Source organism: Ruegeria sp. S84, assembly GCF_056583445.1.
In genome coordinates this window covers 1,981,212-2,036,618 of sequence record NZ_CM152618.1, presented here as the reverse complement: position 1 = coordinate 2,036,618, position 55,407 = coordinate 1,981,212, and the positions used below count along the sequence as shown (strand labels likewise).

59 protein-coding genes, 1 tRNA gene and 2 pseudogenes (2 of these 62 running past the window's edge) are annotated in these 55,407 nt (G+C 57.7%); 47 read left to right on the top strand and 15 right to left on the bottom strand.

Features of this window, described 5'->3' with window-relative positions; all coding sequences use genetic code 11:
• The 32 genes from AC1DFB_RS10285 to AC1DFB_RS10130 form a co-directional block, all read left to right on the top strand.
• Positions 1-956, top strand: the 3' portion of a protein-coding gene (locus tag AC1DFB_RS10285; RefSeq protein WP_480921198.1) for an AMP-binding protein. The gene continues 571 nt to the left of window position 1, outside the view; the window shows 956 of its 1,527 coding nt (coding positions 572-1,527); its start codon lies beyond the left edge, outside the window; it ends in the stop codon at positions 954-956.
• Positions 953-1,417, top strand: a complete 465-nt coding sequence (locus tag AC1DFB_RS10280; RefSeq protein ID WP_170404033.1) for a lysozyme inhibitor LprI family protein — start codon at positions 953-955, stop codon at positions 1,415-1,417. Before AC1DFB_RS10285 ends, AC1DFB_RS10280 begins: the two co-directional genes overlap by 4 nt.
• Positions 1,414-3,021: a carboxyl transferase domain-containing protein gene (locus AC1DFB_RS10275; RefSeq protein WP_480921197.1), complete on the top strand. Its 1,608-nt coding sequence runs from the start codon at positions 1,414-1,416 to the stop codon at positions 3,019-3,021. The genes AC1DFB_RS10280 and AC1DFB_RS10275 overlap by 4 nt, the downstream gene beginning before the upstream one ends.
• Before the next feature lies 1 nt (position 3,022).
• Positions 3,023-3,448: an ASCH domain-containing protein gene (locus tag AC1DFB_RS10270; protein WP_480921196.1), complete on the top strand. Its 426-nt coding sequence runs from the start codon at positions 3,023-3,025 to the stop codon at positions 3,446-3,448.
• A 3-nt stretch (positions 3,449-3,451) separates the two neighbouring features.
• Positions 3,452-5,383 (top strand): acetyl/propionyl/methylcrotonyl-CoA carboxylase subunit alpha, encoded by a 1,932-nt coding sequence (locus tag AC1DFB_RS10265; protein WP_480921195.1) that lies wholly within the window; start codon positions 3,452-3,454, stop codon positions 5,381-5,383.
• 79 nt (positions 5,384-5,462) lie between these two features.
• Positions 5,463-6,317: a hydroxymethylglutaryl-CoA lyase gene (locus tag AC1DFB_RS10260; RefSeq protein ID WP_480921194.1), complete on the top strand. Its 855-nt coding sequence runs from the start codon at positions 5,463-5,465 to the stop codon at positions 6,315-6,317.
• Between the two features lie 3 nt (positions 6,318-6,320).
• Positions 6,321-7,103, top strand: a complete 783-nt coding sequence (locus AC1DFB_RS10255; protein ID WP_480921193.1) for a crotonase/enoyl-CoA hydratase family protein — start codon at positions 6,321-6,323, stop codon at positions 7,101-7,103.
• A 182-nt stretch (positions 7,104-7,285) separates the two neighbouring features.
• Positions 7,286-7,651, top strand: coding sequence for an NADH-quinone oxidoreductase subunit A (locus AC1DFB_RS10250; RefSeq protein WP_010442778.1), 366 nt, complete (start codon positions 7,286-7,288; stop codon positions 7,649-7,651).
• The gene (locus tag AC1DFB_RS10245) at positions 7,642-8,175 is read left to right on the top strand and encodes a NuoB/complex I 20 kDa subunit family protein (RefSeq protein WP_010442777.1); all 534 of its coding nucleotides are present in this window, start codon (positions 7,642-7,644) and stop codon (positions 8,173-8,175) included. Before AC1DFB_RS10250 ends, AC1DFB_RS10245 begins: the two co-directional genes overlap by 10 nt.
• Positions 8,176-8,186: 11 nt before the next feature.
• The gene (locus tag AC1DFB_RS10240) at positions 8,187-8,789 is read left to right on the top strand and encodes an NADH-quinone oxidoreductase subunit C (protein ID WP_170397059.1); all 603 of its coding nucleotides are present in this window, start codon (positions 8,187-8,189) and stop codon (positions 8,787-8,789) included.
• A 3-nt stretch (positions 8,790-8,792) separates the two neighbouring features.
• Entirely contained in the window at positions 8,793-8,966 is a 174-nt protein-coding gene (locus AC1DFB_RS10235) for a hypothetical protein (RefSeq protein ID WP_170397057.1), read from the top strand.
• A complete protein-coding gene (locus AC1DFB_RS10230; protein WP_010442774.1) occupies positions 8,966-9,091 on the top strand; it encodes a hypothetical protein in 126 nt (41 codons plus the stop codon). The genes AC1DFB_RS10235 and AC1DFB_RS10230 overlap by 1 nt, the downstream gene beginning before the upstream one ends.
• Positions 9,091-10,314 carry an NADH-quinone oxidoreductase subunit D gene (locus tag AC1DFB_RS10225; RefSeq protein WP_010442773.1) on the top strand — a complete coding sequence of 408 codons (1,224 nt, stop codon included), beginning with the start codon at positions 9,091-9,093 and terminating at the stop codon, positions 10,312-10,314. Before AC1DFB_RS10230 ends, AC1DFB_RS10225 begins: the two co-directional genes overlap by 1 nt.
• Positions 10,314-11,414, top strand: a complete 1,101-nt coding sequence (gene nuoE, locus AC1DFB_RS10220; protein WP_170818019.1) for an NADH-quinone oxidoreductase subunit NuoE — start codon at positions 10,314-10,316, stop codon at positions 11,412-11,414. The genes AC1DFB_RS10225 and nuoE overlap by 1 nt, the downstream gene beginning before the upstream one ends.
• A gap of 30 nt (positions 11,415-11,444) precedes the next feature.
• Positions 11,445-11,672, top strand: a complete 228-nt coding sequence (locus AC1DFB_RS10215; RefSeq protein WP_170404000.1) for a DUF5337 domain-containing protein — start codon at positions 11,445-11,447, stop codon at positions 11,670-11,672.
• A gap of 6 nt (positions 11,673-11,678) precedes the next feature.
• Entirely contained in the window at positions 11,679-12,977 is a 1,299-nt protein-coding gene (gene nuoF, locus AC1DFB_RS10210; RefSeq protein WP_170403997.1) for an NADH-quinone oxidoreductase subunit NuoF, read from the top strand.
• Between the two features lie 5 nt (positions 12,978-12,982).
• Positions 12,983-13,399 (top strand): MAPEG family protein, encoded by a 417-nt coding sequence (locus AC1DFB_RS10205; protein WP_480921192.1) that lies wholly within the window; start codon positions 12,983-12,985, stop codon positions 13,397-13,399.
• Positions 13,348-13,899 (top strand): DUF3291 domain-containing protein, encoded by a 552-nt coding sequence (locus AC1DFB_RS10200; protein ID WP_480921191.1) that lies wholly within the window; start codon positions 13,348-13,350, stop codon positions 13,897-13,899. Before AC1DFB_RS10205 ends, AC1DFB_RS10200 begins: the two co-directional genes overlap by 52 nt.
• A gap of 76 nt (positions 13,900-13,975) precedes the next feature.
• The gene (locus AC1DFB_RS10195; protein WP_170397047.1) at positions 13,976-14,335 is read left to right on the top strand and encodes a hypothetical protein; all 360 of its coding nucleotides are present in this window, start codon (positions 13,976-13,978) and stop codon (positions 14,333-14,335) included.
• Between the two features lie 98 nt (positions 14,336-14,433).
• Entirely contained in the window at positions 14,434-14,838 is a 405-nt protein-coding gene (locus AC1DFB_RS10190; RefSeq protein WP_170424103.1) for a DUF5333 domain-containing protein, read from the top strand.
• A 2-nt stretch (positions 14,839-14,840) separates the two neighbouring features.
• A complete protein-coding gene (gene nuoG, locus AC1DFB_RS10185; RefSeq protein WP_223117776.1) occupies positions 14,841-16,862 on the top strand; it encodes an NADH-quinone oxidoreductase subunit NuoG in 2,022 nt (673 codons plus the stop codon).
• Between the two features lie 204 nt (positions 16,863-17,066).
• Entirely contained in the window at positions 17,067-18,104 is a 1,038-nt protein-coding gene (gene nuoH, locus AC1DFB_RS10180) for an NADH-quinone oxidoreductase subunit NuoH (RefSeq protein WP_039534288.1), read from the top strand.
• 1 nt (position 18,105) lies between these two features.
• Complete coding sequence (gene nuoI, locus AC1DFB_RS10175; RefSeq protein WP_170397042.1) at positions 18,106-18,600, top strand: NADH-quinone oxidoreductase subunit NuoI; 495 nt, start codon at positions 18,106-18,108, stop codon at positions 18,598-18,600.
• On the top strand, positions 18,597-19,007 hold the full coding sequence (locus tag AC1DFB_RS10170; RefSeq protein ID WP_010442761.1) for a carboxymuconolactone decarboxylase family protein: 411 nt from the start codon (positions 18,597-18,599) through the stop codon (positions 19,005-19,007). The genes nuoI and AC1DFB_RS10170 overlap by 4 nt, the downstream gene beginning before the upstream one ends.
• Positions 19,004-19,606 (top strand): NADH-quinone oxidoreductase subunit J, encoded by a 603-nt coding sequence (locus AC1DFB_RS10165; RefSeq protein WP_170397038.1) that lies wholly within the window; start codon positions 19,004-19,006, stop codon positions 19,604-19,606. Before AC1DFB_RS10170 ends, AC1DFB_RS10165 begins: the two co-directional genes overlap by 4 nt.
• Positions 19,607-19,610: 4 nt before the next feature.
• On the top strand, positions 19,611-19,916 hold the full coding sequence (nuoK, locus tag AC1DFB_RS10160) for an NADH-quinone oxidoreductase subunit NuoK (protein WP_005984024.1): 306 nt from the start codon (positions 19,611-19,613) through the stop codon (positions 19,914-19,916).
• Between the two features lie 6 nt (positions 19,917-19,922).
• A complete protein-coding gene (gene nuoL / locus AC1DFB_RS10155) occupies positions 19,923-22,052 on the top strand; it encodes an NADH-quinone oxidoreductase subunit L (RefSeq protein ID WP_170597064.1) in 2,130 nt (709 codons plus the stop codon).
• Complete coding sequence (locus AC1DFB_RS10150; RefSeq protein ID WP_480921190.1) at positions 22,052-23,596, top strand: NADH-quinone oxidoreductase subunit M; 1,545 nt, start codon at positions 22,052-22,054, stop codon at positions 23,594-23,596. The genes nuoL and AC1DFB_RS10150 overlap by 1 nt, the downstream gene beginning before the upstream one ends.
• 15 nt (positions 23,597-23,611) lie before the next feature.
• The gene (nuoN, locus tag AC1DFB_RS10145) at positions 23,612-25,054 is read left to right on the top strand and encodes an NADH-quinone oxidoreductase subunit NuoN (protein ID WP_170397032.1); all 1,443 of its coding nucleotides are present in this window, start codon (positions 23,612-23,614) and stop codon (positions 25,052-25,054) included.
• Between the two features lie 56 nt (positions 25,055-25,110).
• Positions 25,111-25,860 (top strand): biotin--[acetyl-CoA-carboxylase] ligase, encoded by a 750-nt coding sequence (locus AC1DFB_RS10140; RefSeq protein WP_170403973.1) that lies wholly within the window; start codon positions 25,111-25,113, stop codon positions 25,858-25,860.
• A gap of 12 nt (positions 25,861-25,872) precedes the next feature.
• Positions 25,873-26,652, top strand: a complete 780-nt coding sequence (locus tag AC1DFB_RS10135) for a type III pantothenate kinase (protein ID WP_170397028.1) — start codon at positions 25,873-25,875, stop codon at positions 26,650-26,652.
• Positions 26,649-28,316 carry a ribonuclease J gene (locus tag AC1DFB_RS10130; RefSeq protein ID WP_480921189.1) on the top strand — a complete coding sequence of 556 codons (1,668 nt, stop codon included), beginning with the start codon at positions 26,649-26,651 and terminating at the stop codon, positions 28,314-28,316. Before AC1DFB_RS10135 ends, AC1DFB_RS10130 begins: the two co-directional genes overlap by 4 nt.
• On the opposite strand, the gene AC1DFB_RS10125 is transcribed toward AC1DFB_RS10130, so the two are convergent.
• Positions 28,313-29,014 (bottom strand): NUDIX hydrolase, encoded by a 702-nt coding sequence (locus AC1DFB_RS10125; protein ID WP_480921188.1) that lies wholly within the window; start codon positions 29,012-29,014, stop codon positions 28,313-28,315. The two genes, AC1DFB_RS10130 and AC1DFB_RS10125, sit on opposite strands and share 4 nt — an antisense overlap.
• Positions 29,011-29,409 (bottom strand): DUF983 domain-containing protein, encoded by a 399-nt coding sequence (locus AC1DFB_RS10120; protein ID WP_170397024.1) that lies wholly within the window; start codon positions 29,407-29,409, stop codon positions 29,011-29,013. Before AC1DFB_RS10120 ends, AC1DFB_RS10125 begins: the two co-directional genes overlap by 4 nt.
• Before the next feature lie 220 nt (positions 29,410-29,629).
• On the opposite strand from AC1DFB_RS10120, the gene AC1DFB_RS10115 reads away from it, so the two are divergent.
• From AC1DFB_RS10115 to AC1DFB_RS10100, 4 genes are read left to right on the top strand one after another with little or no spacing between them, the layout of a single operon-like run.
• Positions 29,630-30,085: an EF-hand domain-containing protein gene (locus AC1DFB_RS10115; protein WP_170800005.1), complete on the top strand. Its 456-nt coding sequence runs from the start codon at positions 29,630-29,632 to the stop codon at positions 30,083-30,085.
• 6 nt (positions 30,086-30,091) lie between these two features.
• Positions 30,092-30,706 (top strand): RNA polymerase sigma factor, encoded by a 615-nt coding sequence (locus AC1DFB_RS10110; RefSeq protein WP_480921187.1) that lies wholly within the window; start codon positions 30,092-30,094, stop codon positions 30,704-30,706.
• Positions 30,699-31,043: a hypothetical protein gene (locus AC1DFB_RS10105; protein WP_170397018.1), complete on the top strand. Its 345-nt coding sequence runs from the start codon at positions 30,699-30,701 to the stop codon at positions 31,041-31,043. Before AC1DFB_RS10110 ends, AC1DFB_RS10105 begins: the two co-directional genes overlap by 8 nt.
• Positions 31,040-31,513 (top strand): periplasmic heavy metal sensor, encoded by a 474-nt coding sequence (locus tag AC1DFB_RS10100; protein ID WP_170397015.1) that lies wholly within the window; start codon positions 31,040-31,042, stop codon positions 31,511-31,513. The genes AC1DFB_RS10105 and AC1DFB_RS10100 overlap by 4 nt, the downstream gene beginning before the upstream one ends.
• A gap of 4 nt (positions 31,514-31,517) precedes the next feature.
• Here the strand turns inward: AC1DFB_RS10100 and AC1DFB_RS10095 are convergent, their stop codons facing one another.
• Complete coding sequence (locus AC1DFB_RS10095; RefSeq protein ID WP_170801344.1) at positions 31,518-32,918, bottom strand: diguanylate cyclase; 1,401 nt, start codon at positions 32,916-32,918, stop codon at positions 31,518-31,520.
• A gap of 89 nt (positions 32,919-33,007) precedes the next feature.
• Here AC1DFB_RS10095 and AC1DFB_RS10090 point away from each other — a divergent pair, with 89 nt between their 5' ends.
• From AC1DFB_RS10090 to AC1DFB_RS10070, 5 genes are all read left to right on the top strand, one after another.
• Positions 33,008-33,292, top strand: coding sequence for a DUF3572 domain-containing protein (locus AC1DFB_RS10090; RefSeq protein WP_170397013.1), 285 nt, complete (start codon positions 33,008-33,010; stop codon positions 33,290-33,292).
• Positions 33,293-33,311: 19 nt separating this feature from the next.
• Positions 33,312-34,007 (top strand): HAD family hydrolase, encoded by a 696-nt coding sequence (locus AC1DFB_RS10085; protein ID WP_170800007.1) that lies wholly within the window; start codon positions 33,312-33,314, stop codon positions 34,005-34,007.
• Positions 34,008-34,120: 113 nt separating this feature from the next.
• Positions 34,121-35,680: a trimethylamine methyltransferase family protein gene (locus AC1DFB_RS10080; RefSeq protein WP_170403942.1), complete on the top strand. Its 1,560-nt coding sequence runs from the start codon at positions 34,121-34,123 to the stop codon at positions 35,678-35,680.
• A gap of 123 nt (positions 35,681-35,803) precedes the next feature.
• Complete coding sequence (locus AC1DFB_RS10075; protein WP_170597072.1) at positions 35,804-36,391, top strand: heme NO-binding domain-containing protein; 588 nt, start codon at positions 35,804-35,806, stop codon at positions 36,389-36,391.
• Entirely contained in the window at positions 36,388-37,386 is a 999-nt protein-coding gene (locus AC1DFB_RS10070) for a diguanylate cyclase domain-containing protein (protein WP_480921186.1), read from the top strand. The genes AC1DFB_RS10075 and AC1DFB_RS10070 overlap by 4 nt, the downstream gene beginning before the upstream one ends.
• 15 nt (positions 37,387-37,401) lie before the next feature.
• On the opposite strand, the gene AC1DFB_RS10065 is transcribed toward AC1DFB_RS10070, so the two are convergent.
• The 8 genes and pseudogenes from AC1DFB_RS10065 to AC1DFB_RS10030 all read right to left on the bottom strand — a co-directional run bounded on the left by AC1DFB_RS10065 (position 37,402) and on the right by AC1DFB_RS10030 (position 44,985).
• Positions 37,402-38,088 (bottom strand): CbiX/SirB N-terminal domain-containing protein, encoded by a 687-nt coding sequence (locus AC1DFB_RS10065; protein ID WP_480921185.1) that lies wholly within the window; start codon positions 38,086-38,088, stop codon positions 37,402-37,404.
• A gap of 72 nt (positions 38,089-38,160) precedes the next feature.
• The gene (locus AC1DFB_RS10060; RefSeq protein WP_170403928.1) at positions 38,161-39,093 is read right to left on the bottom strand and encodes an AEC family transporter; all 933 of its coding nucleotides are present in this window, start codon (positions 39,091-39,093) and stop codon (positions 38,161-38,163) included.
• Between the two features lie 44 nt (positions 39,094-39,137).
• Positions 39,138-39,936: pseudogene (locus AC1DFB_RS10055) on the bottom strand (MBL fold metallo-hydrolase).
• A pseudogene (locus tag AC1DFB_RS10050) lies at positions 39,933-40,738 on the bottom strand (TatD family hydrolase). The pseudogenes AC1DFB_RS10055 and AC1DFB_RS10050 overlap by 4 nt, the downstream one beginning before the upstream one ends.
• Positions 40,738-41,856, bottom strand: coding sequence for a DNA polymerase III subunit delta' (locus tag AC1DFB_RS10045; protein WP_170403918.1), 1,119 nt, complete (start codon positions 41,854-41,856; stop codon positions 40,738-40,740). The pseudogene AC1DFB_RS10050 and the gene AC1DFB_RS10045 overlap by 1 nt, the downstream one beginning before the upstream one ends.
• Before the next feature lies 1 nt (position 41,857).
• Positions 41,858-42,490: a dTMP kinase gene (gene tmk, locus AC1DFB_RS10040; RefSeq protein WP_170403915.1), complete on the bottom strand. Its 633-nt coding sequence runs from the start codon at positions 42,488-42,490 to the stop codon at positions 41,858-41,860.
• A complete protein-coding gene (locus AC1DFB_RS10035; RefSeq protein ID WP_480921184.1) occupies positions 42,487-43,653 on the bottom strand; it encodes a D-alanyl-D-alanine carboxypeptidase family protein in 1,167 nt (388 codons plus the stop codon). The genes tmk and AC1DFB_RS10035 overlap by 4 nt, the downstream gene beginning before the upstream one ends.
• A gap of 18 nt (positions 43,654-43,671) precedes the next feature.
• On the bottom strand, positions 43,672-44,985 hold the full coding sequence (locus AC1DFB_RS10030) for an SPOR domain-containing protein (protein WP_480921183.1): 1,314 nt from the start codon (positions 44,983-44,985) through the stop codon (positions 43,672-43,674).
• A 204-nt stretch (positions 44,986-45,189) separates the two neighbouring features.
• Between AC1DFB_RS10030 and AC1DFB_RS10025 the strand changes: the two genes are divergently transcribed.
• A tRNA-Ser gene (locus AC1DFB_RS10025) sits at positions 45,190-45,279 on the top strand.
• Positions 45,280-45,654: 375 nt separating this feature from the next.
• Here AC1DFB_RS10025 and AC1DFB_RS10020 read toward each other — a convergent pair.
• Genes AC1DFB_RS10020 through AC1DFB_RS10010 form a run of 3 tightly spaced genes read right to left on the bottom strand, consistent with a single transcriptional unit; the run spans position 45,655 to position 47,974 of the window.
• Positions 45,655-47,334 (bottom strand): recombinase family protein, encoded by a 1,680-nt coding sequence (locus AC1DFB_RS10020; RefSeq protein ID WP_480921182.1) that lies wholly within the window; start codon positions 47,332-47,334, stop codon positions 45,655-45,657.
• Positions 47,331-47,747, bottom strand: coding sequence for a DUF2924 domain-containing protein (locus tag AC1DFB_RS10015; protein ID WP_480921181.1), 417 nt, complete (start codon positions 47,745-47,747; stop codon positions 47,331-47,333). Before AC1DFB_RS10015 ends, AC1DFB_RS10020 begins: the two co-directional genes overlap by 4 nt.
• The gene (locus tag AC1DFB_RS10010) at positions 47,744-47,974 is read right to left on the bottom strand and encodes a DUF3489 domain-containing protein (protein ID WP_170510836.1); all 231 of its coding nucleotides are present in this window, start codon (positions 47,972-47,974) and stop codon (positions 47,744-47,746) included. The genes AC1DFB_RS10015 and AC1DFB_RS10010 overlap by 4 nt, the downstream gene beginning before the upstream one ends.
• 447 nt (positions 47,975-48,421) lie before the next feature.
• Here AC1DFB_RS10010 and AC1DFB_RS10005 point away from each other — a divergent pair, with 447 nt between their 5' ends.
• The 4 genes from AC1DFB_RS10005 to AC1DFB_RS09990 all read left to right on the top strand — a co-directional run bounded on the left by AC1DFB_RS10005 (position 48,422) and on the right by AC1DFB_RS09990 (position 53,645).
• A complete protein-coding gene (locus AC1DFB_RS10005; protein WP_480921180.1) occupies positions 48,422-49,816 on the top strand; it encodes a site-specific DNA-methyltransferase in 1,395 nt (464 codons plus the stop codon).
• Positions 49,809-50,258 carry a DUF5681 domain-containing protein gene (locus AC1DFB_RS10000; protein ID WP_480921179.1) on the top strand — a complete coding sequence of 150 codons (450 nt, stop codon included), beginning with the start codon at positions 49,809-49,811 and terminating at the stop codon, positions 50,256-50,258. Before AC1DFB_RS10005 ends, AC1DFB_RS10000 begins: the two co-directional genes overlap by 8 nt.
• Complete coding sequence (terL, locus tag AC1DFB_RS09995; RefSeq protein WP_480921178.1) at positions 50,239-51,729, top strand: phage terminase large subunit; 1,491 nt, start codon at positions 50,239-50,241, stop codon at positions 51,727-51,729. Before AC1DFB_RS10000 ends, terL begins: the two co-directional genes overlap by 20 nt.
• A gap of 203 nt (positions 51,730-51,932) precedes the next feature.
• Positions 51,933-53,645: an adenylate/guanylate cyclase domain-containing protein gene (locus tag AC1DFB_RS09990; protein WP_480921177.1), complete on the top strand. Its 1,713-nt coding sequence runs from the start codon at positions 51,933-51,935 to the stop codon at positions 53,643-53,645.
• 266 nt (positions 53,646-53,911) lie between these two features.
• Here AC1DFB_RS09990 and AC1DFB_RS09985 read toward each other — a convergent pair whose 3' ends face one another.
• The gene (locus tag AC1DFB_RS09985; protein WP_480921176.1) at positions 53,912-54,865 is read right to left on the bottom strand and encodes an SDR family oxidoreductase; all 954 of its coding nucleotides are present in this window, start codon (positions 54,863-54,865) and stop codon (positions 53,912-53,914) included.
• Between the two features lie 161 nt (positions 54,866-55,026).
• On the opposite strand from AC1DFB_RS09985, the gene AC1DFB_RS09980 reads away from it, so the two are divergent.
• A protein-coding gene (locus AC1DFB_RS09980) for an AraC family transcriptional regulator (RefSeq protein WP_010442724.1) crosses the window boundary here: on the top strand, positions 55,027-55,407 show its 5' portion. The gene runs 510 nt beyond the window's last position; the window shows 381 of its 891 coding nt (coding positions 1-381); the start codon lies at positions 55,027-55,029; its stop codon lies off the right edge, out of view.

Here is a 55,407-nt window from a genome sequence, read left to right as displayed (position 1 = left end):
GCGTCTCGATCAGCCACAATCACTTGCGCGATGGGGATTGCCTGTGGACGCCAGCAGACTGGGCGTGGATCGGCGGTTTGTTCGACGTTCTGATGCCCGGGCTTGCGCTGGGCGTTCCGGTGGTCGCCACGCGGTTGGACAAATTCACCCCACAGGCCTGCGCCGATGTGATCGCGCGGGCGGGGGTGCGGAACGTCTTCTTTCCACCGACGGCTTTACGGATGCTCAAAGCTGCGGATCAGTCGATACCGGGATTGCGGTCGGTGGCGTCTGGGGGCGAGCCTTTGGGCGCGGAGATGTTGGCTTGGGGCCAGCAGGCGTTTGGTCTGACGATCAACGAGTTTTATGGCCAGACCGAGTGTAACATGGTCGTATCCTCCTGCGCCGAGGACTTCTCCGTTCGCCCCGGCTGTATCGGTAAACCGGTGCCGGGTCATGAGGTGGCGGTAATTGACGATCATGGCCAACCGACGACGGAGGAAGGTGACGTCGCCATCCGGCGCGGTTCGGCCTCAATGCTGCTGGAATACTGGAATAATCCGCAAGCAACGGCTGAGAAATTCCGAGGTGATTGGCTGATCACCGGTGACCGTGGCGTGTGGGAGGGCGATTATCTGCGCTTTGTCGGTCGTGATGATGACGTGATTACCTCGGCAGGATACCGGATTGGCCCGGCTGAGATCGAGGATTGCCTGCTGACCCATCCTTCAGTGGCAACGGTGGGCGTGGTCGGCAAGCCCGATGAGCTGCGGACCGAGATCGTGAAGGCCTATGTGGTATTGAAGCCGGGGGCTGAGGCGTCGGGCGCTGAGTTGCAGAATTGGGTTAAGGACCGTTTGGCGCAGTATTCCTATCCGCGTGAGGTGTCCTTTCTGGAAGAGTTGCCGATGACGGTGACGGGAAAGGTGATCCGGAAGGAATTGAAGGCGCGGGCTGCAGGGGAGGCAATTACATGATGCGAATTGCATTTGCTGCGATGCTAGTACCATCGCTTGTTTCCGCTCAGGGCGCTTGGGTAGACCAGTCGTATATTCAACAATGTTTTTCTCAGACGCAGCATGGCGATAGCTTGTCATCATGTCTCGGTACAGCTGCCAATGCCTGCCAAACTATACCGGGAAATGAAACAACCCTTGGCATCACCGAGTGTATTCAAGCCGAAACCCAAATTTGGGATTCATTTCTAAACGAACAGTATAAACAGCGTCGAGCAGAACTGGCTGAACAAAGTCCCGAACTTTCGGACCAGTTGCGAGATGCTCAACGCGCATGGATCGGGTTTCGGGATGCTGAATGTGCTCTGGCCTACGGCATATGGTCTGATGGAACGATACGCTCGATTGTTGCCGCAAATTGCCTGCTGACCGAAACCGCTGAACGCGCTGTGGAATTGCGCGACTTGGGGAAGATGGAATGAAAATAAAATCCAAAGCCATACCAACCTCTGAGGGGTTTAAGGCGAACCGAGCCGCACATCTGGATGCGCTGGCACATATTGCGGATGCCGCCGAAGCGGCCCGCATGGGTGGCGGTGAAAAATCGCGGACGCGGCATGAATCGCGGGGCAAGATGCTGCCGCGTCGTCGGGTGGCGAACCTGCTCGATCCGGGTTCTCCGTTCTTGGAAATCGGCGCGACGGCGGCGCATGGGATGTATGGGGATGCCGCGCCCTGTGCTGGGGTGATCGCCGGGATTGGCCGGGTGCAAGGGCGCGAGGTCATGGTGGTGTGCAATGACGCCACAGTAAAGGGCGGCACCTATTATCCGATGACGGTCAAGAAACACCTCCGCGCGCAGGAGATTGCCGAGGAAAATCATCTGCCCTGCATCTATCTGGTCGACAGTGGCGGTGCGAACCTGCCCAATCAGGATGAGGTTTTCCCTGACCGCGATCACTTTGGCCGCATCTTCTATAATCAGGCGCGGATGAGCGCGAAGGGGATTGCTCAGATCGCCGTTGTAATGGGGTCGTGTACGGCGGGCGGGGCTTACGTTCCGGCGATGTCCGACGTGACGATCATCGTGAAAGAGCAGGGGACGATCTTTTTGGCCGGACCGCCTTTGGTCAAGGCTGCGACGGGGGAGGTTGTGACAGCCGAAGATCTGGGTGGCGGCGATGTGCATACGCGCCTGTCCGGTGTGGCGGATTATCTGGCCGAGGATGATGCGCATGCGTTGGCCTTGGCTCGGCGGGCCGTCGGGTCGTTGGGGGGTTCCGGGCTGAAGCCTGGCCTACAGTTCGAAACACCGGAAGAGCCTGCCTATGATCCCGAGGAAATTTTGGGCGTAGTTCCGGCCGATCTGCGGACGCCCTATGATATACGCGAGGTGATTGCGCGGCTGGTCGATGGCTCTCGGTTCGACGAGTTCAAACCGCGATTTGGTGAGACGCTGGTGACCGGTTTTGCCCATGTCAAAGGTTGCCCGGTCGGGATCATTGCCAACAACGGTGTGTTGTTTTCTGAGGCCGCGCAGAAGGGTGCGCATTTTGTCGAACTGTGCTCGCAGCGCAAAACCCCGCTGGTCTTCCTGCAGAACATCACCGGCTTCATGGTCGGCCGCAAATACGAAAACGAAGGCATCGCGCGGCACGGGGCCAAGATGGTGACGGCGGTGGCGACGACGAGCGTTCCAAAGATCACAATGCTTGTCGGAGGGTCCTTCGGAGCTGGAAACTACGGCATGGCAGGACGCGCCTATCAGCCTCGGTTCCTGTGGACTTGGCCGAATTCGCGTATCTCAGTGATGGGGGGCGAGCAAGCTGCAGGTGTCCTAGCGACTGTCAAACGCGACGGGATCGAACGACAGGGCGGCACATGGTCGGCTGAGGAAGAAGCTGAATTCAAGCGCCCGACGCTGGGCATGTTCGAAGAACAATCCCACCCGCTTTACGCTTCGGCCCGGCTCTGGGATGACGGCATCATCGACCCGCGCAAAAGCCGCGACGTGCTGGCCCTATCGCTGAGCGCCGCGCTGAACGCCCCGATTGAGGAGACACGTTTCGGCGTGTTCAGGATGTAAGATGAGCGTTTCATTGAATGAAGTACTGGCCCGCTACCCGGGCGCGCAGACCTTCAAGTTTGGAGACAGCGCATCGCTAAGCGCCGAGCTGCTGGCGTTGGTAAGATTAGGCCGAAAAACGGCGACATGTGGTGCTTTGCGAGACTACCCCGAAGGCAGTGCAGATATTCCGGTCGTTGGGCGTCAGGATATTGCGCTGGAATGGGATGATCGCCCCGCTTTGGTGATCGAAACGGTCGAGGTCTCGACCTGCCGATATTGCGATGTGACCGAAGACTTTGCGTTGGCCGAGGGTGAGAATGAAACGCTTGAGGGATGGCGCGAGGATCATCGCCGGTATTTCGAACGCAATGGCGGGTTCGATCCCGAGATGGAATTGCTGTGCGAACGCTTCCGTCTTGTCGAAGATCTGGCGGTTAAGGGGTAAGCTATGTTTAACAAAATCCTGATTGCCAACCGCGGCGAGATCGCCTGCCGGGTCATGGAAACTGCTCAGAAGATGGGCGTATCTTGTGTGGCTGTGTATTCGGATGCTGATGCATCGGCCAAGCATGCACAAATGGCGGATGAAGCGGCGCATATTGGTGGCGCGGCCCCAGCCGAAAGCTATCTGAAGGGTGATGTGATCATTCAGGCGGCGCTGGATACAGGAGCGCAGGCGATCCATCCTGGTTATGGCTTCTTGTCCGAAAACCCGGATTTTGTGGATGCAGTCGAGGCTGCAGGTCTGACCTTCATCGGGCCATCGGCGGACGCGATCCGCAAGATGGGCCTTAAGGATGCAGCCAAGGTATTGATGGAGGACGCAGGAGTTCCCGTCGTCCCCGGCTATCATGGCAACAATCAGGACCCCGAACATCTGGCTGGCGCGGCAGATACCATCGGGTACCCCGTTTTGATCAAGGCCGTTGCAGGTGGTGGTGGCAAGGGGATGCGGCTGGTCGAGGCGCCCGAGGAGTTCTCGGCTGCATTGGACAGCGCGCGCGGTGAGGCAAAGACGGCGTTCGGTAACGATGCTGTACTTGTCGAGAAATTCGTCGCCAAGCCCCGCCATATCGAGGTGCAGGTGTTCGGCGATGGCACCCATGCGGTGCATCTGTTTGAACGCGACTGCTCGTTGCAGCGGCGACATCAGAAAGTGATCGAAGAGGCCCCAGCCCCTGGAATGACTGCCGAGATGCGTGAGGCGATGGGGCAGGCGGGCGTGCGTGCGGCTGAGGCGATTGGCTACAAAGGTGCAGGGACGGTTGAGTTCATCGTCGATGCCTCGGACGGGCTGCGCCCGGATCGGTTCTGGTTCATGGAGATGAACACGCGCCTGCAAGTCGAGCACCCGGTGACCGAGGCCATTACCGGCGTTGATCTGGTCGAATGGCAGTTGCGCGTAGCAGCGGGTGAAAGCCTGCCGAAGCGGCAGGGCGATTTGTCGATCCGCGGGCATTCCTTTGAGGCGAGGCTTTATGCCGAAGATGTGCCCAAAGGCTTTCTGCCTGCGACGGGTACGCTGACTCATCTACAGTTCCCGGAAGGCTGCCGTGCCGACAGTGGCGTGCGCGCCGGGGATACGATCAGCCCATGGTACGACCCTATGATCGCCAAGGTCGTGGTGCATGGCCCGACACGCGCGGTCGCTTTGGAAAATCTCCACCGGACCTTGCGCCAGACCGAGGTCGCCGGGACTGTCACAAATCTCGCCTTCCTTGGTGCTCTGACGCGGCACAGCGGGTTTGCGTCGGGCGACGTGGATACCGGGCTGATCGGGCGGGATCTTGATGATCTGGTGCAGGAAGCTGGCGTAAGCAACGCTTCGGCGGTGGCTGCGGCGATGACGGCGTTGGGTCTGGCCGAGACGGTCTCTGAAACGGGCTTTACGCTATGGGCACCGTTACATCGCGCTGTGCAGTTACTGCGGGACGGAGAGGTTGTTGATCTGGATGTCCAGGTCGAAGGCCCGGATCGGCAGATTTGGGAGATCGAAGGTGCGCAGCTTGTTGCGCGGCGGCGTGGCGCTGGCTGGACCATCGATGGGACACCCATGCCCAATGTTGTCATGGCCGGGTCACAGGTCACTGTATTCGACGACTATGGGCAGGTATTTGAGGTCATTGACCCTCTGGACCGCGATGCCAGTGCTGCAGGTGACACCAACGTGATCGAGGCGCCGATGCCCGGGCTGGTCAAGGCCGTCTTCGCCTCGGCGGGGCAGGAGGTGAAAGAGGGCGACCGGCTGGCCATTCTGGAAGCCATGAAGATGGAGCATTCTCTATTAGCCGCCCGCGATGGCGTGGTTGCAGAAGTGCTGGCCGAAGCGGGGGCACAGGTCGAGGCAGGTGCGGCGTTGGTTCGGTTGGCCGAGGATTGATCTGTTCGGCCCGTGGATTGAGTGGCAAAGTCGGGCCATCCGCAATTGAAACGATAAGAAACCGGGAAGGGATGCGCTGATGAAAGAACGGGTCGAAATATTCGAGGTCGGGCCACGCGACGGCCTGCAGAACGAACAGCGCGAGATCCCGGTGGCCGAGAAGGTCGCCTTGGTCGATTGCCTCAGCCGGGCCGGTTTCAACCGGATCGAAGTTGCCAGTTTTGTCTCACCGAAATGGGTCCCGCAAATGGCGGGCAGCGGTGAAGTTATGGCTGGAATCACACGGACCGAAGGCGTGCGGTACGCTGCGCTGACGCCGAATATGCGCGGGTATGAGGACGCGTTGGCAGCCAAGGCAGATGAGATCGCGGTGTTTGCTTCGGCGTCCGAGGGATTCTCGAAAGCGAACATAAACGCGACGATTGCCGAATCCATCGAACGGTTTGTGCCCATTCTCGAAGCGGCACGACATATTGATCTGCCCGTCCGGGGCTATGTCTCGTGCGTGACCGACTGTCCCTATGACGGCCCGACCCCACCCGAGAAGGTGGCCGAGGTGGCGGACGCGCTGTTTGCCCATGGCTGCTATGAGATTTCGCTGGGGGACACGATTGGGCAGGGGACGCCGGACAAGATTGCTCATATGCTGCTGGCGGTGCGCGAACGAGTGCCGGTTACCCGGCTTGCAGGTCATTTTCATGACACCAACAGGCGGGCAATCGACAACATAGACGCTTCGCTTGCCTTGGGTGTGCGGGTATTTGATACCGCCGTGGGCGGGCTGGGTGGTTGCCCTTATGCGCCGGGTGCGGCCGGTAATGTCGCAACCGAAGCTGTGGCCGCACATCTGGAACGGTTGGGATATGAGACCGGTCTGGATGTGCCGGTTCTGGAACAGGCGGCGCGCATGGCGCGGGCAATGCGGGCGGAATAAGACATGTTCGAGACCATTACGCTGAACACAGACGCGCGTGGCGTGGCCACTCTGACGCTGGATCGACCCGAGAAGCACAACGCACTGTCGGCGCAGATGATTGCAGAGCTAACCCAGGCCGCTGGGCAATTGGCAAATGATGATGCGGTGCGGGTGGTGGTTCTGGCCGCCTCGGGCAAGAGCTTTTGCGCCGGGGGAGATCTGGGTTGGATGCAGGCGCAGATGGCTGCCGATCCCGAGACGCGTTTTGCCGAAGCGCGCAAGCTGGCTGAGATGCTGAATGCCTTAAATACGCTGCCCAAACCCTTGATCGGCGCGTTGCAGGGAAACGCGTTTGGTGGAGGTGTCGGGATGGCCTCGGTCTGCGATGTGGCGATCGGTGTGGAAAGCCTGAAGATGGGTCTGACCGAGACGCGGCTTGGCCTGATCCCGGCGACGATTGGACCCTATGTCATTGCCCGAATGGGCGAAGCACGGTCGCGGCGCGTCTTTATGTCTGCCCGCCTGTTCGAAGCGGCGGAAGCGGTCGAACTGGGCCTGTTGACCCGCGAGGTGCCCGCTGTGGCGTTGGCCGAGGCGGTCGAAGCTGAGGTGCTTCCCTATCTGTCCTGTGCACCCGGTGCGGTGTCTTCGGCCAAGCAGCTGATCCAGTCACTTGGGCCGCGAATTGATGACGCGGTGATTGACCACACCATTCGACAGCTTGTCGCGCGTTGGGAAACTGATGAGGCGCAAGAGGGAATCGGCGCCTTTTTCGACAAACGAAAACCTGCATGGATTAGTTAGGTTTAGCCGATCACTTTGTTCCAGAAGTGTTCTCCGCAATCGCCCGCTGGATGATTGTAACAATGCCGACCTGCGCGTTTCTGTTCGGTTGACCCTCTGACCCCACAGGGATAGAGAATGTCCAGTCAAATCGCCAATTGACGGCGCACCCTTTCGGGACTTGCGCAGGAAAGGAGCTATACGTGGAAGACCTGCTGCGGGAGTACCTCCCGATTCTGGTGTTTCTGGCCGTTGCCGTAGGCCTTGGAATCGTACTGATTCTGGCTGCTGTGGTCCTGGCTGTCCGCAATCCCGACCCCGAAAAGGTCAGCGCCTATGAATGTGGCTTCAACGCATTCGACGATGCGCGGATGAAATTCGACGTCCGATTCTATCTGGTCGCGATTCTCTTCATCATCTTTGATCTGGAAATCGCCTTCCTGTTCCCCTGGGCCGTTGGCTTCAAAGACATCAGCGATGTTGGGTTCTGGTCGATGATGGTGTTCCTGGCGGTGCTGACCATCGGCTTTGCCTATGAATGGAAGAAAGGGGCCCTGGAATGGGAGTGATGACGGGCGCAAACACCGCCGGCGTCGACAAGGAAGTCGCCACCCAGGCCCTGAACGCAGAACTGCAGGACAAGGGGTTTCTGCTGACCTCGACCGAAGACATCATCAACTGGGCGCGGACCGGTAGCTTGCACTGGATGACCTTTGGTCTGGCCTGCTGCGCGGTAGAGATGATGCACACGTCGATGCCACGGTATGACGCGGAACGGTTCGGCATCGCGCCTCGTGCGTCTCCGCGCCAGTCTGATGTGATGATCGTCGCTGGAACGCTGACCAACAAGATGGCCCCGGCGCTGCGCAAGGTTTATGACCAGATGCCCGAGCCGCGCTATGTGATCTCGATGGGCTCCTGCGCGAATGGCGGTGGGTACTATCACTATTCCTATTCGGTCGTTCGTGGCTGTGATCGGGTTGTTCCGGTGGACATCTACGTGCCCGGCTGCCCTCCAACCGCTGAGGCGTTGTTGTATGGACTGATGCAGCTGCAACGCAAAATCCGCCGAACCGGCACCATCGTACGCTGAGGGAGAGGTAGATGAGCGAAGCACTCAAAGAACTCGGCGCTCAGTTGGAGCTGAAACGTGCAGATTGCGTTCTGGCCTGGGATGTGACCCATGGCGAGCTGAACGTCGATGTGGCTCCTTCGAATCTGGTGGAATTCATTGAGTTTCTCAAAAGTGACCGGACCTGCCAGTTCTCGACCCTGGTTGACATCACCGGCGTCGACTACCCCGAACGGGCCAAGCGGTTCGATGTGGTCTACCACTTCCTGTCAATGTATCAGAACCAGCGCATTCGCTTGCGAGTCTCGATCCGAGAAGATGACATGGTGCCTTCAATCGTGGACGTGCACCCCTCTGCCAATTGGTTCGAGCGCGAGGTGTTCGACATGTTCGGCATCCTGTTCTCAGGTCATCCAGACTTGCGACGCATCCTTACGGATTATGGTTTCCGCGGCTATCCGCTGCGCAAGGATTTCCCGACCACTGGCTATACTGAAGTCCGCTATGACGAAGCGCAAAAGCGCGTGGTCTACGAACCGGTCTCATTGGTTCAGGAATACCGTCAATTTGATTTCATGTCCCCGTGGGAAGGTGCGAACTACATTCTTCCGGGGGATGAAAAACAGGAGTCGTAAGTCATGGAGTTCCTGATCTGGATTGCCGTCACGGTTGCCACGATTATCCCGATGCTGAAGCTGCTACCGCATTTCGGGATCGAGAAATACTGGGTCGTAGCCTGCGTCATCCCGATTGGAACGCTGATCCTGATTTGGATCATGGCCATGAAACTGCAAGAGATGGAGCGCCGCTGATGGGTCTGGGGGAACTGATTGCGTTGGGGGCGCTTGGGGTTCTGCTGGCTGGGGCCGCTGCCAAGGCAGCTGAGGCGGAAAAAGTCCGGGTACGGGCCGAAGCGAAGAAGAAACGAGGGCGTTGATGGACGGCTCAAGATACGATGACGGCAGCACGGACGCGCTGAGCGGAGAACAGAAGATCCGCAACTTCAACATTAACTTCGGCCCGCAACACCCTGCGGCGCACGGAGTTCTGCGACTTGTACTTGAGCTGGACGGCGAGATCGTCGAACGTTGCGACCCGCATATCGGCCTATTGCACCGTGGTACCGAAAAGCTGATGGAAAGTCGGACGTATCTGCAGAATCTGCCGTATTTCGACCGTCTTGATTACGTGGCACCGATGAACCAGGAACATGCCTGGTGTCTGGCCATCGAAAAACTGACCGGTGTTGAAGTACCGCGTCGCGGCTCTTTGATCCGCGTTTTGTATTCCGAGATCGGTCGTATTCTTAACCACCTGCTGAACGTGACTACTCAGGCCATGGACGTTGGCGCGCTGACCCCGCCTCTGTGGGGATTTGAAGAGCGTGAAAAGCTGATGGTGTTCTACGAGCGTGCCTGTGGTGCCCGCCTGCACGCTGCCTATTTCCGCCCCGGTGGCGTCCATCAGGACCTGCCGCCGGAATTGCTGGATGATATCGAGGCGTGGAGCCACGAGTTCCCCGCCGTTCTGGACGACATCGACGGTCTGCTGACCGAAAACCGCATCTTCAAACAGCGCAACGCCGATATTGGTGTCGTGACCGAGGATGACATTCAGAAATACGGCTTCTCGGGCGTAATGGTGCGCGGATCGGGGCTGGCATGGGACCTGCGCCGCGCGCAGCCCTATGAATGCTATGACGAGTTCGAGTTCCAGATTCCCGTCGGAAAGAACGGCGATTGCTATGACCGCTATCTGGTGCGCATGGAAGAGATGCGCCAGTCGCTGCTGATCATCCGTCAGGCCATCGCCAAAATCCGCGACTGTCCCGGAGACGTTCTGGCGCGCGGAAAGATCACCCCGCCGAAACGGTCGGACATGAAGACCTCGATGGAAAGCCTGATCCATCACTTCAAGCTTTATACCGAAGGCTTCCACGTCCCCGCGGGCGAAGTCTACGCCGCCGTCGAAGCTCCCAAGGGCGAGTTCGGCGTATATCTGGTCGCCGACGGCACCAACAAGCCCTACCGCGCCAAACTCCGCGCGCCGGGGTTCCTGCACTTGCAAGCCATGGACCACGTCGCCGGAGGCCACCAACTGGCCGACGTCGCCGCGATTATCGGCACCATGGACGTCGTATTTGGAGAAATTGACCGCTAATGCTCCGCCGTCTTCACGCCGAACAACCCGAAAGCTTCGCCTTCACCGCTGCTAACCAGCAATGGGCCGAAGCGCAAATAACCAAATATCCCGAGGGGCGTCAGGCCAGTGCGGTCATCCCGCTGCTGTGGCGCGCGCAGGAGCAGGAGGGATGGCTGAGCCGTCCGGCGATCGAATCCGTCGCCGACATGCTTGGTATGGCCTATATCCGCGTTCTTGAGGTTGCCTCGTTCTACTTCATGTTCCAACTGCAGCCGGTTGGTTCGGTTGCGCATATTCAGGTCTGCGGCACGACCTCCTGTATGATCTGCGGGGCCGAAGATCTGATTGCGGTTTGCAGGGAAAAGATCGCTGCAAAGCCGCATGAACTGTCTGCTGATGGCAAGCTGAGCTGGGAAGAGGTGGAATGCCTCGGATCTTGCACCAATGCCCCGATGGCGCAGATCGGTAAGGATTACTACGAAGATCTGACGACCGAGAGCTTTGGCAAGATTCTCGACGATCTGGTGGCGGGCAAAGTGCCGACTCCGGGTCCTCAGAACGGGCGCTATGCGGCGGAACCCCTCAAAGGGCTGACAAGCCTGACAGAATATGACAGCGGCAGAACGCAGTATAACGCCAGCGTCCAGCTAGCGAGCGATCTGGGTGATACCGTCAAGCGCATCGACGGGACCGAGGTTCCGATCCTGACCCCGTGGCTGGGCAAGGATGGCAAAGCAGCAGCGACCAAAGCCGCGCCGAAGCCACCCAAAGCGCCGACCCCCGCGAAACCTGCTGTGAAACAGGCCGCAGAAGCGAAAGCAGCGAAAGAGGATCAGCCGGAAACGCTGAAAGAAGCGCGGGGTGGCAAGCCGGATGATCTCAAGATGCTCAAGGGCGTTGGTCCGAAGCTGGAAGAAACCCTGAACGGGCTGGGCTTTTATCATTATGACCAGATCGCTGCATGGACGCCTGAGCAGGTGGCCTGGGTCGATGCACGGCTGAAATTCAAAGGCCGGATCGAGCGGGACGGGTGGATCGAACAAGCCGCGAAACTGGCTGCAGGTGAAGAAACCGAGTTTGCCAAACGTGCCAAAGAAGACGGCACTTACGAAGATTAAACGAGTGCCCGCCTAGGGCATCAGGACAAGATGGATACGGACAAGGAACTGGCCATAGCCCGCAAGGGCCGACATATCGGCATCGTCATTGCGGTGACGATGGTGATTTGGCTTGGAATGACCTTGTTCATTGGCCCTGCAATCGGATTGCCGGGGCGTTATGCGCTGCTGTTTGATTTTGCCGCTTTGGCAGGATTCATCTATGCGGGCGTCAACATATTTCAACTCTGGCGCATGCGTCAGGACAGCCAAAGGTAACACGCGATGCTGAAGGATCAGGACAGGATCTTTACCAACATCTACGGGATGCATGAGCGCACGTTGAAAGGCGCGCAGGCCCGCGGGCATTGGGACGGCACCGCTGGCCTGATCGAGAAAGGCCGCGACTGGATCATCCAGACAATGAAAGACTCAGGTCTGCGCGGCCGTGGTGGTGCGGGTTTCCCGACCGGTCTGAAATGGTCTTTCATGCCCAAGGAAAGCGATGGTCGCCCGGCTTATCTGGTGGTGAACGCGGATGAATCCGAACCCGGGACGTGCAAAGACCGCGAGATTATGCGTCATGATCCGCACACGCTGATCGAGGGGTGCCTGATCGCGTCTTTCGCAATGAACGCGCATACTTGCTACATCTACCTGCGCGGCGAATACATCCGCGAGCGTGAGGCTCTGCAGGCCGCGATTGACGAAGCCTATGACGCGGGTCTGCTCGGGAAGAATGCTGCTGGTTCCGGCTGGGATTTCGACCTGTTCCTGCATCACGGCGCTGGGGCTTATATCTGCGGCGAGGAAACTGCTCTGATCGAAAGCCTTGAGGGCAAGAAGGGTATGCCGCGCATGAAGCCTCCGTTTCCGGCGGGAGCGGGTCTTTATGGCTGCCCGACCACGGTGAACAATGTGGAATCGATTGCCGTTGTGCCCACGATTCTGCGGCGCGGTGCCGACTGGTTCGCAGGCTTTGGCCGTCAGAACAACGCGGGCACCAAGCTGTTTGCGATCTCGGGCCATGTGAACAACCCCTGTGTCGTCGAAGAGGCGATGTCGATCTCCTTCGAAGAGCTGATTGAAACCCATTGCGGCGGCATTCGTGGCGGCTGGGACAATCTGCTGGCGGTAATACCCGGCGGGTCTTCGGTGCCATGCGTGCGCGGTGAGAACATGCGCGACGCGATCATGGATTTTGACTATCTGCGCGGAGAACTGGGTTCGGGTCTGGGCACGGCAGCGGTCATCGTGATGGACAGGTCCACCGACATCATCAAGGCAATCTGGCGGTTGTCGAAGTTCTACAAGCACGAAAGTTGCGGCCAGTGTACGCCATGTCGTGAAGGCACTGGTTGGATGATGCGCGTGATGGACCGTCTTGTACGCGGTGAAGCCGAACTGGAAGAGATCGACATGCTGTTTGACGTCACCAAACAGGTTGAAGGCCACACAATCTGCGCCCTTGGCGATGCAGCCGCTTGGCCGATCCAAGGTCTGATCCGCAATTTCCGAGAAGAAATAGAGGACCGCATCAAGGCCCAGAAATCGGGCCGCATGGGTGCGATGGCAGCGGAGTAAAATCGATGGAAGTCTATGCCGAATATTCCCACGCGATCGCCGCTTTGGTGATCTTTACCCTGATCGTTCTGTTCATGTCGCCGTTCTCGGCGCTTGCAAAAGCGGGCAAGGGGCTGGCACCGGGGGCCACTCCGGATCAGGATTATTCGGACAGGGCCTATCGTTTGAACCGCGCTTATCTGAACGGCACTGAAACTCTGCCTGCCTTTTTGACTGTTACAGTCGCGGCGATCCTGTTGGGGGCCAGCCCGTTCTGGGTGAACCTGCTGGCCTCAATAGCGCTGCTGGCGAGGCTTGTTATGTTGGTGATTCACCTGCGCGGGATCGGCAAGCCGCATAGCGGGGTCCGGTCTGTTGCTTATGTGGTTGGATGGGCCTGCATGTTCATTCTTGGCTTTATTGCGTTGGTGGCCGCGTTTTGATCCAGCCCGAAGGATATCATCTGGCCGAGTTGAATGTCGGCCGTTTGTTGGCGCCAACAGACGATCCGCGCGTGGCTGAATTCATGGCCAACCTGGATCGCGTCAACGGGCTTGGCAAGCGGATGTCCGGCTTTGTCTGGATGATGGAAGGGTCCGGAGAACCGGGAACAGGCAACACCGAAAACAGCATCGGGGATGATCCGCAATTCGTCGCGAACCTGACGGTTTGGGAAGACGTCGCCAGCCTTGAGAAATTTGTTTGGGGGACTATCCACAAACAGTTCTACGAGCGTCGGCAAGAGTGGTTCGAAATCCTTGGCGAACAACATTTTGTCATGTGGTGGGTGCGGGAAGGGCACCTCCCCAGTTTGGCCGAAGCGCTGGATCGTCTGGAAAAGCTGCGCTCGGAAGGACCCGGCGAGCATGCCTTTGGGTGGGCAGAATTGAAACAGGCCAGCAAGTGGCGCGACAATCGTTGCGTACAGGTCGCGGCGGAGTGAACGGGATGTTGATTCATACGCTTTCTCCTGCGCATCAGCGGATGCCACAAGCGCCAGCCACGAAACAGGAGTGGTCATGATGGCGAAGCGCGTATTTGTAATGACAATGGTATTGGTGGGAAGCTTACTTGTATCTGCCTGCGGTACAGCGAAATCGAGGGCGACCCGCGTGGCGTTTGACGGCATTTTCTTCAACGCCAACGCTAAACACGTGGATAAGAAGACGACGCCTACCGATTTCACTGTGACTGTGAATGGCGTTTCGCAGTCATTGGAAGGCGCACGCGAAGCGGGCCGCTATGAGGCGACAAAATTCTGCATTCAGAATTTTGGATCGTCCAGAATTGTATGGAAGGTTGGGCCGGAGACCGAGCCGCAAAATCTACGGATCGAAAACGATAAGCTGACATATGCCGGAAGCTGTCAGCGACCATGAGCCACCGTACCGCATATCACGGCAAAACCCATGGGCTGTTATTGCATAGCAGCCCGGCTGACCGCCGTCTTGGGAATCCCAAGACGAAAGGAAATGTCATGACTGTTGTACGACTTCTGGCCGCGATTTGCGCGATTTCGATGCCTGTAATGGCCGAAGCCAAACCACCCTTGAGGGATGTCAAAGAGATCGACAACGAACTCTACTACATCGCGATCGCAAATGAGATTTCGGAGTACTGTCCGTCGATCAGCGGGCGTCGACTTAAGGCGATTGGGGTGATGTGGGATCTGCGGTCCAAGGCGAACAAACTGGGATATTCGGACAAGGAAATCCGCGCCTATGTGGACTCGGATGCCGAGAAAGACAGGATGCGTGCCAAGGGTGAGGCATATCTGACCCAAAACGGCGTGTCTTATGAAAATCCCAATTCTTTCTGCACGTTGGGGCGGAAAGAGATTGAAAGAAACAGCGCCATCGGCGTGTATTTGAGGGCGAACTAGCGATGTCTGACCTCCGCAAAGTCAATATCGACGGGCAGGAAATCGAAGTCGATGGCGCGATGACACTGATCCAGGCCTGCGAGCAGGCCGGGGTCGAGGTGCCGCGCTTTTGCTATCACGAGCGTCTGTCGATTGCCGGGAACTGCCGGATGTGTCTGGTCGAGGTCGTGGGCGGCCCGCCGAAACCGGCGGCCTCCTGCGCGATGCAGGTGCGCGATCTGCGTCCGGGTCCGGAAGGGCAGGCACCGGTGGTCAAGACGAACTCGCCCATGGTCAAGAAGGCCCGCGAAGGGGTGATGGAGTTTCTGCTGATCAACCACCCGCTGGATTGCCCGATCTGCGATCAGGGCGGTGAGTGTGACCTGCAGGATCAGGCCATGGCCTATGGTCTGTCAGGGACGCGCTTCAAAGAAGCCAAGCGTGCCGTGGATGATCTGGACCTTGGTCCGCTGGTTGGCACCGCGATGACTCGCTGCATCAGTTGTACTCGTTGCGTGCGCTTCACCACAGAGGTCGCCGGGATCACCCAGATGGGTCAGACCGGACGCGGCGAAGATGCCGAGATCACCTCGTACCTGAACCAGACGCTGGATTCGAACCTGCAGGGCAACATCATCGATCTGTGCCCGGTAGGGGCGTTGACCTCGAAGCCATATGCATTCACCGCTCGCCCTTGGGAACTGACCAAAACCGAGAGTATCGACGTGATGGACGCTTTGGGCTCAAGCATCCGTGTAGATACCAAAGGGCGTGAAGTGATGCGCTTTCTGCCGCGCAACCATGACGGTGTGAACGAGGAATGGATCAGCGACAAGACCCGCTTTGTCTGGGACGGCTTACGGCGTCAGCGACTGGACAGGCCTTATGTGCGCGAAAACGGCAAGCTGCGTCCTGCCACATGGCCAGAAGCACTGAACAAAGCTGCTGAGGTTCTTAAGGGGGCCGAGAAACCGGCTGGGATCGTAGGTGATCTGGCTTCGGTTGAGGCCATCTATGCGCTGAAACAGATGATCGAAGGGCAAGGCGGTATCGTTGAGTGCCGCACCGACGGCGCCAAACTGCCTGCGGGTAACCGAGCAGCCTATGCCGGGACCGCGGCAATCGAAGATATTGATGCAGCTGAACGTATCCTGTTGATCGGGACCAACCCGCGTGACGAGGCTCCGGTTTTGAATGCTCGTATCCGCAAGGCCTGGGCACACGGCGCCGAGGTGGCCTTGGTCGGGCCTGCCGTCGATCTGACCTATGAGTATCACCATGTAGGCAGCGACCGTGCCGCGCTGCAGACCATCGTTGATATGGGTGGTGATGATGAGATCAAGAGCAAGCGCTCTCTTGTCATCGTCGGGCAGGGCGCGCTACAGGAGGCCGATGGCTCTGCCGTTCTGGCCGCCGCGCAAGCCATTGCAAGCAATACCGAAAGTGGGCTGATCGTTCTGCACACCGCGGCATCGCGCGTAGGTGCGATGGATGTGGATGCGACCAACGAAAGTGGCATGGAGGCGGTCAACGCGGCCGATGTGATCTATAACCTCGGTGCTGACGAAGTCGAGATCGGCGAGGGTGCTTTTGTGATCTATCAGGGCAGTCACGGCGATCGTGGCGCGCACCGCGCAGATGTGATCCTGCCGGGGGCGGCTTACACAGAAGAAAACGGTCTGTTCGTGAACACCGAAGGGCGTCCTCAACTCGCCATGCGCGCAGGCTTTGCACCGGGAGAGGCCAAGGAAAACTGGGCAATCCTAAGGGCGTTGTCTGCCGAGCTGGGGGCTACTCTGCCCTACGATACATTGGCTCAGTTGCGCACCTCCTTGCTCGAATCTGTTCCGCATCTGGCGCGCATTGATGAGGTGATTGAGAATGAAGCAGCGGCGCTACAAGCCGGAAAATTGGGAGAAGCCAGCTTCCGCAATGCAATCAAGGATTTCTACCTGACCAACCCGATTGCCCGCGCCTCGCAATTGATGGCCGAACTATCGGCACAGGCGCAGACCCGCAAGACTGAGAAGATTGCGGCTGAATGAACCAGAAACGTTTCATATCGCAGACGTACGCGGTGCCCGGGTGGCAGATAGCCGCGCCGGATTTGCGTGTGAAATTGAAGATTAAGGGTGGCGTACAGACGGCAGATGCTGTTTACACCAACGCGCCGACCCAGCCGCAGATTGCGCAGGCATCTGGCCTTTGCATCGCACGCGGAAACCAAAATACCCACGGTGTGAGGACCAATGGCTGACTTCTTTAACACCCCAGGCGGAATAGCCATCATCATTCTGGCGCAAGTGCTTGCTGTTGTTGCGTTCGTGATGATCTCGCTGTTGTTCCTCGTTTACGGCGACCGCAAGATCTGGGCCGCCGTCCAGATGCGTCGCGGCCCCAACGTTGTCGGCGTATACGGCCTGCTGCAATCGGTGGCGGACGCACTGAAATATGTGGTGAAAGAGGTCGTCATTCCCGCAGGTGCCGACCGTACGGTGTTTATCCTCGCACCATTGACCAGTTTTGTCCTCGCGATGATCGCCTGGGCGGTGATCCCGTTCAACGATGGCTGGGTCCTGTCGGACATCAACGTCGCCATCCTCTATGTCTTCGCAGTCTCATCGCTTGAGGTTTATGGCGTGATTATGGGTGGTTGGGCGTCGAACTCAAAGTATCCATTCCTTGGGTCGCTGCGCTCTGCCGCGCAGATGATTTCATACGAGGTATCCATCGGTCTGATCATCATCGGCATCATCATCTCGACCGGTTCGATGAACTTTGGTGATATCGTCCGCGCACAGGATGGCTCGTTCGGATTCTTCAGCTGGTACTGGCTGCCGCATTTCCCGATGGTGTTCCTGTTTTTCATCTCGGCATTGGCTGAAACCAACCGTCCACCCTTCGATCTGCCCGAGGCGGAATCGGAACTGGTTGCAGGCTATCAGGTCGAATACTCGGCCACGCCTTTCCTGCTTTTCATGGCTGGTGAATACATCGCCATCTTCCTGATGTGTGCTCTGACCACACTGCTGTTCTTTGGCGGCTGGCTGTCCCCGATCCCAGGCCTGCCTGACGGCGTATTGTGGATGGTTGCCAAGATGGCGTTCTTCTTCTTCATCTTCGCGATGGTCAAGGCGATCACACCCCGCTACCGCTATGACCAGTTGATGCGCCTGGGTTGGAAAGTGTTCTTGCCGTTCAGCCTCGTCTGGGTCGTCTTCGTGGCCTTCGCGGCGAAATTCGACTGGTTCTGGGGCGCGTTTGCCCGTTGGAGCGTAGGAGGCTGATATGACTCAAATCGACTACACCCGCGCCGCCAAGTATTTCCTGCTGCAGGACTTCTGGGTCGGAATGAAATTGGGCTTGAAATACTTCTTCGCCCCAAAAGCCACCGTGAACTACCCGCATGAAAAGGGGCCCTTGTCCCCGCGGTTCCGGGGTGAACATGCCCTGCGCCGTTATCCGAACGGTGAGGAACGCTGCATCGCCTGCAAACTGTGCGAAGCGATCTGTCCTGCACAAGCCATCACCATCGATGCCGAGCCGCGCGAAGACGGAAGCCGCCGCACCACGCGCTATGACATCGACATGACCAAATGCATCTATTGCGGTTTCTGCCAGGAGGCATGTCCGGTTGATGCCATCGTCGAGGGCCCGAATTTCGAATTCGCCACCGAAACCCGGGAAGAGTTGTTCTACGACAAGCAGAAACTGCTGGATAATGGCGAACGCTGGGAAGCCGAAATCGCTCGCAATTTGGAAATGGACGCGCCGTACAGATGAGTGACAGTCCGACAAATCCGTTCGAGCTGATGATGAAGCAAGCTCAGGACATGGCCAAGGCGATGAACCCGGCGATGGAAAATTTCTCGCCCAAAGGGTTTGAGGCGTTGTGGCCGACCATGCCGAAAGAGGTCATGGAGATGATGTTCGGCAATACCGTCAACAAGGACGGGCTGGACGCCAAAACGCGCCTGCTGCTGACGCTGGCTGGGCTGACCTGTCAGGGCGCTCAGGCGGACTCGGCGGTGCGTCAGACCGTGCGCCACGCGCTGGAAGCTGGCGCCAAGAAACAAGAGATCGTGGAAACGATCGGTCAGATGTCGGTCTTTGCCGGCATCCCGGCCATGACCCGTGCGCTGGATCTGGCGCAAGAGGTCATGGGTGATAACGAGGATGAGGATCAATGACCGTCTTTGCCTTCTATCTGTTTGCCATCAGCGCCATCACCGGCGGGCTGTTCACGGTGATCAGCCGCCAGCCGGTGCATTCGGTGCTGTGGCTGATCCTGTCCTTTCTGTCCTCTGCGGGCCTGTTCGTGCTGCTGGGGGCCGAGTTCGTGGCGATGCTGCTGATTATCGTTTATGTCGGCGCGGTTGCGGTTCTGTTCCTCTTCGTGGTGATGATGCTGGATGTGGACTTTGCCGAGCTGAAGGCCGAGATGGCGCGCTACATGCCGCTGGCGCTGTTGATCGGATTGGTGATCCTGATGCAGTTCGTCATGGCCATCGGAGCATGGGACAGCGCGCAGGGTGCCGCCGCCAATCTGGCGCAGCCGGTACCGAGCGACCGCCACAACACTGAGGCGCTCGGCGTCATTCTATACGATCAATACTTCCTTCTGTTCCAACTGGCGGGCCTGATCCTGCTGGTGGCCATGATCGGTGCCATTGTGCTGACACTGCGCCACCGTCAGGACATCAAGCGTCAGGACATCATCGGCCAGATGATGCGCGACCCGGCCAAAGCGATGGAGTTGAAGGACGTGAAACCGGGGCAGGGACTTTGAGACGATGATCGGACTTGAACACTATCTTACGGTCGCGGCGACGCTGTTCGTCATCGGCATTTTCGGTCTCTTCCTGAACCGCAAGAACGTCATCATCCTGCTGATGAGCATCGAGTTGATGCTGCTGGCGGTGAATATCAACCTCGTGGCGTTCTCTAGTTTCCTCGGCGATCTGGTCGGGCAGGTCTTTACGCTGTTCGTGTTGACAGTTGCGGCGGCTGAGGCGGCGATTGGTCTTGCCATTCTGGTCTGCTTCTTCCGCAACCGTGGCACCATCGCGGTTGAAGACGTCAATATGATGAAGGGGTAAGAGAATATGGAAACCACCATCCTCTTTGCCCCGCTCGTGGGTGCGTTGATCTGCGGTTTTGGCTGGCGCTTCATTGGTGAGAAAGCCGCCATGTGGACCGCAACGGGCCTGCTGTTTCTGGCCTGCCTGCTCAGCTGGATCGTCTTCCTCTCATTTGACGGCCACACCCAGCAGATCGAGATCATGCGCTGGATCGAAAGTGGTTCGCTGTCGACAAGCTGGGCCATTCGTCTGGACCGTCTGACGGCGATCATGCTGATCGTGGTGACGACCGTTTCGGCGCTGGTTCACTTGTATTCATTCGGCTACATGGATCACGACCCGCAATGGCGTGAAGGCGAAAGCTATAAGCCGCGTTTCTTTGCCTATCTGTCGTTCTTCACCTTCGCCATGCTGATGCTGGTGACGGCGGACAATCTGGTTCAGATGTTCTTTGGCTGGGAAGGCGTGGGTGTCGCCTCGTACCTGCTGATCGGGTTTTATTATCGCAAGCCCAGCGCCAATGCAGCGGCGATGAAAGCGTTCATCGTGAACCGAGTGGGCGATTTCGGCTTTGCGCTTGGGATCTTCGCGCTGTTCTTCCTGACCGACAGCATCAATTTCTCAGACATATTCGCATCGGCCCCGGCATTGGCGGAGGAAAAACTGAGCTTCCTCTGGGGTGAGTGGACCGCGATCGAGGTGATCTGTGTTCTGCTGTTCATCGGCGCGATGGGTAAATCGGCGCAGTTGATACTACACACCTGGCTGCCGGATGCGATGGAAGGTCCGACCCCTGTGTCCGCGCTGATCCACGCTGCGACCATGGTTACCGCAGGTGTGTTCCTGGTCTGCCGTATGTCGCCGCTGATGGAGTTCGCACCGGGGGCCACCGGGTTCATAGCCTTCCTTGGCGCTTCGACTGCGTTTTTCGCAGCAACCGTGGGCTTAGTGCAGACCGATATCAAGCGGGTCATTGCGTATTCGACCTGTTCGCAATTGGGTTACATGTTTGTCGCCGCCGGCGTTGGCATGTACTCAGCCGCGATGTTCCATCTGCTGACGCACGCGTTCTTCAAGGCGCTGCTGTTCCTTGGTGCTGGTTCAGTGATCCATGCGATGCATCATGAGCAAGAGATGACCGAGTACGGCGGTCTGCGGAAGAAAATCCCCTATACGTTCTGGGCGATGATGATCGGCACGCTGGCCATTACCGGTGTTGGCATCCCGCTGACCACGTTTGGCTTCGCCGGCTTCCTGTCGAAGGATGCCATCATCGAAAGCGCCTTTGTAGGTGGCACAGGTTATGCCTTCTGGATGTTGGTGATCGCAGCGGTGTTCACCTCATTCTACAGCTGGCGTCTGATATTCCTGACCTTCTATGGCGAGCCGCGTGGCGACAAGCATACGCATGAGCACGCGCATGAAAGTCCGATGGTCATGCTGGTCCCGCTGGGGGTACTGTCTCTGGGCGCGGTGTTCTCGGGGATGCTGTGGTACAACCAGTTCTTCGGCTACACCGATAAAGTGGCCAAGTTCTACGGTATTCCGCTGGCGGAAGAAACTGGCGGTCATGGCGAAGTTGCCGCAGACGCATCTCATGGTGAGGCCAAGGCAGATGACGACCAAGGCGACGCGAAGGCTGATAAAGGCGAGGGTGGCTACAAGGCGGACAAAAAGCATGCCAGCTTTGGCGGTGAGCCAGGCGAAGGCGCGCTGTATATGGCACCTGACAACAATGTCCTGAACGATGCGCATGAGGCTCCGAAATGGGTCAAAGTATCGCCTTTTGTTGCTATGCTGCTGGGTTTTGTCGTCGCCTATTGGTTCTACATCGTGAACACGTCGCTGCCCGCTCGTCTGGCGGCGAACCAGCGGCCGCTGTACCTGTTTCTCAAGAATAAGTGGTACTTTGACGAGATCTACGACGCGATCTTTGTCAAACCTACCATTGCGCTGGGTCGGTTCCTGTGGAAACGCGGTGACGGCAACACGATTGATGGCTTCCTGAACGGGGTTTCGATGGGCGTCGTGCCCTTCTTTACCCGCCTCGCAGGCAAAGCTCAGACGGGTTACATCTTTACTTACGCCTTCTGGATGGTTTTGGGCATCGCCGCTCTTGTCACCTGGATGTCGATCGGCGGAGGCGCAAACTAATGGACAATATCCTATCTATTGTCACCTTCATCCCCGCCATCGCAGCAGGCATTCTGGCCCTGTTTCTGCATGGCGAGGACGTAGCCGCGCAGCGCAACGCCAAATGGGTTGCGCTGGTGGCCACAACCGTGACCTTTCTGGTCTCAATCGGCATCTATACCGGCTTTGATCCGTCCAACACCGGCTTCCAGATGGTGGAAGAGGGCGAGTGGCTGCTGGGCTTGAAGTACAAGATGGGTGTCGATGGTATCAGCGTTCTTTTCGTGCTGCTGACCACCTTCATCATGCCGCTGACCATTCTGGCCAGCTGGCAGGTCACGGACCGGGTCAAGGAATACATGATCGCATTCCTGCTGCTGGAAACGCTGATGCTGGGCGTGTTCATGGCGCTGGATCTCGTGCTGTTTTACCTGTTCTTCGAGGCGGGCCTGATCCCGATGTTCCTGATCATCGGTATCTGGGGTGGCAAGGACCGCATCTATGCCAGCTTCAAGTTTTTCCTATACACCTTCCTCGGCTCGGTGCTGATGCTGGTGGCGATGGTTGCGATGTATGCGGATGCGGGCACCACGGATATCGAGGCGCTGATGAGCCATCAGTTCTCGTCCGAAGGGTTCAGCGTACTGGGCATCTATGTCGTCGGCGGCATGCAGACGCTGATGTTCCTGGCCTTCTTCGCGTCGTTCGCGGTGAAGATGCCGATGTGGCCGGTGCATACCTGGCTGCCGGATGCGCACGTTCAGGCGCCGACGGCAGGTTCGGTCGTGCTGGCGGCGATCCTGTTGAAGATGGGCGGCTATGGCTTCCTGCGCTTCAGCCTGCCGATGTTCCCGGTGGGGTCTGCGGTGATGACCGATGTGGTGCTGTGGATGTCGGCGATTGCTGTTGTCTACACCTCTCTGGTCGCGCTGGTGCAGGAGGATATGAAGAAGCTGATCGCCTATTCCTCGGTCGCGCATATGGGCTTTGTGACCATGGGTATCTTTGCAGCGAACCAGCAGGGCATTGATGGCGCGATCTTCCAGATGCTCAGTCATGGGTTCATTTCCGCAGCGCTCTTCCTGTGTGTTGGCGTGATCTATGACCGGATGCACACCCGCGATATCGAGGCGTATGGCGGTTTGGTCATCCGGATGCCGGCTTACGCTCTGGTCTTCATGCTGTTCACCATGGCCAATGTCGGCTTGCCTGGTACATCGGGCTTCATCGGGGAATTCCTGACCCTGATGGGCGCATTCCAGGTCAACACCTGGGTGACGGCTGTGGCTGCAACCGGTGTGATCTTCTCGGCGGGCTATGCGCTATGGCTCTATCGCCGGGTAGTCTTTGGAGATCTGATCAAGGAAAGCCTCAAGGCCATCACAGACATGAGCTCGCGCGAGCGGCTGATCTTCGCGCCGCTGATCGTGATGACCATTCTGCTTGGGGTTTATCCCTCGCTGGTGACCGATGTGATCGGGCAATCCACCGCAGCGCTAATCTCGAACTATGACACGGCTCTGGCCGCGGCTGAAGCCGCAACCCAGACAGCCGCTTCGCATTAAGGGGGCTTTGGAGACATGATCCAGGCTGATCTGACAATCATCCTGCCGGAAATTGTTCTGGCAATTTATGCGATGGCGGCGCTGATCGGGGCTGTCTACACCACCAAGGATGCTCTGGCTCCCATGCTGGTCTGGGCCACTTCAGGTCTGATGGCGGTGTTGGCAATCTGGATTGCGATGAATGGCGAAGGTACTAACGTGGCCTTCAACGGCATGTTTGTGGATGACGGCTTTGCTCGATTTGCAAAGGTTGCGATTCTGCTGTCTGCCGCTGCGGTATTGCTGATGAGCCAGGAATATATGGCGCGCCGCGATCTGCTGCGCTTTGAATATCCTCTGCTGGTCGCACTTGCGGCTGTAGGCATGATGATGATGGTTAGCGCAGGCGATCTGATGTCGCTTTATATGGGGCTTGAGCTGCAGTCGCTGTCACTTTACGTCGTCGCCGCCTTGCGGCGCGACAGTGCCAAATCCACCGAAGCCGGTCTGAAATACTTCGTGCTGGGCGCGTTGAGTTCTGGCTTGCTGCTCTATGGTGCGTCGCTGGTTTACGGCTTCACTGGCACCACGCTGTTTTCGGGCATCATCCAAACGGTGCATCATGGAGATGTCTCGATTGGCCTCCTGTTTGGCCTGGTGTTCATGATCTCGGGTCTGGCCTTCAAGGTCTCGGCCGTGCCGTTCCACATGTGGACGCCGGATGTGTATGAAGGGTCTCCGACCCCGATTACCGCGTTCTTCGCCACCGCTCCGAAAGTGGCTGCGATGGCCCTGTTCGCGCGCCTGATGCATGATGCCTTCGGAGGCGTGATCAAGGATTGGCAGCAAGTGATCGTGCTGCTTTCGGTCCTGTCGATGCTGCTGGGCGCGGTTGCGGCCATTGGGCAGCGTGACATCAAGCGGCTGATGGCGTTTTCGTCGATTGCCCATATGGGATATGCTCTGATCGGACTGGCCGCCGGGACCGAGATGGGCATCAAGGCAATGCTGATGTATCTGGCCATCTATGTGACGATGAATATCGGAACCTTCGCATTCATCCTGATGATGGAGCGTGATGGCAAACCGGTCACTGATATTGATGCGCTACGTCAGTTCTCGAAGCGCGATCCGGGCAAAGCTCTGGCGGTCCTGATCTTGATGTTCAGTCTGGCGGGCGTGCCACCGATGCTGGGCTTCTTCGCCAAGTTCGGCGTCTGGCAAGCGGGTATCGATGCCGACCTGTTCGGGCTGGTGATCGTCTCGGCCATCGCCTCGGTCATTGGTGCGTTCTACTATCTGCGGATCGTGTTCTACATGTATTTCGGGGCGGAGAATGAAGACCCGATCGAGATCCGCTCGACCCCGGTTTTGTGGGCAGCGCTGATGGGCTCTGCGGCTCTGATGTTGATTGGCGTATTTTATCAGTTCGGTGTGGAAGGGGCAGCTGCAGCTGCTGCGGCGACGCTTGTCAACTGATACTGCCGCGTTTCGAACAACCGAGGCTCGGTCTCGCGCGACCGGGCCTTTTTGACATGAGCGAATGGCCGCAGGGATATGGCCTGCATATACTGAAAGAAGTCGACAGTACTCTGAATGAGGCGGTGCGGCTTGCGCCAACAGCGACCGGTCCGGTCTGGATCATGGCACATCATCAGACCGCCGCGCGTGGTCGGCGCGGGCGAGCCTGGGCCAACCCCAAAGGTAATCTGGCAGCGACTTTGCTGATGCGCCCGCCGGGTGATCCGGAACAGGCGGCGCTTCGAAGTTTTGTCGCAGCGCTCGCCCTGTATGATGCCTGTGTGGCGGTAACAGGGCGCGCAGTAGGTTTGGCACTGAAATGGCCCAATGACGTGCTGCTCAACGGCGGAAAACTAGCGGGTATCCTGCTAGAAAGCACGGGGCAGGGCCGGGGGGTGTCACATCTGGCGATAGGGGTTGGGGTGAACCTGTCCGAGGCACCGGGCACTGATCGCGTCGAAGCCGGAGCGGTGCGACCGGTTTCTCTGCTCTCGGAAACCGGCGCGCTCACCACCCCCGAGGATTTTCTGACCGAACTGGCGGTAGCTTATGCGCATTATGAGACCCAGTTCATGACCTACGGGTTCGAACCGATCCGCACCGCCTGGCTATCCCGAGCAGCGCGGTTGGGCGAAGTCATAACCGCTCGTACAGCCACGTCCGAAACGGTTGGAACCTTCGAAACGGTAGACGTGGGTGGCAGCCTTGTCCTAAACACCGCCAAGGGCCGGGTCAGCATTCCGGCTGCGGATGTGTACTTCTGAAAGGGGCGCGGGATGCTTCTGGCGATTGATTGCGGCAATACCAACACCGTTTTCTCGATCTGGGATGGCGAAAAGTTTCTGTGCACCCTGCGCACCTCAACTCATCATGCCCGCACAGCGGACGCATATTTCACTTGGTATTCAACCTTGGTGAAACACTACGGTATCGAAGCTGATATCTCGGATGTGATCATCGCCTCAACCGTGCCACGCGTGGTGTTCAACCTGCGGGTCTTTGCTGATCGCTTTTTTGGATGCCGGCCGATTGTTGTTGGCAAGCCAGATTGCCTGCTGCCGGTCAATCCGCGCGTGGACGAAGGCACCGTGCCCGGTCCGGACCGGTTGGCCAACGCGGCGGCGGCGTTCGACCGCCATGGCGGCAATGTGGTTGTGGTTGACTTTGGGACGGCTACGAATTTCGACGTAGTAGCAGCCGACGGCGCCTACGTCGGTGGTATCATCGCCCCTGGCGTGAACCTGAGTCTTGAGGCACTGCATCAGGGTGCCGCGGCGTTGCCGCATATCGACATCACGAGGCCCGAAAAAGTGATTGGAACAAACACGGTTGGCTGTATCCAGTCCGGCGTGTATTGGGGATATTCCGGCCTCATCGAAGGGCTGATCTCGCGCGTGAAAGCTGAATACGGAATGGCGATGAAAGTCGTCGGTACCGGGGGGCTGGCGCCTCTGTTTGACCAGGCTGACGTGGGTTTTGACGCTATCGAGGATGATCTGACGATGCACGGGTTGACCGTGATTCATCGCTATAACAAGGAAAATGGCTCAACATGAGCAGTAAACGACTGATCTATCTGCCGCTGGGCGGTGCAGGCGAAATCGGCATGAATGCCTATGTCTATGGTTACGGTAAGCCGGGGCAAGAGCGGTTGATCCTTGTGGATCTTGGCGTTGCCTTCCCGGACATGGACACCTCGCCCGGCGTGGATCTGATCTTTGCAGACATCACCTGGCTGAAAGAGCGTGCCGACCAGCTGGAAGCAGTTTTTGTCACTCACGCGCACGAAGATCATGTCGGGGCGGTGGCCCACTGTTATGAGGCTTTGGGCGCGCCGGTCTACGCGCGCGCTTTTACCGCCAATATCGCGCGTCGCAAGATGGAAGAACGCGGCCACCCGACCGAGGCGGTGCAAACTGCGTCTCCATGGCCCGAACAGATCAAGGCTGGCCCGTTTACCGTTGGTTTCCTGCCGGTTTCGCATTCCATCCCTGAAAGTGCAGGGCTCGTTATCGACTCTCCTGCCGGGCGCGTGGTGCATACGGGGGATTTCAAGCTCGATTCCAACCCGGTCGTGGGCGAACCATTCGATCCCGATCTGTGGGCCGAGGTGGCAAAGCCCGGTGTCAAAGCGTTGGTCTGTGACAGTACCAATGTGTTCTCAAGCCATCCCGGGCGTTCGGAATCCGAAGTCGGCCCCGAGATCACCCGTCTGATTCAAGAGGCCCGCGGCATGGTCATCGCAACCACGTTTGCCTCGAACGTGGCACGCGTGAAAACGCTGGCAGAGGCGGGACAGAAAGCCGGCCGTTCGGTCGTTCTGCTGGGTCGTGCGATGCGGCGTATGATTGAGGCGGCGACCGAGACCGGCATCCTGACCGATTTTCCAAAGGTTATCAGCGCCGAAGAGGCCGTCGACGTGCCACGCGCGAACCTGATGTTGATTGTGACTGGCAGCCAAGGCGAACGCCGCGCAGCCAGCGCCCAACTGGCGCGCGGTAAGTATCGCGGACTAGAAGCGAAAGAGGGCGATCTGTTTCTGTTCTCGTCCAAGACTATTCCCGGCAATGAACGTGGCGTGATCCGCATCATGAACCAGCTCAGTGAGAAGGGCGTGGATGTGGTCGATGACAGCTCTGGTCTGTATCACGTCTCGGGTCACGCCAACCGGCCTGATCTTGAGAAGGTTCACGCTCTGATCGATCCGCAGATGGTCATCCCGATGCATGGCGAACACCGCCACTTGCGTGAGCATGCCAAACTGGCCGAAACGGGCGGACGTACTGGGATTCTCGCTGTTAACGGCACTATGCTGGATCTGACTGGGAATGCGCCCAAAGTGGCGGATTATATCGAGACTGGCCGGACCTATCTGGATGGTACAGTCAAAATCGGCGCCTTGGACGGCGTGGTGCGCGACCGGATTCGCATGGCGCTGAACGGCCATATCACCATCACCGTGATATTGGACGAAGAAGACGAACCGCTGGGTGAGCCGTGGTGCGATACGATGGGCCTGCCCGAAATGGGATCATCCCGCGCGGGGCTGATTGAGGTGCTGGAAGAGGACCTGAACCAGTTCCTGATGCGTGCGGGCGCAAAGACGCTGCGTGATGACGACAAACTGGAAGAAGGGTTGCGCCGGATCGCACGTCAGACCGCGCAGGCCGAGATCGGCAAGAAACCCGAGGTAACAGTGGTTGTTAGCCGAATGCGTTAATCTGCATAGGGCATCGGATAGCCCCGAAGCTGCAGGAAAAGGCTGGCCTCTTCGTTGTTGAGAAAGAAGGGAACGGTTTCAGGCGGGTTCGGGTCCTCTGCACGGGCAGCGACTTCGGCCAGAACAACTTCGGTGATGAAGGGCAGGTCGAACTCTCGCGCTTGGCTGATCTTGACCCATTGCAAATGCGATAGCTCGTCCGAGGCATGGGTGAAGTCGTCAAGATCCCCCTGAATCGCGTCCGCATCGACCAGAAAGAACCTGGCGTCGAACCGGCGGGGTCGCCCCGGCGGTGTGACTGCGCGAAAGACAAATTGCAGTGCTTCTGCAGACGGCAGGTAGCCCATCGCCGCAAAGCTTTGCCAATCGGCCGGGATCGCGCCTTGCCAATCCCCTCGTTGCCCCAGAACAAGCCCGGTTTCTTCCCACAACTCTCGGATCGCCGCGACAGCCAGAGAGGTCTGCAAGTTTGGCGCTGATTGTTGTGACAGGCGATCGGTGCATAGATCGGGCAATGGCGCGCTAAGCGGGATGCCCGCATCGGAAGCATCAACCGCGCCGCCCGGGAACACGAATTTGTTCGGCATGAACGCAGCCTTGGCACCGCGTTGGCCCATCAGGATCGACGGGTCTGTGAACCGATCACGCAATACGATTACGGTAGCAGCATCCCGGATTGCGGTTTTATCCGCCGTCATCCGGCCTTGCCAAACCCGTGCATCCGCCGCGCCCATTGATAGGCGACCACGGCCCCTTTGAGACGGGGCAGAAGGAACAGGGACAGCGCGACGCATCCGATCGAGAATGCAATCGCCATGGTCCATGGATCGGGACGCCACTGCACGTAAGAGACATGAAGGGCGGGTGCCAGAAGGTGCCCCACCAGCAGGATCGTCAGGTAGGCCGGGCCGTCATCAGCGCGATGATGGAACAATTCCTGCCCGCATTCCGAACAGGTGTCATTCACCTTGAGATAGCTGTGCAACAGCGCACCCTCACCGCAATTCGGGCATTTGCACCGGAACCCTCGGATCAATGCGGGTTTTGTTGGGCGGTCTTCTTCGAGCGAACTGTCAATAGTTTGGTCAATCATATGTATCTCGCGCATCTTTCCTGGAGGCATATAGGCAGGATCAAACCCAACGGAAAAGGGGGTGCGTCGCTTTGTGGCGCTGCTGCTTAGCGTATCATTTTCTATTGGCGTTTCAAATAAAGCAAAAAAAGTTGTGCCGGAAGCGACGGAAACCCGCCCAAGCCGCGTTTGAATAGGTATCAACAGCGGCAAATGGCCGCCAAATTCAGGGAACTATGTAATGAAAACCAAAAGCTTCATTTCGGCAATCGTCGTAGCTGCAGTTACTGTGACCGGCACTTCCGCTTTGGCCAAGGGCCCGCGTGCGACATTTCAGGAACTGGATGCCGACGGGGACGGGCAGGTGACTCAGGCCGAGATCGAGACACATCGCAACCAGAAGTTCACCGCTGCCGATACGGATGGCGACGGCCAACTGAGCGTCGAAGAAATGCAGGCTGCGGCGCAGACCAATGCCAACGAGCGTGTTACCAAGATGTTCGAAAAGCACGACGCAAATGCGGATGGTTTCCTTAGCGAAGATGAATTGCCGAAACCGCGCCGCGCCTCCAAGATGTTCGAGCGCATCGATGCCGACGGCAACGGTTCGATCTCAGAACAGGAATACGCGGATGCAAAAGATAAAATGGGCCGGAAACACAAGCGGCATCAGAAGTCGGACACCGACAACAACTGATACGGGATGGAGGATCTGACCTCTTATCCCGACATCGAGCATGGCGGAACACCTGCCATGCCCGAGCCCAGCGACGAAGAGTTGCTGGGCCGGTTTTCTGATGGCGATGCTACGGCGGCCCGCCTGCTGACCGGGCGGTTGGGGCCGCGAAGTTATTCCGTGGCTTTGCGAATGCTGGGAAACCCAGCAGAAGCAGAGGACGTGACGCAAGAAGCGATGATGCGCCTTTGGAAGATGGCACCTAACTGGGTGCCGGGGCAGGCGCAGTTATCGACCTGGCTCTATCGCGTAACACTGAATCTATGTGTGGACTTGCGCCGGAAAAAGCGGCCTCAAGCGTTGGACAATGTGGCCGAACCCGAAGATGAGACTGCCAGTGTGGTCGACCAGATGCAGGAGAGTGCCCGCAAGGACGCGTTGCAGGCTGCATTGGAGCATTTGCCGGACCGGCAGCGGCAGGCTGTGGTTCTGCGGCACATCGAAGAATTGTCCAATCCCGAAATCGCGGGGATCATGGATATTTCGGTCGAGGCGGTTGAAAGCCTGACCGCGCGTGGCAAACGATCTCTGACCGCGATACTGGCGGGGCGTCGGGATGAACTGGGGTACGAACATGGCTGATCAAGATAACGAACTCGACCATCTGTTTGCACGGGCGCGTGCGGCGCGGGATACGTTTCCTGACGATCTTGCGGTTCGCATCGAAACGGATGCCGAAGCCATACGTCTGGCCCGGACTGCAAGACCGCAGCGGCGGACATGGCGGCAAAAGATAGGCGTTATCGGGGGGTGGCAAGGGTTGAGCGGTCTTGTGGCCGCAAGCGCAGCTGGCGTCTGGATCGGGTTCTCCGCTCCGGCCTTCTTGCCGGACCCTGTTGATTATTTCATCTCACAAGAGACGACCTATCTGATGGCCGATCTGAATTTAGACGAAAACTATCTGGAGGACGCAGAATGAGCGATCATCCCGCACCCAAACGCAAATGGATGCCGATATTGCTGGTTGTCTCTCTTGCTTTGAATCTGCTGATTGTCGGAGTCATTTTGGGTGCGGCATTGCGCTTCAAAGGAAGCGCTCATGCCGATGCGCCTCCGGGATTTGGCCCGGCGCTGTATTATGCGCTGCCAAAGTCGGATCGAAAGGCTCTGAGAGGTGAGTTGTCGGACCTGCGCGGAAAAGGATCACATCGGCGCAAGCAGGATTTTACTGCTCTTAGTCAAGTGCTTAGGGCCGTGCCTTTCGATCCCGCAGCGGTTGCGAGTCTTTTGGCACAGCAGTCGAAGGCAACTGCTGATCTGCAGACTGCGCTTCATCAGCAATGGCTGGCCCAGATCTCGGCCATGAATGATGACCAACGTGCCGCTTACGCGGACCGGCTGGAGGACGTAGTTAAACGCGGCCCGCGCAAACACAAAAAACGGGACTGACTAGTCACGCTGCGCTTTGCCGAATCTGTACCTGGTTGCGGCCCGCTTTTTTGGCGGCATAAAGTGCTTTGTCCGCCGAGCTGATCAATCGACCAACCGGGTCTGTTTCGCCTGGATGAGAGAGTTCGGGCGGGGTACATAATTTCACCCCCACGCTGATCGTTACGGGTACTGGGGCTGGACGATCCGGCAGCTGAAAAGGTTTTTCGCAAATTGTTTCACAAATCTGTTTCGCTTGCTTCAGCGCTTGGTCGGTTGAGGTATTCGGTAGCCCGATCATGAACTCTTCGCCGCCGATACGCGCGACAAAACCGGTTTTTCCTATCACGACTCGCAGCCTTTTCGCGGTTTCGGTCAGGACTAAATCCCCTGCGGCGTGACCGTATCGGTCATTGATTGCCTTGAAGTGGTCCAGATCGGCCAGCATCACAGCGAATCCGTGTTCCGTTTCTGGGGCCTGAAGCGCGATCTGGTCCAGCGCGCGCATCGCATAGCGGCGATTGAACAGTCCGGTCAGCGGATCGATCAGGGATTCGGCCAAATCCCTGCGCAATGTCGCTCGCAATCTGTCGTCTCGGGTCTTGCGGGCGATCAGAGTTTCAAGCCGCAAGCATATCTCATCTGTCTGAAACCCGCCCATGCAGACCGCATCAGCGCCTCGGTCCAGCGCCTCGGCCGCAAGTGCGGGATTATCATCCGGCAACACACCGATCAGCACCGTATTTCGTGTCGCACCGCGCGACCGAAGATCTGCCAGTAGGTTCCGCCCCGAGCTATTCGGTGCAAGCTCAACAACAATCGCGTCCGGGATCGTTCCGGACAGGATGCCTTTGAGATCAGGCAGAGTATGGCCGGTCACACGATGCCGGGTTTGATGGGTCAGAGCATTACTCCACAACGCGCTGGTTCGAACTGTTTGCGTCAGGATCGCGATCTCTGCCGTCGATGGCGGGGCGATCAGCACCTGTGGCGCCTCGCCAAAGCCAATGGTTTGGGCCGAACCTTCGATGTTTAATTCCTGCCGTTCGGCGCGCGTACGTAACAAGCTGCGCACGCGGGCCAATAGAAGTGTATCCTTGAACGGATAGCCAAGCACATCATCCAGCCCGTCCGACAGTGCCTTCAAACGCGCTGCTTTGTCGTTCTGCGGTGCAATCGCCACAATCGGCACATCGATCAGGGCAGGATCTGCCGTCATCACTTTCTTAACATCCGCAGCGGTTCCGTCGGGCAGAGTTTGCGCAGTAAGAACCAGATCAGGCCGTGTCCGCCGCAGTAATGCACCAAGCCCGGCCACTTTCTCACCCTGCACGACATGGTACCAGGCGGCCGTCAACTGAACCTTGAGCATTATGCGATTGGTCGAAACACCGTCGAGGACGAGTATGGTGCCTTGTACAGACATAGCCATTCACCGTTTGATTGCATGCGTTGCTAAAGTGTTTATGAGTCTGGTTAACAAACCCTTTCCAACACAGTGTCCGAGGCCAGTTTATGCCGATCTCCGCCAATTCCGCTGAAACTCTGGCCCTGAATGTGCTGGGCTGGCTGGTGGGAAATGATGAGTTGCTGCCCGTTTTCCTGGGGGCGACAGGTGCCTCGGAACAAGATTTGCGCGACCGTGCGGGTGAGGCTGAATTTCTTGGGTCTGTGTTGGACTTTCTGCTGCTTGACGATTCATGGGTGATCGCTTTTTGTGACGCCAATTCCGTGCCCTACGAAGAGCCGGGTCAAGCCCGCGCCGCGTTGTCCGGAATTTCGGATATGCACTGGACCTAACCCAAAGGAAATTTGTTTCATGGCAATCGACGCCCTCGTGTTCGACAAGGACGGTACTCTTTTTGATTTTGCAGCCACTTGGGGTGCGTTCGGGCGTAACGCGATGCTGCAGCTCTCTGATGGAGATGTGCAGCGCGCGACCGAGTTGGGGAAGGCCATCGGATTTGATTTTGAACAAGAGAGCTACGACCCGAATAGCGTAGTCATCGCCGGAACGGTCGATGAAGTTGCTGCAGCCCTGACACCGCATTTGCCTGAGGTATCTCTGGGGCACCTGATCGAAACACTCAACCGGGCGTCAGCGAACGCAGAGCAGATCCAAGCCGTTCCCTTGGCACCATTCCTTGCCGAGCTGCGGCGCGCCGGGCTGAAACTGGGCGTTGCGACGAACGATGCTGAAATGCCGGCCCTGCAGCACCTGCAGTCCGTTGGTGTGCGGGACCATTTTGATTTTGTAGCCGGATATGACAGCGGACATGGTTACAAGCCAGGTCCGGGGCAGCTATTGGCCTTTGCTCAGCATGTCGAGGTCGCGCCATCTCGTGTTGCGATGGTTGGTGACAGTCTTCACGATCTAGAGGCGGGACGCGCCGCAGGGATGGTCACCATCGGGGTTCTGACCGGCATGGCGACGGCCAAAACACTCGAACCGCTGGCGGATGTCGTCTTGCCCAACATCGGGCACATTCCCGGCTGGTTGTCGAAAACCGAATAACCTCGGTTCCAAATCGCCGGGTTGGATAATAAAACCGACAACTCTTGTCGCAGACAGAACGGCGATACTGAATCTTCGGGGCTTTCATAGGAGTGAAAGCGCGGAGGATGGTGATGGCTGAGAGCAAGACACGCAAACGTCGCGGTGGTGGACGCGCGGGCGCAGCCGCGAGGCGCGGCGCGGCGGTGATCGAGCAGATGCCCTGGAACCCGCCCACAAACATCGACAAGCCAATCGAGCCGTTGGGACCCGAGGGGATCGAAGCGGTTCACGAAGGTGCCATGCGGATTCTCGAAGAGATCGGCATCGAGTTCTACAATCAAGAAGCCATCGGGATCCTGCGCAAGGCGGGCTGTACAATTTCCGGCGACAACGTCCGTATGGACCGGGATTTCGTGATGGAAATGGTGGGCAAGGCGCCCAGCAAATTTACCATCACGCCGCGCAACCCGGAGCATCAGATCGAGATTGGTGGCAGGACCATTCTGTTCGGCAATGTTTCATCCCCACCAAATTATTGGGACATGGAAATTGGAAAAAAAGTGCCCGGCACCCGGCGGATGTGTCAGGACCTGCTGAAGCTGACGCAATACTTCAACTGTATCCACTTTGCAGGTGGATATCCGGTTGAGCCGGTCGATATCCACGCCAGCATAAGGCACCTTGATGTGCTTTATGACAAGCTGACCCTGACCGACAAGGCAATGCATGCCTATTCGCTGGGGAAAGAGCGCGTCGAAGACGTGATGGAGATGGTGCGTATCGCGGGTGGCCTGAGCCACGAGGAATTCGAGGCCACGCCGCGGATGTACACTAACATCAACTCGACCTCACCGTTGAAACACGACCATCCAATGATCGATGGCTGCCTGCGGCTTGCGCGGCGTGGGCAGGCAATTGTCGTGACGCCTTTCACTCTGGCCGGGGCGATGGCCCCTGTGACGATGGCTGGCGCAGTGGCACAATCGCTTGCCGAAGCGCTGTGCGCGATTGCGTTGTTTCAGTATGTTCGCCCGGGTATTCCATGCGTGATCGGGACCTTTACTTCGAATGTCGATATGAAATCCGGTGCGCCTGCATTCGGGACACCGGAATACATGCGCTCGACCCAGATGACTGGGCAGATGGCACGGTATTATGGCTTGCCTATGCGGTCCTCGGGCGTTTGCGCGGCAAATGTGCCCGATGGGCAGTCGGTTTGGGAAACCTCGAATTCCCTTTGGGCGGCGGTGCAGTCAGGCACCAACATGGTATATCATGCGGCAGGCTGGCTTGAAGGAGGCCTTATCGCAAGCCCCGAGAAATTCATCATGGATTGCGAAATCCTGCAGCAGATTCAGAGGTATATGCAGCCGGAACTGACAGCGACGGGCCCGGATGACATCGCCCTTGAAGCGATCCGGTCTGTTGGAAACGACGGGCATTTCTTTGGCATCCAACATACGCAAGATCGTTATACCACCGCATTTTATCAGCCGTTCCTGAGTGATTGGAAAAACTTCGAAGCCTGGGAAGCAGCTGGTGGTATCTGGACTGCGGAACGTGCCCATCGGATGTTCAAGGAGATCGTGAACAATTTCGAAGCCCCGAAGATGGATGAGGCGATCCGCGAGGAGCTGGCCGAGTTTGTTGAGCGCCGCAAGGCCGAAGGCGGTGCGCCGACCGATTTCTGATCGCTGCCCAATCCGCACTTCAGTTTGGGATTAGATCGGATTCTCATAATCCCGTATCGGATTTTGGGTGTTTGTTAAGCTTTCTGCGATCACTTGAGAGTGTCTTTCAATCTGAGGCGACTCATGCACGGGCTGATCAACAGGGCGATCCAATCCTTTGTCTGCGCCACCTACGGGCGTCAATGCTGGTTGCGCGCGACTCATACGACCGGGCTGGGATTTGACGAGTTCGAGGCGATGTTGATCTATGACGCGGAGATATCGACCCGAGTGCTCGACGCTTTGTGCGCTGACTTGAACCGCCCAAAATCCGAATTTCTTGAGGATTTGGGCACTTATCTGGTCTCACACTCGAACATGGAAGATCTACGCAGGTTATTGCGTTTTGGCGGGGTCACCTATTTGGAGTTTCTGCATTCGCTTGATGATCTGTCGGATCGCGTCCGCCTTGCTGTGTCCGATCTGAGATTGCCGGATTTGGAATTGCAGGAACACTCGCCCGGGGAATATCACCTGCATTGCACTCCTGATTTGCCGGGGTATTCCAGCGTCATGACAGGTGTACTACGAGCCATGGCGGATGACTATGGGGCGTTGGTGATCCTGTCCAATGAAGGGTGCCAAAACGGGGCTGAGTTGATTTCAATCACATTGATCGAAAGCGCGTTTGCCGAAGGGCGTCACTTTGATCTTGGGGCACGTAAATCATGATCAAGACCGCAGATCTTGGACAGTTGCTGGACACCTTATGTCCGATGTTCGTCCTTGTAGATGACATGGGGCGGATCGGGCAGGTTGGACCAACTCTGCAGAAGCTACGTCCGGATCGGCCTATGGTCGGCCGAAGCTTTCTGGATGTCTTTGAACTGGTGCGCCCTCGCTCAATCACGACAGTAGCTGCGCTGATGATGGTGCCGGACCGAAAGCTACACCTCAGGTTTCAAGACCGGCCGCAGACTGCGTTCAAAGGTCTGATTGCGCCGTTTCCTGGCGGAAGCGGGGCGGTCATCAACCTGTCGTTTGGAATTTCGATACTGGATGCGGTACGCGACTATTCTCTGACCAGCACCGATTTCCCGGGCACTGATCTGGCCATAGAATTGTTGTATCTGGTCGAGGCAAATTCTGCCGCGATGGAAGCGTCACGCTCACTGAACTTGCGTCTGCAAGGTGCGATGCTGGCGGCAGAAGAACAAGCCTACACGGACACGTTGACCGGGCTGAAAAATCGACGTGCGATGGATCATATTCTGGGGCATTTGATTTCGTCGAAATCGAGTTTTGCAATGATGCATCTGGATCTGGATTTCTTCAAATCGGTCAATGATCGATTGGGGCATGCTGCAGGGGACTATGTTCTGCAGCAAGCCGCAAAGATCATGCTGGACGTCACACGCAGCGATGACACGGTTGCCCGCGTCGGGGGTGATGAGTTTGTCTTGATCTTCAAGGGCATGACAGACCGTACAAAGCTTGATGGTATTGCAGGGCGCCTGATTTCACGCCTGTGCAAGCCTATGCAGTTTGATGAGGCAACCTGCCGGATATCGGCGAGCATTGGCACAGCACTCTCAACACAATTTGAGGTGCCCAAGGCCGAGGATATTCTGCATGCCGCCGATCTGGCCCTATACGCCGCGAAACGAAGCGGGCGATCCTGCCACCGGTTTTATTGCAAGCTATCGGATGCGCGGCAATCCGGTTGAGCGCGGGAGGGTGCGCTAGCGAGCGTCCAGAACCGCCGCGATGTGCCGTTTGACCTGAGGCAGCTCTGAAATCACCGGCATAATGTGGCCAGCAAAACTGGCACGGGCCAGCTCCTCGGGCACATCTTCCAAGACATGGCCTCCGGTGCAGGCAAAGAACGGCAAGCACAGCGCTTTGCTTCCGCACTCGGCGGCGGCATCCGCAATTGATGGGGGTTGTTCAACGAACCCGGTGTGAATGCTATTGAACGCGGTAAGCCGACCCAGTTTCTCGGCGAAACCCTTTGCGACAATGGCCGGATTGGCGCTGCGGCCCGAGCCATGTGCAGCGATCACAAGATCTGTGTCCGCCGCGCTCCAAACCCTGTGCGTCAGTTCCTGATGTATGGCCGCTGTAATCAGGGCAGGCAGTTCGGGATCGATACCCATGGGGTCCAGAATCGTGACAGAACGCTGGCCAATCCGCTTTGGCAGAGCGCTGGTGACAAACCAGCCGCGCGCCATGAATAAGGGGTAGATAACCGTGTCGCTGGTCAATCCATCAAGGCAATTTTCCAACGCCTGCGGGGCTGCCAATGTGGCCGACGATACCGAAACCCGTTGACATAACTCATCTACCTCTCGCGCAAAGGCTGCTAGCGCAGATTCTGCAGGTGCAGGGTCCGAGGGTTGGCCATGGGCGACGATAACGGCGTGTGTCATGCAGGGCTCCGGATAGGTTCTGCGATAGATGTATTGCTGGTGGGCAGAGTCAATGCGGTGTTGGCAATTTCGTCATCCCAAGAGGGTCAGCCACAACCAGACCGTCAATATTGACGCGGTTGTTCCGATCAGAACTGACGACGCGGCCACACGTTTGGCATGTCCGTACATGTTCGCGAAGATGTAGCTATTGATCCCCGGCGCCATCGCTGCGGTAAGAACGCCCGAGCGGAACAGATCTTGCGGCAACGCCAGAGATGACCCGAAGAACCAAACCAGGCTCGGGTGCAGCATCAATGAGATACAGCAGACGAAAATAATGGTACGAAGATCGCCCTCGGGTCGGTACTTAACCAGCACGCCCCCCAGCGCGAACAGGGCACCGGGCAAGGCCGCGCGGGTGATCAGGTTCAAGGCTTCGTCCACAACTCCGGGTATGGCCAGTCCAGTGAGGTTTACGACAAACCCCAACGAGATCCCAAGAATGAGTGCATTCTTGAACATGGCCGACAGCACGGATTTCAACATCCGCACTCCGCCGTTGCCGCGGTTTCGAAGCACCTCCATCACCGTGATGCCGAGGCAATAGCAAAAGGGTGAGTGGAACGCGATGATTGTGAAGTTGCCAACTAGATTTTCGACCCCATAGGCGCGCTCGGTAATAGGCAACCCCAAGAGGACCGAGTTTGAAAACAGACAGCAAAATCCAATAGCAACCGAATCCTCCCACGCTCGTCCGAAGATCAGGCGCGCACCGATCATACCAGCGACAAAACACAGACCAGCTGCTGAATAGAAACTGACCAAAAGCCGAGGATCGAAGCTGGTGCCGAGATCGAGATTGGCAATGGCGAGAAACAGTAGGCAGGGAATGGCAAAGTTCTGCGTGAAACTCATTAACCCATCGATATGGGTTTCGCGAAAATAGCCGAACCTCGTCGCCGTGTATCCGGCACCGATGACCAGAAACACCGGCAGGATGACATCAATCAGGCTTTGTAACATGGCGGCGCCATACGGGGTATCGTAAGCGCGTGCAGCAGCATGCCTTACAGGGCGTGCCGGATCACCATGCCATCATAGGCAGGCGTTATATGATCCGGTGTTTCCGCATCGACCGTCGCATAATCCAGATCGATATGCATGTTGGTCAAAACGGCGCGTTTTGGTTTCAATTGGTCGATCCACTCCAGCGTCTTTTCCAGATGGGCATGTGTCGGATGCGGGGAACGACGCAGAGCATCAATAATCATGCAGTCCAGATTCTGCCAGTTCAGTCATGCTCTCATCATAAAGCTCTGCTACATCAGGCAGATAGACGATGTTTCCCATTCTGAAGCCAAGCGCATCAATCGATCCGTGGTTCACGCGAAATGGCCGAAGCGGGATCTTGCCGCCTGGGCCGGGAATTTCGAACGGCCCATTGATTGTCTTGAGGTCGAGTATGGGCGGATAGGGCGATCCCTCGGGCTGAACGAAGGCATAGCCAAACCGGCTGAGCAGATCGTTCTGCGTGTCACCATCGGCCCAGACGGGGACGCGGGTTTTCATATTGAAAACGATCATCCGCAGATCGTCGATCCCATTCATGTGGTCCGCGTGGGAATGCGTATAGACGACACCATCCAATCGCCCAGTCCCGGTGTCCAGCAATTGGCTACGCATATCCGGTGAGGTGTCGATCAGAACCGAAGTAGTGCCATCCGGCCCGTCCCGTTCGACCAGTAACGAGCATCGCCGACGCTGGTTTTTCGGGTTTTCCGGATCACAATCGCCCCAATGCCCCCCGAGACGGGGGACGCCACCGGATGACCCGCAGCCCAGGATTGTCAGGCGCAGCTCGCTCATGCAGCCGCCTTGTATGTGGCGGCTTTGGTGAAGAGCCGGTCAAAATTGGCCTGCGTTTGTGCGGCGAAATCGGCGTAATCCAATCCGAAGACCTCAGCCCCTTTACGGGCGGTGTGTGCCGTATAGGCGGGCTCATTCCGTTTGCCACGATGAGGTGGGGGGCAAGATAGGGCGCATCGGTTTCGACCAGAATTCGGTCAACAGGTGCCGAAGCGAAGATATCGCGCAGTTCCTGGCTTCTTGGGAAGGCCGCGATGCCGGACATGGACAGGTAAAAGCCCAGATCAAGCGCGGCCCGGGCCAGTTCTGCCGACGAAGAAAAGCAATGCATGACACAGGAATAGGGCGTATTACGATGCTCTTCGGTCAGAATGCGGGCCATGTCGTCATCAGCAGCGCGCGCGTGGATGATCAATGGCAGGCCAGTGCGCTGGGCGGCCTCGATATGGATGCGCAGCGATTGTTTCTGAACATCTGCCGACTCGGCCGTGTAGTGATAATCAAGCCCGCTTTCCCCAATGCCCACGAACTTGGGATGCTTAGCCAATGCGACCAGCTCATCGACCGTGGCCATCGGCTCATCAGCGGCGCTCATCGGGTGGGTGCCTGCAGCGTAGAAGACTGGGGCGTGAGCCTCGGCGATGGCGCGCACAGCGGGTTCGTTGCGCAGCCGGGTGCAGATGGTCACCATGCGGGTCACGCCAGCCTCGGCAGCGCGTGCTACGATTTCATCCAACTGACCGTCGAAATCAGGGAAATCCAGATGGCAGTGGCTGTCGGTAATTTCGGGGGTGAGGCTCATCAGCTGTGACCGGCGGTTTCCTGTATCTTGAACACCGTATCTAGGACAAGCGAGGCAGGGTCAAGGTTCACCGCCTGCCCATGCCGCGCGCGCGCCGTGATGAGCGCGGCGACCTCCGCCCATTGGCGGGCCTTGTGCTGCGAGTTAGAGAGGCGCGACAGAGTTTCAGCCTCATTCGGGGCGGCCTCGGGTATGGAGGCGGCACCTTTTGCACCTGTCAGCGCCAAACGCGAGAGCGCAACGTCGATCAGTGAAAGCAGCAGATCAAACCGTTCGGCAGCCCCCCGCTGAGCTGCCGCTTCTGCCAGTTTCAGGGCGCGCTGGCGGTCGAGCCGGGGAAGGGAGCCCAGAATTGCAATCAGCTCGGCATAAAGCTCTAGCCCGCCGAGATTGATCAAGCGGACGGCATCACCCACTGAACCGGCGGCGAGGGCTGCCAGATGCTCGGCCCGACTAGGGATTTCTGTGCCGGTCTGCGCTAGCGCGGCCTGCATGTCATCTGCGCCAAGGGGTGAAAGCCGCAGCGTGCGGCAACGCGAACGGATGGTCGGCAGCAGGCGCGAAGGTTGGTGTGAAACCAGCAGCAGCGTCGTGCGCGCTGGGGGTTCTTCGAGCATTTTCAGCAGCGCATTGGCGGCGCTGACATTCATTTCATCCGCTGAATCGACGATAACAACCCGGCGACCACCATCGGCAGAGGACAGGCCGAAGAACTTGCCCAGTTTGCGGATGTCATCGACAACAATTTCGTTGCGCAACCGTCCCTGATCGTTGACGGACCGGGTGATTGCGGCAAGGCCGGGCTCGGCCCCCGCCTGGATACGGTGTGCGACAGGGTGGCCCGGGTCGATGTCCAACGTCTCAGGCGCAGGAGGGGCACCAAACAACCCGCCTTCATCTGCCGGAGGTGTGGCCAACAAAAACTGTGCAATGCGCCAGGCAAGGGTAGCCTTGCCCACGCCGCGCGGCCCCGTTAGCAACCAGCCGTGGTGCAGCCGGTCCGAGTTATACGCGGTTAAAAACGCCTCTTGGGCCGCATCCTGTCCGAACAGCTTGAGAGTTTCGCGCGGATGCGGGGCACCAGGGGCCTGATCCGGTGTTTGGATATCGTCGCTCATGTCAGCTCAATTGCAGGGACGCCATGACAATATCTGTCACATCCCGCGCAACGCTGTCCATGTCCCGATTGCCGTCGACCACGTGGAAACGGTCAGAGAATTCTTGGGCCAGACCCAGAAAACCTGCCCGCATCTGTTGTTGAAGATCCAAACCGAAATCTTCGAATCGTTCTTCGGTGCCCTGACGACCTTTGGCGCGCAACAGACCGGTTTCCGGGTCCATATCGATCAGCAAGGTCATATCTGGCTCTCGCCGGATCATCAAGCTGTGCAACTGATCCACCAAACCCCGCAGATCGCCGCGCGACAGACCTTGATACATCCGGGTACTGTCGGCAAAGCGATCGCAGATCACAACCTTGCCCTCTGCCAACGCGGGTTCAATCGTGCGCTCAAGATGATCGCGCCGGGCAGCGGTGAACAGCAGGATCTCGGTCTCGGCCGACCAGCGGTCCGGATCACCCTGCAGCACAAGGCTGCGAATTTCTTCTGCCCCGTCCGATCCGCCGGGCTCGCGCGTCAGAACGACGTCGCGGCCTTGATGCCGCAAGTGCTCGGCCAGCAGGCGCGCCTGCGTGGACTTGCCTGATCCGTCAATGCCTTCGAAGGTCAGAAACGTTCCGCGCGCTGTCACATTTGCTCCAGCGGGGTGTTGATCACTTCTTTCAGAACGATGCCACCCACGGTCAACATACGCACGACAAACCCGCCCAAGGGAACATCCTTTTCCGCAACCAGCGGGCGGCGGATTTCGGGCAATCCCTCGGGTTGGATCACAAGCTCGGCCAATTGCTGGCCTTTGCTGACCGGTGCGTTGATGGGGCCGTCATAGACAACCTCGGCCTTGATCTCCTTGTCGCCCAAAACGGGGAACAGCAAGGTCAGATCACCCTCGGGCACCAATCCCACAGTCTTTTCCGCCCCCATCCAAAGCTTGGCCTGGGCTACCGGTTCTTCTGATTTGGCAACTGTCCTCTCGACAAAATTTCGAAACGACCAGTTAACCACGGCCTCAGCCTCCTCTGCGCGCTTGGCAGTGCTGTCGAGCCCTGAAAGAACAAAGACAACCCGTCGGTCGCCTTGTTTGGCAGAACCGACCAAACCATATCCTGCCTCTTGGGTATGGCCAGTCTTGAGGCCATCGGCCCCGATATCCAGCTTCAGCAGCGGATTGCGGTTCCGCGCGTTCGAGGGCGCGCGGCCATCGAATTCGAACTCTTCTTCGGCAAACAGGGGATAGTACTCGGGGAAATCGGTGATCAGCCGGTCGGCCAGAACTGCCAGATCGTGCACTGACATCATGTGCCCAGCAGCAGGCCAGCCGTTGGAATTGGCAAAGTTCGAGTTGTTCATGCCCATCTGCTGCGCCCGCTGAGTCATGAAACGGGCGAATCCGGCTTCGCTTCCGTCGGGGCTGAGCGCTTCGGCGATCACGACACAGGCGTCATTGCCCGAAAGCACGATGATCCCGCGCAAAAGATCCTCGACCCGGACACGATCCTGCGTGTTCAGGAACATGGTCGAGCCGCCATAGCTCATTGCATGTTCCGAGACGGGCAAAGTTTCGTCCAGCGTCAAACGGCCATCGCGCAAGGCCTCAAACGCCACATAAAGCGTCATGAGTTTCGACATGGACGCTGGAGGCAGAGGCTGATCGGCGTCTTTAGACAACAGCACAGTGCCGGTTTTCTGGTCCATCACATAAGCCGCACGCGCGGTGGTGTCGAAGGCATGGGCGGGCAGTGCCAACAGCGCCAACCCGAGGGCCAGTGTGGTGGATCGCAAAGCGGAAAGCATCATGGGCCTCCTGTTTGATCAGTTCTTCGCCGTGAAAGCATCGGTAAACCCAAGGTCTTTCACATCGTTCAACATCGCCCGGCGTTCCGCGCGGGTTGCAACGGGTCCAACCAAAACGCGCCAGACCGACTTGTCCTCGCTTTTCAGTTCCATGACTTCGGCAGCCATGCCATTGCGCCGGATCTTGTCCGCCGCGCTCTTGGCGTTGGATTCTACGCTGAATGTGCCCGCCTGAACAAAAGGTTTTGCCAACCCACTTGTCGTCGCAGCACTCGCCGTCGCTGGTGCCGCCGCCGTTGGTTCAGAGGCCTCGATGGCCGCTGCTGCTCCGGCAATCGGGTCCAGAGGCGTTTCGGTGATTGCGATAGGGTCTTTCTTTTGCCACCACTTGCGCTTGGCCGGTTTTTCAGCCGGTGCCGTCAGTTCGGGATCCGACAATGCTGCCGTCTGTGTTTCTGACGAAGGGGATTCGGTCTCGGCAGCCGCTGCGGTTGCTGCGCCAGCTGCTGCGACTGCAGTCTCGTCGCTTGGCTTTTTCTGCCACCATTTGCGTTTGGCCGGTTTCTCTGGGGCTGGGGCCTCATTCGCGGCCAATTCACTGGTCAGAGCTTCTGCATTGGTCGGGGCTTCTGCACTGGGCGCATCTTCATCCGACGATGCAACAACGGCAGCCCCGGCAACGACCGCAGCTCCGGTCGCTGCTTCGGTGCTTGGCTTTTTCTGCCACCATTTCCGCTTTTGAGGCTTTTCAGCAGCGCCCGTTTCTGACGCTTCTGCGGTGTCGGTTGTTTCCGAACTCTCCGCACTATCTGTCTCTTCGACAGGTTCCGCGGCGACAGGTGCAGGGGGTTCTTCGATAGCCTCACGTCGCAATGCGACAACCTGCACCCTGGTTGGAGCACCAGCCAGCATTCCCAATTGCTCGGCAGCGGATGACGAGACCTGCAGCGCGGGTCCCGGCAAATTCCGCTCACGGCGGAACAGGGCACCCGTTACCGATTTGTTGTTGGCTGTATTCTTGATCAGCACCCGCTCGGGTTGAGTCACATCAGGGTGCGCCACCCAGATACCACCCAACGATGGCCGCCCGTCCCACAACCCTGCTTCGGTGACCTGAAAAACCTCGGGGGCTTCAACATCGCGCTGATTGGTCGCGGCAGCCTCGGGGAACAGTTCGAACCGGTTCGTGTTGTCCGCATCTTCGGCGGCCGTATCCTCAGGCGGGTCCTCTGTTGTAAGTAGCCCTTCTTCGCATCCAGCCAATGCTGCCATGGTCACGACCAAAATTGCCAGCCGTTGTGGCCCAAAGCGTGTGCCCGTAGCTCGCTCCATTTTCTCAATCCCTTGCCTGACAAGGCCATTCCGGCCGCGCCCCACCGCGTCATTGCTGGTTCTTGTTGCCAGTCTTGTGCGGTCTTTCCCGCAGATCATAGCGCGGGCATCGGGCCATGGAAAGACTGCTACATTCGCTTCGGCAAGATTTCCCGCTTTATGGCTTGCCACCGCGCTCAACTCGTCATAGACCCAGCCTCACGCGGGGAGGTGGCAGAGTGGTCGAATGCGGCGGTCTTGAAAACCGTTGAACGTGAGAGCGTTCCCAGGGTTCGAATCCCTGTCTCCCCGCCACTCATACCTGTCTCACTTCAGTTGTATTTTCTGACCCGGAGTTGTGCCGCAATTCCCGTGCGTTGGCGCATGCGCTTTCGATCAGAGACGGAGCGGACTGTACATTCAGAGGACAATTCCGGCCGCAGTCTCAGTGCCGCATTTTGGCGGGGTCGCTTTGGGCTGGATTTCCCTGATACCCGGCAATTTACAGGGAATTTCTGCAAACCAAGTCTGGAACCCGACATTTCAGATGTCACAACTCTATTTTTTCCAATAGCTTAGGCTGCAAATTCCCTAAATCATGGAACAGGGAGTTTTCTCGTGGGAACAGGGAATTGTTCCGACGGATCAGGGAGGGCGAACCCCGTATCAGGGACGCAGGATCTGAAGCTATCAAAAGCCGAACTGGCGTTCCTGTTCGGACCAATCAAGTGGGTGGGTCACGCTGACCAGACGCTTGAGTGTGAGTTCGGGCGGCTGGGTGCCGTCGAGAATCGCGGCCTGAATCGTCGGGGAGAGAAAGGCGAGCTGGGCGCGGGTGCGGAGGAAGGCGCCGGGGACGCTTTCGCGGCGTGCGATCTCCATCAGTTGAACTCCGGCTTTTAGATCGCGCGCCCAGCCATGGGCGCGGATCAGCATGGACCGGAGGTGGGGATCAGGTTGGGGTGCCATGTCTCCGGCGATAACCTTGGCCTCGACGCCGCGGCGGCGCAGATCGAAAGATGCGGTGATGTGTATGAGATCCGGGTGCAGATGGTCCGCAGCCATGCCAAATGCGCTTGCCAGAGTTTTGGGGCTCAATTCGAGGTCGATCTGTCCTCGTGCAATTTTGCCTTTGGTCAGAAGAGCAGCGCCGACCTGACCGCCTTGGCGTTGAAGCCGGGTTACTAAATCCGCAACTGAAGTCTGAACCGCCTCCGCTAACCCGGCCTCCGGCTGCGCCAGCACGTGATGCGCGGCGGCGGCGTCTTGCAGATGTCTAACGATGACATCAATGACTGCGTGCTCCAGCGCAGGGCCGGGCAGTCGCCAGCCGGAGGTATCCTTGCCGCCCGAGATCAGTCGATTGGAGATGTAGTAGCGCAACCGTCGGCCTGCGCGCGTGGTGTGGGTTGGCGTCAACCGATCACCAGTTTCGTCCTGCAGCAGACCGGTGAGCCAGGCGCCGGGGTCATTGGAGTGTTGACGCGTATCGGAGCCGCCGCGTGCCCGGGTACGATTAGAGGCCTGCCGCATCTTCTCTTGCACCCGGTCCCAGATGTCCTGGTCGATGATCGCTGGATGTTGTCCGCCCCAGATCTTATCCTTGTGGCGAATTTTTCCGAGATAAACCGGGTTTCGCAGCAGATAATAGATCTGACCGCGTGACAGCAGACAATCCCGTTTCACGCTGCCATCCGCCCGAACAACCCGTTTTGACCTCAGGTCTTCTGCTGTTGCCCGCTCTTCTACTTTGCGCAGGCACCCCAGTTCGTCATACAAATTAAAGAGATGCCGGACCGTTCTGGCCTCCTGTTCATTTATCACCAGCGTTCTTGCTTTTGGATCGGGGTGGCGGTCATAGCCGAGAGGCAGGTTGCCACCCATCCAAAGCCCCTTTTTCTTAGACGCTGCAATCTTGTCACGAATACGTTCGGCGGTGACCTCCCGTTCAAACTGAGCGAAGGACAACAGCACGTTCAGGGTCAACCGGCCCATGGACGAAGAGGTGTTGAAGGCCTGTGTAACCGAGACAAAGGAACAGTTCGCCTGTTCCAGCCGTTCGACCAGCTTCGAGAAGTCGGCAAGCGACCGGGTCAGCCGGTCAATCTTGTAAACCACCACCATGTCAATACGCCCGGCATCGATCTCTTCAAGAAGGCGCTGAAGGGCGGGACGCTCTAGGGTGCCGCCCGACAGGCCACCGTCATCGTAGCGCCCGGGCAGTAGGGTCCAGCCTTCATGTCGCTGGCTGGCGACATAGGCCGCGCAGGCTTCATGTTGCGCATCTAGTGAATTGAAGTCCTGGTCCAGACCATCTTCTGAGGACTTGCGCGTGTAGATGGCGCATCGGATTTTACGGCGCGGGCTCATTTGGCCGCCTTGCCGGTGAGCCCAAAGAAACGCGGCCCTGACCAATGCGCGCCGGTAATCTCCCTGGCGATGGCGGAGAGCGAGCGATAGGACCGACCGTTCCAAGTGAAACCGTCCTCTGTGGCGTCGACTACATGTGTCACGCCATTCCACTCACGCAGCAAGCGCCCACCGGGTTTTAGGGCGGGGCATGTAGGCCGGGGTTTCTTCCCAGAGCCCTTTTCTAGCGTGGCTTTGATTTGCCGGGGTAGCCCGCCATGACGGCGGGACTGCGTCTCAAAGGCGATAAAGCGGCGCAGAAAGGTTTGGCTGAGCATGGCGGGGGCGGGTTGATCAAACAGTTGCTGCCAAAGCGTGACCAGATCCGATCGTCCCATGACGGCCAGATCGGCAACATCGCTAGTCTTGGTCATGACTCTTCTCCTGTTCCCACCGTCAGGTGATAGGTGGATGAACCATCTGGTTTGTCGGATGTCCGCCTTTCAATTGTGACGCCTTTTTTCCGCAGGCCGCTTAGAGCCGCTCGGACCGAATGAGGCTGCCACCTCGTTGCTTTGCAGAGCGCCTCAAGGCTGGCGCCGCTCGGGCGACGCAACAAAGCTTGAACCTTGTCAATTTTGGTTTGCTTCCGTTTGGACATGAACTGTCTCCTCTGATCTTGGGTCAGCGAGATGCCGAACCCCGGTACCGAGGAGCGCCCGAATGGCTCGGGCGTAGGTTCAGTGATGCGTGGTTTACGGCAACAGTCCAGCTCTTTCTGAAACGACTACTGGAGGCGTGTGTTTTGAAGTGCGACGTTGCCGTACCCCCGATTATTCGTCAACAATCTTAATTGGTTACTTTTAGTTTGGGGGTTGCGTCTCGTATTGATGGCACCTACATTCGACCTAATCGCCCGGACTATCAGGGCGGGAAACTGCTCCCGCAGGCAGCACTCATTGGAAACACAGGTTTCCGCAGAGAGCATTCAAAGGAGCAACGTCTCGGATCGATTGGTCCGGGGAGTTGCGATTTGTGCTCTCTCCGTTTTTCCAACGCGATCCCTCCATCTCGACGTCCGCGCGGCGTCACGCAAAAGGAGGCGGTTATGCCTGACAAAAACACACACAGCGACGTTCAGGCGTCCAATACGCCTATCTGGATGGCCGAAAAAGTTATCCAATCCCAGATCAGCCAGATCAAGCCCTACGCCAACAACAACCGCGTGCACGCGGCCAAGAATGTCGACAAATTGAAGGCATCGGTGGCCCAGTTTGGCTTTGTCACTCCGATCCTCGTGGATGCTGAAGGTACCATCATCGCGGGTCATGGCCGCTATGAGGCCGCTAAGGCCCTGGGGTTGATGTCCGTGCCGACTGTTGTCGCGGATCACTTGTCAGAAGCGGAAGTGCGCGCTCTGCGCATTGCGGACAATAAGCTGGCGGAATTGTCGGACTGGAACGAAGCGGCGTTGCAGATCGAATTTGCCGAGCTGATGGACCTCAGCCTTGATGGCGAGCTGGACTTTGATCTGGACATCACCGGGTTCGAAACACCGGAAATCGACATCATCATCGATAGTGCGGGCGAGGCCACGGAGACTGAAGCAGAAACTGTTGAGACGCCGGACCCTGCGGCACCCGTAGTCACGGAGCCGGGCGACCTCTGGGTTCTCGGAGATCACCGCATCTTCTGCGGGGATGCCCTGCAAGCCCAGAGCTACGACACCTTGCTGGAAGGCGAGAGCCCGCAGATGGTCTTCACCGATCCGCCTTATAACGTGCCGGTCAATGGGCATGTACGCTGTGGCACCGGTGGCGATCATCGCGAGTTTGCCATGGCGTCAGGAGAAATGTCGGACAGTGAGTTCCGCAGCATTCTCTCGGACGTGAACAAACGGCTGTTTGACTGCTTGCCGGACGGTGGCCTCGCGATGATCTGCATGGACTGGCGTCACATTGAAGAGTTGATTGCGGCGGGCAAGGCAGGTGGATTGGACCTCATCAATCTCTGCGTCTGGAACAAGACAAACGGAGGCATGGGCAGCCTTTACCGCTCCAAGCACGAGTTGGTCGCAATCTTTAAGAAGCCCGGTGCTGCGCATATCAACAATGTCGAGCTGGGCAAACACGGGCGCAACCGCACCAATGTCTGGGATTATGCCGGAGTGAACAGCTTTGGGGCAGGGCGTGAAGCGGATCTCGCTGATCATCCCACGGTGAAGCCGACAGCCCTGGTTGCAGATGCCATCATGGATGTGAGCCACCGCGGTGATGTTGTGCTGGATACTTTTGGCGGTTCTGGCGCGACCTTGCTGGCGTCAGAGAAAACAGGACGCCAGGCGCGCTTGATTGAGCTCGATCCGGCCTATGTCGATGTCGCCATCCGCCGTTGGCAGAAGATGACCGGTGAGAGCGCCGTGCATTCGGTGACAGGCCACACATTCGATGCGCGTTCCGCGGCCAACGACACCACTTCAGAACAGGAGGTGGGTGATGTCTGACGACGCTAAAGACTATGAGGTAGGCTACGGCAAACCGCCCAAAGCGACCCAATTCAAGAAAGGCCGATCCGGCAATCCGAAAGGGCGGCCGAAAGCCTCGAAGAATGTCGGGTCGATGCTTGAGGAGGTCTTCTTTCGGAAAATCCCGATCACCGAAAACGGGTCACGCCGCGAGGTCACGATGCTGGAAGCAATCCTGCGCCAGCTGGTGAATGGGGCAGTTAAAGGCGAGATGCGTTCGATTGACCGGGTTCTGAAACTGTTGCCCGCGGTTCAGGAGGCGCGCGCCGCAGAGTTGGCGGGTGGCGAAGGTGCAACTGCGGCCGACCCCGGTTCAGACCTGGCCGCCCTGGAAGTGCTGGCAGATATGTTTGGCAGCGATCCGGATCAGCTTTTTGCAAGCATCCAGGGAGGCATCGACGATGAATGCCCTGAATTCTGATGATCGCAAAAGGCTGGCAGAGGCTGCGATGCGTGAAAACCTCTACGCATTCCTTGCAGGCTGTTTTGGTATCTTGTGTCCGGGTGAGAGGCTTGCCCGGGCCCCTTACCTGGAGGCTATGTGTTATGCCCTTCAGCGCGTGGCCTCCGGTGAGTGCCAACGGTTGATGATCTCGATTGCCCCTCGCCATCTGAAATCGATCTGTGGATCTGTTTTGCTGCCGGCCTTTGAGCTTGGACGCGATCCGACAAAGAAAGTGGTTGTTGTCAGTTACGGCAAAGATCTGGCGCGCGAACATGCCGAACAGTTTCGACGGCTGGTGACCAGCCCATTCTACCAGCGCTTGTTTCCAAAGATGAAGGTCGATCCCAAACACAACCGGTTCGAACATATGAAAACCACTAAAGGAGGCGGGCGCAAATCTGTCTCTCTTGGCGGTGGTATCACCGGCTTCGGTGCAAACCTCATTATCATCGACGATCTGGGTAAACCCTCTGAAATGCGTCACGATACGTACCGGCAGGAGTTGCGTGACTTCTTCGACCAGACCCTGTTCTCGCGGCTTAACGACAAGCGCACCGATCGCATTGTCTCGATCCAGCAGCGTCTGCACCCGGATGACTTTTCCGCCTACCTCTTGGAAAAGGACACATTTAACCATTTGTGCCTGCCGTCTATCGCGGAGATCCCGGAAGAGATCCCGCTCTACAACAACCGGGTGCTGAAGCGTCGGCCAGGAGACTTGTTGAACCCAGAGCGGGAACCGCAGGAGGTTCTTGATCGGATCAAGGCCGACATAGGCAATTTTGCCTTCCAGGCACAGTATCAACAGAACCCCACGGATGGAGAAAACGAATTTCTCTCAATGTCCGATTTGCATCTGGTGGAAACCTTGCCGGACGAAAGCGTGTTCGTCCGGCGGGTCCAGAGCTGGGATACAGCGGCGAAGGATGGTCCGCGTTCTGACTTTACAGTGGGGCTGACCTTTGGTTGGCATGCGTATGAAGAGAGATGGTATCTACTCGACGTCTTTCGTGCTCGAACGAACTATACGCAGGTGCGGAACGCTGTTCTTCGATTGCGCAAACAGTGGCGTGTGGACCGGGTGCTGATCGAGTCCTCGGCGATGGGTATCCACCTTCTGGATGAATTGAAGCGCACTGCAGCAGGTGTCTACATGCCCGTCAACGTTGTCACTAGCAAGCTGGACCGCTTCATCCCACAGACCGACTGGATTAAATCTGGCAAGTTAGTCATCCCCACCGACAAGCCCTGGTTTGATGAGTTCCGCAGGGAACTGCTGGCGTTTCCCGACGCTCTCAAAGATGATCAGGTGGATGCTCTGACCCAGTTCGCTGAATACATGCGTCGAAGCCAAGGGACATATCTCGATACAGATCCTTACACAGGCCGCCGCCAAGGCAACTATCGACCCGAACGACCAAGAAGGGAAGATCGCATGCGGTTCTGACACCACGCGAGGGCGCTTTCCAGCGACCTGGGGTTGTATATCAAATCTTCGACCTCGAACGTCTGCGATGAAGCGCGAAGCTGCCGTTAGGGCTTACTGCAGCGAATGTCTGCGCTGAGCCCAAAAGGTGACGTTAAAAGGCGACCTTGTCGGGCTGACAGAAGTCGAGTGTCGCGTTAAGTTCCTTAAAACAGGGGGAACGAATGGACAGACGTCTTACGACGGTGCTTGCGGCGGACATTGTCGGCTACTCAGCACTGATGGATTATGACCGGGAAGGTACGATTAGTGCGCTCCGATCATTTCGTGAAGATACGCTCCAATTGCTTCTGAAAGCCCATGGCGGGACAATGATCAAAAGCTTGGGCGATGGTTGGATCGCCGAGTTTAAGTCCACATCAGACGCTGCAGATTGCGCTATTGCAATACAGTCTGCTCAGAAACCAGACAGTATCAAGCTTCGAATTGGCATTCATACCGGCGAGGTTGTCACCGAAGGCGACGACATTTTTGGTGATGGAATAAATATCGCCGCTCGTCTCGAATCAATGGCCGAGCCAGATCAGGTATTGTTGTCGGATACATCTCACAACAGTCTTGACCGAGGCGACGCATCCAAGTTCGACGGCGGTGAGCAGACGGAACTCAAAAACATCACGCGCCGCATTGGTGTTTGGTGCTGGCCTAAAGGCACTTCAGCCAACCTATCGCAAAAAACGGATGCTAGACCTGGGATTGCAGTGCTTCCATTCGACAATATGTCTGATGATCCCGAACAGGAATTCTTTGCGGACGGAATCACAGAAGACATCATCACAGAGTTGTCTCGTTTCCGCTGGTTGATGGTCGTGGCCCGAAATTCGTCCTTCTCTTTTAAAGGCAAAAGCACGGATATTCGCGAAGTTGGTCGCATACTTGGAGTGCGCTATGTTCTCGAGGGCTCGGTCAGACGAGCAGGTCAACGCGTCCGCATTACTGGGCAGTTGATTGATGCGGAAAACGGCAGTCATCTCTGGGCAGAACGCTTTGACGGCGTACTTGATGATATTTTCGACCTTCAAGACAAAGTCACGCTGGAAGTCGTTACAGCGATTGAGCCATCGCTACGGCACGCCGAAACAAACCGCGCGCGCGCGAAACCCACGGATAATTTGGAAGCCTATGAACTTTACCTGCGAGCGCAATCGCACTTCCATCTATTGACGGATGAAGACAATCGAGAGGCCATACGGCTGACGACTCTCGCACTGGGTCGCGACCCGGAATATGCGTCCGCATCAGGTTTGTTGGCTTGGTTGCATATTCAACGCATGGTCCAAGGGCTTGAGCCTATTGGCGAAGGGCCGAAGGAGGCCGTAAAAGCAGCCGAACGGGTGCTACTTAGCGATCGTGCAGACGGGATCGCACTGGCGTATGCTGCGCATTCAATCTCAATGCTGGCGCGGGATTTACCACGCGCGCGTGTTGCGTTTAAACAAGCTCTCGAGCAGAACCCAAACGCCGCAACGGTTCACATGCTGGCGTCCATCAACCTGTTTCTGCTGAATCGCCCCGAGGAGGCACTCAGCCACGCAACTCAATCTGTGGACTTCAGCCCGCACGATCCATTGCGCCATGCTGCCTATCTCGCTCAAGCAAGTGCACTATTCCATCTTGGGCGCTATGAAGAATCCGTTAAGGCTTGCCGAAATGCCTTATCTGTGCGTTCAAACTTCGTAATGAGTCATCTCATGCTGATCGCTGCTCTGGGCCACCTCACCGATGGTGATGCGGCTCGCGAAGCGGTTGCAGATCTTCAGGCGTTGCGCCCAGGGCTGACCGTAACCTCGGCGCAGACTCAATTACCAATATTCACTGTTCCATCTTGTGCGAACAATTGGCGTGAAGGTTGGTTAAAAGCAGGGTTACCGCAATAGGTGACTGGTATAGTTGGTGAACATAGATTAACGCCACTCCACGCGAAGTTAGCGAAACCTCATAAATTTGAAACCAAGAAAACTGAATCCCCGCAGTAGAGTCTTTTTACATTTTGCCACACTCAAAATCCTTACTGTCCGCAAAACGGTCATCCATACAGAACGCAGCGAACGGCTGTTCTGAGCCCAAACCTCCCATATGCTGCACAGCGAACCAATGTCCGCTCTCTGAACTGGTGCGCTGGAAGCTGACTTCAATCAAGTGGTCAGAGTTTCCACTCGAACCCAACAGCTTTTTCAGACTCCTCCCAAAGCCGTGTCGTGACAGCTTTGTCATAGGCGTGAGCGTTCAGTGTGCCCTTGCCGACCGGGCCGACCGCTTCCATTCGGCCCGTCGGGCCGTAGAGCGCCCTTTGCTCGGTGAGGGCCTCTTCTGTCGCGCACATGACCTCTGGGTATGAGCCCTGTTCCGCAGTCTGTACCATCGGCGTCTTGGTCATCAGCCACCAGATGAACCGCATCGTGCGGCTGCCGCTGGTGGTTATGAGCGATGTGGCTGATGAGCCGGGATGACAGACGAAGACCTCGACTTCTCTGCGCCCTGCAGCGGCCAGCCGGTCCTGCAGCTCGTAAGCAAACATCATCTGCGCCAGCTTGCTCTGCGAATAGGCGGTGTTCGCTCCGTAGCCCTCATCCCAGTTCATGTCGTCGAACTTGATGGTCTTGAGACCCATGTTGTAGCCGAGGCTGGCGACGACCACGATCCGGCCTTTGCTTTCTGCGATGCGGTCAAAGAGCAGACCATTGAGCAGAAAATGTCCGTAATGGTTGGTGCCAAGCTGGCTTTCGAACCCGTCGACGGTCAGCTTGCGCGTCGGCACCTGCGCGATGGCCGCGTTGTTGATAAGCGCGTCGATCCGAGGCACCGTCTTCAGAACTTCTTCGGCAGCCTCGCGCACACTGTCCAAAACCGATAGTTCCGTGCGGACGAAGCTCACGTCGGCTTTCGCGTCGAATTCCTGTCTCAGGTCCGCGATTGCCGCCTCGGATTTCTCGGCCGAGCGGTTCAGCATCACCACCTTGGCGTTCTTCTTCAGAAGAATGCGCGCGGCTTGAAAGCCTGCGCCAGCGTTGGCGCCAGTGATGATGTAGGTCTTGCCTGACTGGTCGCCGAGGCGCTCGGGTGTCCAGCCTTTGGGTCCGAATGTCGTATCTGCCATTTTCTGTCTCCTGCCAGCCCAAGCTGGCGGTTTAAGGTGTTGTTGCTTGAATGCACAGATAGAACCTGACTGGGCGCGAAAACAGGCGATATACTCTCCATTACTTGCCCAATCGTCTCAGCCCCATTGCAAAGATGAAAGTCCTCTGCCAGCTAGAGTGCATGAACAAAGACCAGATCAAAGACCTTATCGAGCGACGTCTGCCAAAGGCAGGCCTCGTCGATACCGCGTTGAAAGGCGTCCAGCTTTTCCGGGTGACCGAGGCCATGCCCTGCGTGCCTGCTGTCTACGAGCCCACGGTGGTGGCTATTCTCAGTGGCAGCAAGGAAGCTGTTCTGGAGGGTGAGCACCACGTCTATGGCAGCGACAAATACCTGCTGTGCCCCATGACTTTACCGGTGGAGGCGGGCACGCCATTGGCGTCCAAGGACGATCCTCTGCTCGGCGTGGTGATTACGCTGGAGCCACGGATGATGCGCGAGCTCACCATGGAAATCGAGGCCGCCGCTGGTGGCAACAAACAATTGCGGGATGGCGCGCCA

Bases quoted from the DNA above. Each gene is read 5' to 3' on its own strand.
- AC1DFB_RS10280 (WP_170404033.1), top strand. From the start codon at position 953: ATGATGCGAATTGCATTTGCTGCGATGCTAGTACCATCGCTTGTTTCC.
- AC1DFB_RS10275 (WP_480921197.1), top strand. From the start codon at position 1,414: ATGAAAATAAAATCCAAAGCCATACCAACCTCTGAGGGGTTTAAGGCG.
- AC1DFB_RS10270 (WP_480921196.1), top strand. From the start codon at position 3,023: ATGAGCGTTTCATTGAATGAAGTACTGGCCCGCTACCCGGGCGCGCAG.
- AC1DFB_RS10265 (WP_480921195.1), top strand. From the start codon at position 3,452: ATGTTTAACAAAATCCTGATTGCCAACCGCGGCGAGATCGCCTGCCGG.
- AC1DFB_RS10260 (WP_480921194.1), top strand. From the start codon at position 5,463: ATGAAAGAACGGGTCGAAATATTCGAGGTCGGGCCACGCGACGGCCTG.
- AC1DFB_RS10255 (WP_480921193.1), top strand. From the start codon at position 6,321: ATGTTCGAGACCATTACGCTGAACACAGACGCGCGTGGCGTGGCCACT.
- AC1DFB_RS10245 (WP_010442777.1), top strand. From the start codon at position 7,642: ATGGGAGTGATGACGGGCGCAAACACCGCCGGCGTCGACAAGGAAGTC.
- AC1DFB_RS10240 (WP_170397059.1), top strand. From the start codon at position 8,187: ATGAGCGAAGCACTCAAAGAACTCGGCGCTCAGTTGGAGCTGAAACGT.
- AC1DFB_RS10235 (WP_170397057.1), top strand. From the start codon at position 8,793: ATGGAGTTCCTGATCTGGATTGCCGTCACGGTTGCCACGATTATCCCG.
- AC1DFB_RS10230 (WP_010442774.1), top strand. From the start codon at position 8,966: ATGGGTCTGGGGGAACTGATTGCGTTGGGGGCGCTTGGGGTTCTGCTG.
- AC1DFB_RS10225 (WP_010442773.1), top strand. From the start codon at position 9,091: ATGGACGGCTCAAGATACGATGACGGCAGCACGGACGCGCTGAGCGGA.
- nuoE (WP_170818019.1), top strand. From the start codon at position 10,314: ATGCTCCGCCGTCTTCACGCCGAACAACCCGAAAGCTTCGCCTTCACC.
- AC1DFB_RS10215 (WP_170404000.1), top strand. From the start codon at position 11,445: ATGGATACGGACAAGGAACTGGCCATAGCCCGCAAGGGCCGACATATC.
- nuoF (WP_170403997.1), top strand. From the start codon at position 11,679: ATGCTGAAGGATCAGGACAGGATCTTTACCAACATCTACGGGATGCAT.
- AC1DFB_RS10205 (WP_480921192.1), top strand. From the start codon at position 12,983: ATGGAAGTCTATGCCGAATATTCCCACGCGATCGCCGCTTTGGTGATC.
- AC1DFB_RS10200 (WP_480921191.1), top strand. From the start codon at position 13,348: ATGGGCCTGCATGTTCATTCTTGGCTTTATTGCGTTGGTGGCCGCGTT.
- AC1DFB_RS10195 (WP_170397047.1), top strand. From the start codon at position 13,976: ATGATGGCGAAGCGCGTATTTGTAATGACAATGGTATTGGTGGGAAGC.
- AC1DFB_RS10190 (WP_170424103.1), top strand. From the start codon at position 14,434: ATGACTGTTGTACGACTTCTGGCCGCGATTTGCGCGATTTCGATGCCT.
- nuoG (WP_223117776.1), top strand. From the start codon at position 14,841: ATGTCTGACCTCCGCAAAGTCAATATCGACGGGCAGGAAATCGAAGTC.
- nuoH (WP_039534288.1), top strand. From the start codon at position 17,067: ATGGCTGACTTCTTTAACACCCCAGGCGGAATAGCCATCATCATTCTG.
- nuoI (WP_170397042.1), top strand. From the start codon at position 18,106: ATGACTCAAATCGACTACACCCGCGCCGCCAAGTATTTCCTGCTGCAG.
- AC1DFB_RS10170 (WP_010442761.1), top strand. From the start codon at position 18,597: ATGAGTGACAGTCCGACAAATCCGTTCGAGCTGATGATGAAGCAAGCT.
- AC1DFB_RS10165 (WP_170397038.1), top strand. From the start codon at position 19,004: ATGACCGTCTTTGCCTTCTATCTGTTTGCCATCAGCGCCATCACCGGC.
- nuoK (WP_005984024.1), top strand. From the start codon at position 19,611: ATGATCGGACTTGAACACTATCTTACGGTCGCGGCGACGCTGTTCGTC.
- nuoL (WP_170597064.1), top strand. From the start codon at position 19,923: ATGGAAACCACCATCCTCTTTGCCCCGCTCGTGGGTGCGTTGATCTGC.
- AC1DFB_RS10150 (WP_480921190.1), top strand. From the start codon at position 22,052: ATGGACAATATCCTATCTATTGTCACCTTCATCCCCGCCATCGCAGCA.
- nuoN (WP_170397032.1), top strand. From the start codon at position 23,612: ATGATCCAGGCTGATCTGACAATCATCCTGCCGGAAATTGTTCTGGCA.
- AC1DFB_RS10140 (WP_170403973.1), top strand. From the start codon at position 25,111: ATGAGCGAATGGCCGCAGGGATATGGCCTGCATATACTGAAAGAAGTC.
- AC1DFB_RS10135 (WP_170397028.1), top strand. From the start codon at position 25,873: ATGCTTCTGGCGATTGATTGCGGCAATACCAACACCGTTTTCTCGATC.
- AC1DFB_RS10130 (WP_480921189.1), top strand. From the start codon at position 26,649: ATGAGCAGTAAACGACTGATCTATCTGCCGCTGGGCGGTGCAGGCGAA.
- AC1DFB_RS10125 (WP_480921188.1), bottom strand. From the start codon at position 29,014: ATGACGGCGGATAAAACCGCAATCCGGGATGCTGCTACCGTAATCGTA.
- AC1DFB_RS10120 (WP_170397024.1), bottom strand. From the start codon at position 29,409: ATGATTGACCAAACTATTGACAGTTCGCTCGAAGAAGACCGCCCAACA.
- AC1DFB_RS10115 (WP_170800005.1), top strand. From the start codon at position 29,630: ATGAAAACCAAAAGCTTCATTTCGGCAATCGTCGTAGCTGCAGTTACT.
- AC1DFB_RS10110 (WP_480921187.1), top strand. From the start codon at position 30,092: ATGGAGGATCTGACCTCTTATCCCGACATCGAGCATGGCGGAACACCT.
- AC1DFB_RS10105 (WP_170397018.1), top strand. From the start codon at position 30,699: ATGGCTGATCAAGATAACGAACTCGACCATCTGTTTGCACGGGCGCGT.
- AC1DFB_RS10100 (WP_170397015.1), top strand. From the start codon at position 31,040: ATGAGCGATCATCCCGCACCCAAACGCAAATGGATGCCGATATTGCTG.
- AC1DFB_RS10095 (WP_170801344.1), bottom strand. From the start codon at position 32,918: ATGTCTGTACAAGGCACCATACTCGTCCTCGACGGTGTTTCGACCAAT.
- AC1DFB_RS10090 (WP_170397013.1), top strand. From the start codon at position 33,008: ATGCCGATCTCCGCCAATTCCGCTGAAACTCTGGCCCTGAATGTGCTG.
- AC1DFB_RS10085 (WP_170800007.1), top strand. From the start codon at position 33,312: ATGGCAATCGACGCCCTCGTGTTCGACAAGGACGGTACTCTTTTTGAT.
- AC1DFB_RS10080 (WP_170403942.1), top strand. From the start codon at position 34,121: ATGGCTGAGAGCAAGACACGCAAACGTCGCGGTGGTGGACGCGCGGGC.
- AC1DFB_RS10075 (WP_170597072.1), top strand. From the start codon at position 35,804: ATGCACGGGCTGATCAACAGGGCGATCCAATCCTTTGTCTGCGCCACC.
- AC1DFB_RS10070 (WP_480921186.1), top strand. From the start codon at position 36,388: ATGATCAAGACCGCAGATCTTGGACAGTTGCTGGACACCTTATGTCCG.
- AC1DFB_RS10065 (WP_480921185.1), bottom strand. From the start codon at position 38,088: ATGACACACGCCGTTATCGTCGCCCATGGCCAACCCTCGGACCCTGCA.
- AC1DFB_RS10060 (WP_170403928.1), bottom strand. From the start codon at position 39,093: ATGTTACAAAGCCTGATTGATGTCATCCTGCCGGTGTTTCTGGTCATC.
- AC1DFB_RS10045 (WP_170403918.1), bottom strand. From the start codon at position 41,856: ATGAGCGACGATATCCAAACACCGGATCAGGCCCCTGGTGCCCCGCAT.
- AC1DFB_RS10035 (WP_480921184.1), bottom strand. From the start codon at position 43,653: ATGCTTTCCGCTTTGCGATCCACCACACTGGCCCTCGGGTTGGCGCTG.
- AC1DFB_RS10030 (WP_480921183.1), bottom strand. From the start codon at position 44,985: ATGGAGCGAGCTACGGGCACACGCTTTGGGCCACAACGGCTGGCAATT.
- AC1DFB_RS10020 (WP_480921182.1), bottom strand. From the start codon at position 47,334: ATGAGCCCGCGCCGTAAAATCCGATGCGCCATCTACACGCGCAAGTCC.
- AC1DFB_RS10015 (WP_480921181.1), bottom strand. From the start codon at position 47,747: ATGACCAAGACTAGCGATGTTGCCGATCTGGCCGTCATGGGACGATCG.
- AC1DFB_RS10010 (WP_170510836.1), bottom strand. From the start codon at position 47,974: ATGTCCAAACGGAAGCAAACCAAAATTGACAAGGTTCAAGCTTTGTTG.
- AC1DFB_RS10005 (WP_480921180.1), top strand. From the start codon at position 48,422: ATGCCTGACAAAAACACACACAGCGACGTTCAGGCGTCCAATACGCCT.
- AC1DFB_RS10000 (WP_480921179.1), top strand. From the start codon at position 49,809: ATGTCTGACGACGCTAAAGACTATGAGGTAGGCTACGGCAAACCGCCC.
- terL (WP_480921178.1), top strand. From the start codon at position 50,239: ATGAATGCCCTGAATTCTGATGATCGCAAAAGGCTGGCAGAGGCTGCG.
- AC1DFB_RS09990 (WP_480921177.1), top strand. From the start codon at position 51,933: ATGGACAGACGTCTTACGACGGTGCTTGCGGCGGACATTGTCGGCTAC.
- AC1DFB_RS09985 (WP_480921176.1), bottom strand. From the start codon at position 54,865: ATGGCAGATACGACATTCGGACCCAAAGGCTGGACACCCGAGCGCCTC.